This window comes from Gemmatimonas sp., from assembly GCF_031426495.1.
GTDB lineage: Bacteria > Gemmatimonadota > Gemmatimonadetes > Gemmatimonadales > Gemmatimonadaceae > Gemmatimonas.
The window spans coordinates 115,343-173,013 of the sequence record NZ_JANPLK010000037.1; the positions used below are offsets into that span (position 1 = coordinate 115,343).

Sequence of the window (57,671 nt, forward strand, 5' to 3'; positions counted from 1 at the left end):
CTCGCGCATGATCTCGAAGGCCAGGGTATCGCCCTCCCGGTGTTGCTGCGCTTCTCCGATATCCTCAAATCGCGCATCGAAACGCTCAGCGAGCGATTCGACGCGGCCATGAAGGAGTTCGAGTACTCCGGTGGCTACACCACCGTGTATCCGATCAAGGTGAATCAGCAGCGGCACGTGGTCGAGGAGATCGTCAAGTTCGGCAAGACGCACGGCGTCGGCCTCGAATGCGGCTCTAAGCCCGAACTGCAAGCCGTGCTTGGCCTTTCGGAGAGCACCGAGCATCTCATCGTCTGCAACGGCTACAAGGATCACGAGTTCATGCGGCTGGCCCTCATGGGACAGAAGCTCGGACACAAGGTGTTCATCGTGCTCGAGCAGGTCAGTGAACTCGATGTGTTGCTGGAAGTGGCCGAAGAACTCGGCGTCACGCCCACCTGCGGCGTGCGCATCAAGCTGGCCAGCGAGGGCGCCGGACGCTGGGCGCAGAGCGGTGGCGAAAAGAGCAAGTTCGGGCTCAGTTCGGCGGAGCTCATCAAGCTGATCGACAAGCTGCAGGGGCTCGGCAAGCTCGGCATGTTGAAGCTGATTCACTTCCATCTCGGCAGTCAGATCACCGACATCCGTTTCATCAAATCGGGGCTGCAGGAGGTTGCGCGCTTCTATCTCGAATTGCGCGCCATCGGCGTGGACATTACGCATGTCGACGTGGGCGGCGGACTCGGCATCGACTACGACGGCACCAACTCCACCAACAATGCGAGCGTCAACTACTCGCTTCAGGAGTATGCCAACGACGTGATCTATACGATCGCCGAGGCCTGCCGCGATGCCGAACTGCCGATGCCGCATATCATCAGCGAGTCAGGCCGTGCGCTGACGGCGCACCACGCGCTCCTGCTGGTGAAGGTGATCGACGTCGAGTCGCAGGCCGAGCAGCCGATCCCCGTGCTCGATGACGAGGAACACTCGTTGTTGCACGAAATGTACGAAGATTGGCGCACCCTCACCGAGCGCGGCGCGAAGCCCCGTAAGGTGCTCGAAGTGTTTCACGACGCATCATTCGACAAGGATCGCGCCCGGAACTACTTCAACAGCGGCGTGCTGAGTCTTCGCGGACTGGCCAAGGCTGAAGTGCTCTGGCTCGGCACGATGAACGCGATTTATCGCATCGCCAAGGCCGACGAGGACACGTACGCGGATATCCTCCCCGAGCTCGAGTCGGCGCTGGTCGATCGCTACTTCTGTAACTTCTCGCTCTTCCAGTCGTTGCCCGACAGCTGGGCCATCGATCAGCTCTTCCCGATCATGCCGATTCACCGGCTCGACGAGGAGCCGGTGCGGCGTGGCACGCTGCAGGACGTGACGTGCGACTCCGACGGAAAGATCGACCGCTTTGTGGGCGACAAGAAGGGTCGTCCCAGCCTCGAGCTCCATGAGTTCCGCGACGGCGAGGACTACATCCTCGGCATCTTCCTCACGGGTGCCTATCAGGAGATTCTGGGTGATCTGCACAACCTGTTCGGCGACACGAACGCCGTGCACGTGCGCCTGAACGATCAGGGCGCCTACGAGATTACTGACTTGGTGGAAGGCGATACGGTCACCGAAGTGCTCAATTACGTCCAGTTCGGTGCATCGCAACTTCTCGCCACGTTCCGTCGTAAGGTCAACTCCGCATCATCCCTGACGCGCGAGGAGGCCAATGCCTTTATCGCGGATTACGTCGCCGGGCTTGAGGGATACACCTATCTCGAAGGAGAGGCCGCACGATGAACGAAGTTTCGGCTGACGCATCCAAAGGCAGTGTGTTCGAGGACGTGCTGGAAGTGTTGTGGGCACCGGGAAAGGTGTTCGATCGCTCGCGGGCAAAGGGTGTCGGTATGTACATCCTCGTGCTCACGGCCATCACGCTGGTCATCGTGCTGGCCACCAAGGGACTGATTCAGCCGTACGTCGATGCGAACTTCGATCTGCAGATGCGGCAGATGGCAGCGAAGGGAACGCCAATGCCACCCGAGGCGGTGGCCGCCGCGCAGAAGTTCTCTGGGTACGGCTTCATTGCGACCGGCGTTCTGCTGATCCCCATTGGCGCGGTGCTGACCGGCCTGCTGGTCTGGATTGGTGGAAAGATCGCGTCGGCCAAGTTCTCGTTCGGACAGGCGATGTTGATCGCGACGCTCGCATCAGTTCCGAAGGTGCTGGGCTTCATCGCCACGGCAGCGCAGGGAGCCATAGCCGATCCACAGTCCATTCGCTCGTTCTCGGATGCCGCCTTGGGCGCCGCGCGGTTCGTCGATCCAGTCAGCACGTCACCGGCGCTCATGGCGCTTCTTGCCAACGTCGACGTGTTCAACATCTGGCAGCTGCTCATCATCGCGATCGGGATCAGCGTCGTCGGCCGGGTGGAACGCAGTGCCGGCTTCGTCGGTGCGCTCGTCGCATGGGGGCTCGGCGTGGCCATGAGTGTCATTCCCGCATTGCTGGCCTAGCGTTCGCCTGTCGTCTCTCCACAACACCCCCGAATGCTGCTAAACGCCAAGAGTGTTCTGCTCGCGGGCCTCGCGCTCGTGGCCATCTATCATGTGGTCACCCTCGTGCGAGGCCTGCCTAAACTTGGCTCCGTACGTCCGACGGCCGGGTTTATCGTGACCGGTGTCTTTACCGATTTTCTCGATACTCTCGGCATCGGATCGTTCGCGACCTCGACGGCGATCTATCGCGCGACCAAGTGGGTGAAGGACGCGTTGATTCCGGGAACGCTCAACGCAGGGCACACGCTGTCGACGTTGGCGCAGGCCTTCATCTACACGCAAGTGGTCGAGGTCGAGCCGGTCACCTTGGTCGGGATGATCGTCGCCGCCGTCGTCGGCTCGTGGGTTGGCGCTGGCCTCGTGGCGAAGTGGCCCACCCAGCGCATTCAGTTGGGCATGGGGTTGTGCCTCGCCGCCGCCGCCGCGCTCACCTTTGCGCAGGCCGCCGGCGCGATTCCGGGCGGTGGAGAAGCGATTGGCGTCACCGGCGTGAAGCTCGGTATTGCGCTGTTCGGCAACTTCGTACTCGGCGTGCTCATGACGATCGGCATCGGTCTCTACGGTCCGTGTCTGCTGCTGGTCAGCGCCCTTGGCATGAGTCCAACGGCCGCGTTCCCGATCATGATGGGTTCGTGCGCGTTCCTCATGCCGTTCGCCAGCGCGCGATTCATCCGTCTTGGCAAAGTCGATGCGCGGGCCGTCGTCGGCAACATCATCGGCGGCGTACCTGCGGTGCTGGTGGCAGCGTACATCGTGAAGTCGCTGCCGCTCACCGCCATGCGATGGCTGGTGGCCGTGGTCGTCGCTTACACCGCAATCACGCTCATCATGAGCGCGCGCCGCGCGTCACAACCGGAAATGGCCGAGGCCTGACCGCGATCTGCCGCATCGGAACGACGAAGGGGCGCCGTGACTGCACGGCGCCCCTTCGTCGTTACCACCCGCTGAGAATCAGGCGGCGAAGCGCTTCGCGACTTCCGCCCAGTTCACCACGTTCCAGTACGCCGCGAGATAATCCGCACGACGGTTCTGGTACTTCAGGTAGTACGCGTGCTCCCATACATCGCAGCCAAGCAGTGCATGCTTGCCTTCCATGAGCGGGTTGTCCTGATTCGGCGTGCTCATGATCGACAGGGCGCCGTTCGTGGACACCAGCCACGCCCACCCCGAGCCGAATCGTCCGATGCCGGCGGCCTGGAACTGCTCCTTGAATGTGGCAAATGATCCGAACGCCTTCGCAATGGCCTCGGCCAGCGCGCCCGTGGGCTCCCCACCGGCATTCGGCGCCATCGTCTGCCAGAACAGCGAGTGATTCCAGTGACCGCCGCCGTTGTTGCGAACGGCGGTACGCACCGCTTCCGGCACGTCGTTGATCTTGCTGCACAGCTCGTCGATCGACCACGACGCCAACTCGGGCGCCTTTTCGATCGCGGCGTTCAGGTTGGTGACGTACGCCTGATGATGCTTGCCATGGTGAATGCTCATGGTCTGTGCATCGATGTGCGGCTCGAGCGCCTCGAGCGCGTACGGAAGCGGCGGAAGAACGTGGGCCATGACAACGACTCCTTCAGTATGACGTGAGTACGAATCGAGCGCCAACCGGACGGCGCGTCGGGCTTTTTCCCTCAGGCTTTGGCCTGCGCCCCGCGATTGCGCCACCAGGCAATGATGCCCGGCAGAATGGACAGGAACACCACCACCAGAATCACCTTCTCGACATGCCTGGCAACGCCGGGCACCGTCTTGGCCAGCACGTACCCCGTGATGAGCATGCTCCAGATCCACAGCACGCCACCAACCACGTTATACGCAAGAAACGATGCGTACCGCATCTGGCCGACGCCGGCCACGACCGGCGCGAACGTCCGCACGATCGGCATGAAGCGCGCAATGATGATCGTCTTGCCACCGTGCTTTTCGTAGAACGCCTGCGCTTTCAGCAGGTGGTCCTTGTGAAAGAACAGCGAGTTCTCGCGGGTAAAGATACGCGGCCCCGTGGCTTTGCCTACGTGGTAACCCACGGTATCACCGACGATCGCCGCCACGGTCAGAATCAGCCCCAGCAGCCACACGTTCAGCCCGAAGGCCGGGTCCGCCGCCAGCAGGCCGGCAGTGACCAGCAACGAATCGCCAGGTAGAAAAAAGCCAACCAGCAGTCCCGTCTCCGCGAAGATGATGATCGTCAGCCCGACGTACCCGGCCCACTGTACCAAGGCGGGGAGGTCACGAAGCTTTTGGTAGAACTCGGTCAGAAAATCCAAGCAGTCATCCGGATACAGACGAGAACGAAAACGGCGTGAGTCATTCACCAAGCCGAAAGGTCGATGGAGGCGACGTTGCGGTCAACCGTCGGCGCAGCAGATGGCATGATCCGGGTCGCGAACTGGCCGCTGGCTCGGTCCGCGAGGTAGTTTCCCGCGGTGCGCGCCACATCCTCTGATCGCCCCAGCGCGACCCCGCTCCACGTGTGTGTGGTCTCCCATACCCATTGGGACCGGGAGTGGTACCACACGGCAGCGCGATTCCGTCAGCGGCTGGTGGCGCTCCTCGACGCCGTACTCGAGCGCAGGAACGACGGCGAAACCTTTCTGCTCGACGGGCAGGCCATCACGCTGCTCGACTATCTGACGGTGCGCCCTGAGCGGGAAGCTGAGTTGGGCGCGCGCTTGCAGGCCGGCTCGCTCGAGGCGGGGCCGTGGTACGTGTTGGCCGACAACCTGATTCCCTCCGGGGAGGCGATCCTCCGTAATCTCGAAGCGGGGCGTCGCGTGATCCGTCGTCTCGGCGCGGCGCCGCCACCGGTTCTCTACTGCCCCGACACGTTCGGGCACCCGGCCGCGCTGCCGAGCATCGCAGCGGGCTATGGATTCGAGACGGCGATAGTGTGGCGCGGTGCCGGCGGCGCGTCACATCCCTCCTCCGACGCCTTTCGTTGGCGAGCCGCCGACGGTGCGTCGGTCGCCGCGTATCATCTGCCTCCCGATGGTTACGAGTTCGGCAGCGCGCTGCCGGTCGAGGACGACGCGGCGGCGGCGCGTTGGCGGCACATATCCGACGTGCTGGTCGCGCGCAATCGCACTGGCGTTGTATTGCTCCTCAATGGCGCCGATCATCACGCACTGCAGCCCGACGTGATCGAGGCGCTGGCCGCCGTGCGCCACGCGGCTGCTCCGGAAGCCATCGTGCAGCGTAGTGCGCTCAGCGCGTTTGCCGTGCGCTTCCAGCGGGCGTGTCGCGATACGGAGCTGCCGGTGGTGCAGGGCGAACTGCGCGATTCCTACGGCTACACCTGGACCTTGGGAGGAACGCTCGGCACACGCGCGCAGCAGAAGCGCCGCAACGCGATTCTCGAGCGCGCGTTGCTTCGCGATGTCGAGCCGTGGATGGCGCTGTCGTGGCTGCATCACGCGACCGCCCGTGCGCGGGCGATCGCATCGAATGGCACGGTGACACTCGCCCAGCTGCCCGCGCTGCTGAATGTCGCGTGGCAGGAGCTGCTGGAGACGCATCCGCACGACACGCTCTGCGGCTGCTCGATTGACGGCGTGGCCCGCGCAATGGATGCACGTCAGGACCGCGTACGGTCACAGACGCGAGGTCTTCGCGACGCCGCGCTCAGTCTGGCATTGCAGCAGGACGTCGTGGCGGCGCGGTCGCGAGCCATCTGCGCCGCCACGGAACAGGCCGTGGTCGTGCGCAACCGAGCGGCGACGGCACGCGGTGGAGTGGCCGAACTTCGTCTTATTGAAACACTCGCCGACGTCGGGGTCGGTCCGGACAGTGCCCAAACGACGCCGATCGACGTCGGCCGTGACTCATGGCGACCGCTCGTGTCGGGCGTGCCGCTGCAGTGGATGGGCGCGCTGGTAGCACACCAACGACGAGAGTCTCCACAGCACTATCCTGACAACGATCTGGTGCGCGTGCACCGGGTCGTCGCGTGGATACCGGAGGTGCCGGCCCTCGGCCTTCGCGTGTTCGCGACGGCGCCGGACGTCGACGCTGGCCGCGTGCACCACGACGAGGTATCCACGGTTCGTGTGGTTGAGTCGGCGACGGACGTCGTACTCGAAAACGACCGCGTTCGCGTCACGGTGCGCGAGGGGCACGTCGATCTCGAGCAGGGCGGACGTCGTCTTGAGCGCGTGCTGTCGATCGAGAGTATCGCCGATCTTGGGGACAGCTACACACCATCGGTACGCGGTGATCCCGAGCGCTTGACCTGCGTTGAGACCGTCGTGCAGCATCGCGGTCCATTGCGCGCTGCCGTGCGGCTCACGTGGGAGTCTGCCACGCAGGACATTCGCGTGCACACCACGATGGTGGTCGATGCGGCGGCCGAACTGTTGCGCTGCGACGTGAGCGGGATGAATCGACGACGCAATCACCGACTACAGCTGAAGTGGCGCACCGACTTCGCAGACCCCGTCACCGTAGCCGACGCGGCGTTCGGTCCCGTGGAACGCCATGTGCCGCGCGCTCCAGCAGACTCGCGTGAAGCCGTCGTACCCTCCATGCCGATGCATCGTTGGGCCACGCAGTTATCACACGGCCACGCCGTAACGATGTTCGCCGACGGTCTCGCCGAAGCGGAGTCCGCCGCTGGCGCGTTGTCGATCACGCTGGTGCGCGCCATCGGCGAACTCTCACGCGGTGATCTTCCTGAGCGTCCCGGTCACGCCGGATGGCCGTCACCCACACCTGATTCGCAGAGTCTCGGTGGTTTCCGCGCACGCGTCGGTCTCATGCTGCACGAAGATGGTCCCCATCGACTCGACACCGTCAGTCGCGCGGCCGATGCGCTGCTCCTTCCGCTATGCGGTGAAACCTGGCGGGATCTCGACGTGCCGCCGACGCCGACGCCGACGCAGATCGCCGGTCCGCAACTTCATGGGACGGGACTCGAAGTCTCCGCCGTCACCCTCGCGCAGCGCGGCGACGGGATCATACTACGCGCCGTCAACCTCTCTGCGAATGCAGTGCAGGGGCACTGGCAGCTTCCTCACGATGGACCGTGGATCGTGACGCGCTGTCGACTCGATGAAACGCCGCTGGAATCACCCGTGCGGCGGGATGCTCGCGTCGCGTTTCTCGCTGGGCCCCGCGAGATCGTCACGCTGCACATCACGGTTGAGCAGCTAGCGTAAGTCGCCGCGTACGCTGCGGTCGCCCAATGCGTCACCCACGACGGTACAGGCCACCACCGTAGCGACCAGCGCCACACCGGGCACCAGCGCGATCCAAGGAGCAACCAAGAGCCACTCCCGTCCGCCCGCGATCATGTTGCCCCAACTTGACGCCGGTGGCTGAATCCCGAGGCCGAGAAACGACAGGCCGCTTTCGAGCAAAATGGCGTTGCCGACGCCGAGGGTGATCGCCACCAACGCGCTGCTCAAGGCGTTCGGCAGCACGTGGCGCCGCAGCACGCGCCAGGACGGTACGCCGAGCGCCTGAGCCCCCTCTACGAAAGCGAGGACTCGTACGCCCTGCACGTCGGCCCGCACCAGGCGCATCACCGACATCCATCCGGTCAGTCCGAGTACGGAAATTACGACGCCGAGTCCCGGCCCCCACAGCGACGCAATCACCAGCAGCAGCACGAGTCGGGGAATCGCCAACAAGGCATCGCCGAGCGCGACGATCGCCCGATCGACGCTCCCGCCGCGCCATCCCGCGATTGCGCCGAGCAGGATGCCCAACGCGCCGCTGAGGGCCGATCCAGCCACGCCGACGCCCAAGGAAATACGCGCGCCGGTCCAGAGACGCACCAACAGATCGCGGCCGAACGCATCCGTACCCAGGAAATGCCACACGCCGTGGCCATCACGCGAGAACGGCGCAACCAGACGCGTTGCCAACACGTCGCCGATGTCGCGTGCGCCATCGACCGCGAATGCCGGCACCAGAACCGACGCGATCGCCATCGCCGCCAGCACGCCAACGGCCCACCGCGGCGCTGCTGCAGGCCTGATATTGTTCTTCGTCACGTCGCACGCCGTCGCGGATCGAGCCGCAGCAGAATCAGGTCCGCCAGCAGGTTGGCCATCACCACGGCGCCGGCGTAGACCAGCGTCAGACCGAGCACCACGGGATAGTCGCGCGCCGCGATGGCCGACAGCATCGTGCGCCCGAGGCCGGGCCACGCGAAGACCTGCTCCACGAATACTGAACCGGCGATCACGCCAGGCAGCGTGAGCCCGAAGAGCACCACCAACGGCGTCAGCGCGTTGCGGAGCACGTGCGCCCGCTCCACCTCGCCGCGCGTCAGGCCCCGCGCATACGCGGCCTGTACATGCGGCGCTCCAGCCGCGTCCAACAGGGCGCGGCGTGCGAACCGCGAGACCCCGGCCGCACCGGGCAACGACAGCACGAGCAGGGGGAGCACCGCGTGCCGCCATCGGTCGGCCAATCCGAACGCTGCCGGGTCCGCCGCCGGGTCTTGCATGCCGAACGCCGGCAATCGCATCGACGCCGGCAGGCCAAGCCACACCACGCCCGAGGTAAACAGTGTCACCATCGCCAGCGCCAGCCAGAAGCTCGGCGCGGCATAGATCATCGTCATGAGGGCGGTGATCACACGGTCCGCGCGCCGCGACGCGCGCAACGCCTGCCGCATGCCCACCAACGTCCCGATCACGAAGCTGGCCAGCAACGAGACCCCCCCGAGGAACAGCGACACTGGCAACGCATCTGCGATGACGCGCGTGACCGGTTCCGCACGGACGAGACTCTCGCCAAGCTCGCCGCGCAGCACGCCACCGATCCACCGCGCATATTGCAACGGGAGTGGGGCATCGAGCCCCAGTGCGGTCCGCTGTCGGGCCGCCTCTTCGGCCGATGCCGTCGGGGAGATCAACAACGTCGCCGGATCACCCGGTGCCAGATGGATCAGCGCGAAGGTGATGGTGGTGACGAGCCAGAGCAGCAGGAGCGCGTCGAGCACGCGTGACGAGAGACGATGCACGTGAGGATGATGCCTCGTGGAGCGAGGACGTCAACCCGCGCGCGGCCATGGATTGTGGCGAGCATCGCCGCGCTGTCGGTGTTAGGTGCCGTGGCCTGTGGTCGCCCCGATCGCCCGGCAGGGACGATTGTGATGGCGTCCGGCGCCGACCTCGAGTCGGGAAATCCGCTCGTCACGGTGCACCCGCTGTCGCGGCAACTGCAGCGACACGCGCTGTTCGTCACGCTGGTGAAGCTCGACAGCGCTCTCCAGCCTGAACCCTATCTGGCGCGCTCCTGGCAGTGGGACGCGTCCCGACGGGCGGTCACCTTCACGCTGTTGGTCGGCCTCACGTGGCACGACGGCGCGCCCACCACAGCGGCCGACATCGCCTTCACGATGGCGGCCGCGCGCGACACCGCATTGGGCTCACCGCGCGCTGGCGATGTCTCGGTGATGGATAGCGTGCTGGCGCTGAATGACAGCACGGTGCGCGTGGTGTTTCGTGATCCGCGTGCCGAACTGCCCACGGTGCTTGCCGAGCTGCCCATCGTGCCGCAGCACGTGCTCGACAGCGTACCACGGGCGCGCTGGCGCGCGCACCCCTTTTCGACGGCGCCGGTGGGCAATGGCCCATTTCGCTTCGTGTCGAGAACGCCTGGCCGCCAGTGGCGCTTCGCGCGGAACGCTGACTTTCCGCCCGCACTCGGCGGGCCGCCGAACGCGCAGCAGATCGTGGTCGCGGTCGTCGACGAAGCCGCCACGAAGTTCGCTGGACTCGTCAGCGGGGAACTCGACGTGGCCGGCGTGTCACCAACGATGGCACATCTCGTGGAGCGCGATCCATCGCTCATGCTGATGACGCCACCGGCGCTCTTCTCCACGGTGTTGGCCTTTAATACCACACGCGCACCCTTCGCAGATGCCAGGGTGCGACGCGCTCTGAGTCTCTCCATCGATCGCGTGCGCCTCGTGCGCGCGGCGGTCGCCGGCTACGCCACGCCGGCGGCCGCCGCCATTCCGCCCGGCTTACCGTTCTCAGTCGCCGAGGCGCCGGTCCTCGACACGAAGCAGGCCGACTCGTTGCTGGATGCCGCTGGCTGGACGCGCCGCCAGGCCGGCGTCGTGCGCACGCGAGGCGGCGTGCCGCTCGAAGTCACACTACTCACCGTTGGTGGCGGCGACATGGCCGTCGAGCAACTCGTGCAGGCGGACCTGGCCGCGCGTGGCGTCGTGCTCACGCTGCGCGTGATGGAACTCTCGTCGTTCCTCGCGACCGTCCGCGCGCCGGTCAAGCAATTCGATGTCGTGCTCACCGGCATTCCTGGGGATATTGCGCTCGGGCACCTCTCGGCGATGTTCGCCACCGCACAGCGCGGCGGTGCACTCGATTACACCGGCTTGCACACCGCGGAGCTCGACCGCCAGCTTGCCGCCGCACGCGGTGCCGGCCCCGACGCTGCGTCCGCCGCATGGCGAGCCGTGGCGGCAGAACTCGAGGCGGCCATGCCGGTCGCGTGGCTGTTCCACGCGCGTGGCGTGCAGGGGCGCTCGCGGAAACTCAAGGGTGTACATATGGATCTGCGTGGTGAGCTTGTTTCCGTCGCGCGTTGGACGCGTCAGGACACCCCGTGAAGCGACTCCGATTGCTGCCGCTCGATCTCGACGCCCGTCGCCTCGAGACCGCCGATGGATCGTCGCTTGCGCCCACCGTGAACGGCCTCGCGATGGAACTCGAGCCGCTCATGCAGCGCGAACTCCCGATCCCTCGCCAGAAAGCTCGCCTCACGCGAGTGGGTGGACGGTGTCCGGTACACGGGCGGTTGCTCGAGTTCGATCCCTGGTCGCCGCATGCGCATTATTGCGAGCGGTGTGCACGCACGTACACTGGCGTCGAGCACGACGACTGGTGGGCGATGGGGGCGCAGCTCTACACCGCCGAGCGCGCGGTGCATGCCGCCACGCTGTACGCCCTGCGTGGCGACCAGCGTCACGCCGAGCTCGCGTTGCGGATCCTCGCGGAGATGGCCGATCGCTACGAGCACTGGCCGAATCGCGACAATGTGCTCGGCCCGACGCGCCCGTTCTTCAGCACCTATCTCGAGTCGATCTGGCTGCTGAATCTCTGTCATGCGCTCGACCTGCTCGATGCCGCCATGGCGCCCGGAGCCGATACGGTCGGAGGGCGACTGCGTGATCGGTTGATCGCGCCCAGTGCCTCGCTCATCGCCTCGTATCACGAGGGCACGTCCAACCGACAAGTGTGGAATGAAGTCGCGGTGTTGTCGGCCTTCCGGGTGCTCGACGACCAGCCGGCCTTCCAAAGTCGCCTCGATGCGGATCAACAGCTGCGCACGTTACTGGAGCAGGGACTACTCGCCGACGGCACGTGGTACGAGGGAGAGAACTATCATCTCTTCGCGCACCGCGGCCTGTGGTACGGCATGCAGTTACTCACCGCTGCCGGGTTGTCGCTTCCCCCGTCGCTCGGCGATCGGTACGCCGCCGGCTTCATGACGCCGTTTCTGGGGCTGCTCCCCGATGAGACGCTCCCGTCACGGCGGGATTCGCAGTATGCCGTCTCGATCCGGCAGTGGCGATTCGCCGAGTGGTGCGAACTCGGCTATGCCCATCGGGCCGATCCACGACTCGCCGGTCTCTTGTCGCGACTGTACGACGGCTCGATCGAGCGGCAGTCCACGGCGCGTGCTCGCTCCACCGCCGACGCCGAGCGCAATGAAGGGCCGACGTCGCTGTCACGCGCCGATCTGTCGTGGCGATCGGTCCTGATGGCGTCGGCCCAGCCGGTGCACGAGGGGCAATGGGCACCGGCCAGCGTGCTGCTGCCCTCGCAAGGACTCGCCGTGCTGCGGCGCGAACAGGGGAACGTCTATGTCGCGCTTGAGGGTGGCCACTCCGGAAGCGGACACGGACATCCGGATCGCCTGGGCTTGTCGCTGCAGACGGGTGACGAGCGATGGTTGCAGGATCCGGGCACCGGCAGCTACGTCGAGCGTACGCTTCATTGGTATCGCAGCACGCTGGCGCATCATGCGCCGCTCGTGAACGGGGCGTCGCAGCCGCCTGCCACGGCGACGCTGCTCGGCTTCGAAGAACGCGGCGGCATGGGATGGATGCGGAAGCGTGCCATGATCGGGCAGGGCGTACACGCGACCCGTACCGTCGTGGTGTGCGAGGGGTACTGCCTCGACGTGCTCGAGTGGGAGCGCGATGCGACGTCGCAGGACGCCGCCGACGACATCACGATCACACTCCCGCTCTGTGGCAACGCGCGTCGTGTCGCCCCTAACGCGTTTTCGACGGCTTCGCGCACGGGCGCGGGCGGACTCGAAGACGGTTTCGATTTCCTCCAGCAGGTCGAGTCGGTGCGCGTCGACGGATCCGCGGTCGTCGACGCGATCGCGCTTAACGCTGACGGTACGCCGAGCCAACGCGTCGGCGCGCGCCTGCAGTTCGCGGCGAACGTGCGAGCCACTCTCATCAGGGCCCGCGTGCCCGGAGCCCCCGGATGCAGCGGGACGGTGCGGCATGCGGTGGAGCTCCAGGGAGCCTCCGGACGATTGGTGTCGGTGTGGTATTGGCAGCCGTCCGACGCGCGGCCTGTCGTTGAACACGTCGTGATCAACGCCACGGACGACGGCGCACCGCTCGCGCGCGTGACCAGCGCCGATGGCACGACGGCGGTGCACGGACCGGCGCCGCACGGATGGCACATTGAATTGCTGGCGCGCCACGCGCGAAGTAGCGTGGATCTCGAAGGGCTCATCGACCTACCGACGGCGGCGGTCACCCAGTCCGAGCGCGTCGCGCTACCGGATCGGGCGCGCGCCTTGCCACTGCACGCAGTTCTTGGCGCATCGCAGTATCTGCGCACCGAACAGGACTGGGGTGAAAGCGGGAGCCCGACCGCCACGGTGCATGTCGCCGTCGACGGACCGCACGTGGTCCTCGAGGTCGTCGCCAACACCGGCAAGGTCGTGGCGCCAGACGGTGGTGGCAACCCGCTCGATAACGAGCGGGCACAGGTGAACGCCGACGGCGTGCAGTGGTACTGGGGCGCCTCGCATGACGGATGGGCGCAGGCCGCGCTCTGTACGCCGTCCGACGACACGGTGCACATGACGCGCCTGGTCCCTGGGGAGTGGCCGCTCCCCGACGCGACCTGGACGGCGCTCCCCGGCGACGGCGGATGGCGCGTGCGCTTCAAGTGGCGCCTCAGCGATCTGCCGACAGCGCCCGACGGCTCCATCGCCTTCGATCTGGTGGTGAACGAGCGTCCGGCCGATCGCGTCCGTCGACGCGGGCAGCTCGTGCTCAGCGGACGTCGTGCCGACCTGCCATCTGCGGCGGCCTACTCCTATCTGCGCGGCGATCGACAATCGCAGGCGCGCGTCGTGCGCCTTCAGCTCCATCCCGGTCGCGGGCCTCAACTCTCGGGCCGCTGAGCCGCTATCTTCACCAGGCGGGACACGACGTCTCGTATGCCTCTGTCATCCCCGCGCCGGGGGGGACGGTCCTCGAATTCCCGTCGGATGTCCGAATCTGTAATGACCGCCGTCACGGTGGTCCTGTACGAATCGCAGGATCCTATCAACATCGGCGCTGTCGTGCGCGCGATGAAGAACATGGGTGCGGTGGACCTGCGTCTGATCCGCCCGTGTCACTACGACCTCAATCGCATCGAGCAGATCGCCCACGATACGCGCGATGTCGTGGCCCGCATTCGCCACTTTGACACGATCGACGACGCGCTTGCGGATTGCCGCTACGTGGTGGCGTTCTCGGGACGGCGTCGCGCCGCCAAGTGGGCGCGCCACACGCCGCGCACCGCCGCCGTGGACTTGCTCGCGCATGCGCAACTCGGCCGCGTCGCCATCATGTTCGGCCGCGAGGATCATGGGCTGCCGAACGACGCGCTCGATCGTGCGCACGCCGTCGCGACGATTCCCACCACCGAGCACTTCTCCCTCAACGTTGCGCAGGCCTGCCTGCTTGCGTTGTACGAGTGCCACGTACTGGCCGGGGACGCCACCAAGAAGCTCGCGGGGCCGAAGCACGCCAAGGGTGCGCCGACGATGGAAGAATTCGAGCTGACCTTTCGCGACGCCGAGAAGGCGCTCGAAGCGCTCTCGTACTTCAAGACGCGCAGCCCTGAGCTGATCATGCGCTCGATGCGCGCGCTGCTGTTTCGGGCGGAGCCCGACGCCCGGGAGCTGTTGCTCGTGCGCACGGCCAGCATCGAAGTGCTGCGCACCGTGGAGCGCGAATCACGCCTCGCCGTCGAGCGCGCTCTCGCCAATCATGCCGTGGCCCGCGAAGCCGCCGTGCGGACCGAATCGCAACCCGCCGACGCACCACACGAGGTTGGGACCGAGTCGTGACTCGAGGCATTCCCTTCGCCGGCGTGCCGGACGACGACTGGCGTTCACGGGCTGCCGATGTGATTCCCGGAGGGAGTTCGACAGGGAGCCGCCGCCCGGAGGTGCTCTACGGTACGCGAGCCTTCGATCCGGCCGTGCCCACGCACTTCGAACGGGCGGAGGGGTGCTCGCTCTGGTCGCCCGATGGGCGTCGATTCATCGATTGCGGAATGGCGCTGGGCGCGGTCGGTATCGGGTACGCCGACCCGTCTGTTACCCGCGCGGTCATCGACGCGGCGTCCAACGGGAATGTGTCCGCGCTCCCGCACCGGCTTGAAGTCGAGGTGGCCGAGCGGCTTGTGCAGGTGATCCCGTCGGCGGAACAAGTGCGCTTCCTGCGCACGGGGGCCGAAGCGAATGCGGCCGCCATCCGGCTCGCGCGCGCACTCACCGGTCGCGAGCACATTATTGCCTGCGGGTATTTTGGGTGGCTCGACTGGTGCAGCGAGGCCATCGGCGTTCCCACGACTGTACAGCACGCCGTCACCCGAGTGCCCTTCAACGACCTGACGGCGCTCGAGCGCACGGTGTCCCTCCACGAGGCGTCACTCGCCGCGATCATCATCGAGCCGCTCGTGCACGAGCTCGCGCAGGTCGCTTGGCTCGAATCGGCTCGACGACTGGCTGACCGCACCGGCGCCGTCCTCATCTTCGATGAAGTCAAGACGGCCTTTCGCGTGCGCACGGGCGGGGTGCAGGAACTCACCGGTGTCACGCCTGATCTCACCACCCTTGGCAAGGCCATGGCGAATGGCTATCCCTTGGCGGCCGTGGTCGGACGAGCCGCGGTGATGGACGCCGCGCAGCGCACCTGGATCTCGTCGACCGCCGCCACGGAGAGTACGGGACTTGCCGCCGCGAAGGCGGTACTTGACTGGCACGAGCGCACCGACGTTCCCGAGCGCATGGCCGCCGCCGGCGGGATGCTTTTGGAGATCATCGGTACGGCGCTGACGGAGTCGCCGTGGGTCGGCGTACAGGCCGACGGACCGCCCACGATGTGGCGGTTGCTGGCCGACGCGCCCGATCAGCTGGACGCCCTCGTCTCCGTTGCGGCGCGCCACGGACTGCTTTTGAAACGCGGAGCCTATCAATTCGGCGCCGTGGCGCACGATGAGGCGGTGCTTGCCCAGGTGAGCGAGCTCATGCCGCACATCATGCAGGCGCTACTCCCCGGACCACGACGCGTCGAGGACTGAGATGACAACCATGGTGATCGACGTACACGCGCACTTTCACACGCCCTATACCAACCGCGGTGACTGGCCGCGATACAATGCCTCCCGCCTCGATGCCGGCGATCGCATCGGTGTCGTGTGCCACGTGGCCTCCGTGCTCGGGTCGTGGGGCGCTACGTCGCCCACCTATTTTGCTTCGCCCGACGACCAGACGCGCGCCAACGACTGGATGCTCGATTTTGCGGACGAACAGTCACCGCGCGTGAAAGCGTGGGTTGCCGTGAATCCGAACTACACGGGGCATGCGCTCGCCGAGATCGAGCGCGGCATCGCGCGCGGCGCGATCGGCATCAAACTCGCGGCCGGCCGTCGCGCCGACGATGCGCTTCTCGACGACATCGCTGCCGCGGCCGCGCAATTCGGCGTGCCGGTGTTGCAACACATTTGGCAGCACCGCCGCCGCGATTGGCCGAATCAGGACGCCTCGGACGGCATCGAGCTGGCGCGACTCGCCGCGCGTCATCCCCGAGCGACATTCCTGTTGGCGCATATCGGCGGCGGCGGCGACTGGGCGCACACGAATCCTGCGGTTCGAGACGTCGAGAACATCGTGATGGATCTGTCAGGAAGCGGGATTGATCGTGGGATGATCGACGAGGCCATGCGCTGGGTCGGGGCGCGTCGCCTGCTATGGGCGGCCGACCTGACGTTGTGCACCGGGCTTACGAAGTTGCGCGCCTTGCCGTTTACCGGCGCATCGGAGGATGATCTGGCCGACATGTGCTGGCGAAACGCCGTGCGGATCTTTCCGGACGGCGCCTTCACCGCCGCGCTGTCCACGGCGCGCCCAACGGCGGGAGCGACCGCATGAGGACGGCCTCGGTGCCAGACGCCCGTCCGATCGATGTGACCAGTTGGATCGGCGGCTATCCGTTCCGCGATGTGCCGCACCCGGACCCGGACGTTCTGGTTCGTGTCCTCGACCGCGAAGGCTTCGCCGGCGCCTGGGTCGGGCATCTGCCCGGCGCCTTCTTCCGCGATCCCGTGCCGTCCAATCGGGCACTGTACGCGGCCTTGGCGCCGTTCGCCGGCGTCTTGCATCCGGCACCGATCGTCCGCCCCGACTGGCCTGGCTGGACGGAAATGTTGCGCGATGCCGTGAATGCGGGGGCGCCTGCGGTGCGGGCCTATCCGGCGCAGTGGGGCCTCGGATCCGGTCATCCGGCAATGGCGGAGCTGGCGTTTGCCTGCGGTGAAGCCGGCGTGGCGCTGCACGTGACGCTCCGCTTCGAGGATCTGCGTCAGCGTCATCCCATGGACTCCGCTGGAGACGTGCCGGCGGCGACCCTAAGAGCGATCGCGCGACTCGCGGGATCCCGATGTCATCTCGTCGTTGCCGGTGCCGGTCGCGACCTCATCGAAGAAACGCACTGGGGACTCACCCCCCTCGAGCAGCAGCGCGTGTTCTACGACTTCGGGTGGGTGTGGGGACCGCCGGAGGATCATTTTGCGCACCTCGTAGCCACCGTCGGCGCCGAGCGGCTGGCCTGGAGTAGCTGGTGGCCGTTGCGCCTGACGCAGCAGTCGCGGGCCCTCGTTGACCTGTTACCGCAACACGCTTCGTCCCCGCGTGCTGAACCGAATTTTGCGAACGGCCGCACGATTTTCGAGGCCGCGCAGCAGGTGGCTCAGTCCAGACTCGAGCCCGAACACGGCGCGGGAACCGCGTTGCGAACAAATCGTTGATGCTGCAAGCGGAAAGTTCCAGCAAACCGTCGCGTTATAGCATGCGAACACTTGCGTACAAATACGGTGACGGGCATACTTCCCGCTTGCAAAAATCGGGTTGACACAGACTTACACGCATGACTACGGCTACGGTTCGTCACCAGAATATTCGGGGCGTGCGCAGTGTCGGGGTCGTGCGTGACGTGTGTCTTCCGCATCCAACGCCTTCCCGGCCCAAAAGTCGATGACGGTCAAGAAGAAGTGGACGGTGATTCCTGCGTTTCTCGCGCTTGCGGCAGCGGCCACGTTGCTGTCGGCCTACAGCGGCGCATCGTCGTCGCAAGGCCTGCGCGTCGAACAACCCGTCAAGTTCGTTCACGCGCCGCACGTGGCGAAAGCTGGCATGAACTGCCTGTACTGTCACAGCGCGGCGAACAAGGCGCCCGATCCGGGTAACGCTTCGGTTTCCACGTGCATGGGCTGTCACGTGATTGTGAAGCCGCAGGCGCCGGAGATCAAGAAGGTCGCGGCTTTCTATGCGAAGGGGCAGGCGATCCCCTGGAACCGCGTCCACAAAGTGCCTGACTACGTGCAGTTCCCGCACATGCGTCACGTCAACGCGGGTGTGACCTGCCAAACCTGCCATGGCCAGATCCAAAAGCAGGGTGCTCAGGGACCCGACACCAACTACGTACCCGTGCAGCAGGTGAACTCGCTCAACATGGGCTGGTGCATCAACTGTCACGTGCAGGGCTACAAGCCCGCTGAAGGGGCTCGCCTGGCCGGAATGCCGGTCACGCCCGAGCTGCTCGCAGCGCCGCCGAAGAAAGCGCGATACGATTGCGCAACCTGCCACTACTGATCGTCATCTGACCCTCCACCACGGGGCCACGGCGCGTAGTGTGCGCGCCGCATGCCCTGTGCAGCCGCCCGGAGCGGAGTGACTGCATGAGCACTGAAGCGGGGACCGGCGTCAAGCGCCGAGAATTCCTCAAGATCTTAGGCGCCACGGGTGCGACGACCGCGGTAGTGGGCTGCTCCTCCGAAAAGGTGGGGAAGCTCATTCCGTACGTTGCATCACCCGACAACACCGTGCCGGGTGTGTCGCAGTATTACGCGACCACCTGCCGCGAGTGCGCCACGGCCTGCGGCGTGATGGCCGAAGTCCGCGACGGCCGTCCGATAAAGCTGGATGGCAATCCCGACCACCCCATGAGCCGCGGCGCGATCTGCTCCGCTGGCCTCTCGGCGGTGCAGGGGTTGTACAATCCCGATCGCTATCGGACGCCGATGGTTCGCGAGGGCAACGCGCTGAAGCCCACCACGTGGGACAAGGCGTACGAGCTGCTCGCCCAGAAAATCGGCGAGGTCAAGAGCCGCACGCAGGCGTCCAACGTCGTGTTCGTGAATCAGCATGAGTCGGGCACCTTCCCGGGTTTCCTCGATCAGTGGCTCTCGGCGCAGGGCATGCCGGCGCACCTGAGCGTCGACTCTGCCGCGCCACTGGCCACGATCGCGGCCAATCAGAAGGCGTACGGCGCCTCATGGCCCGCGCTCGATTTCAACGCCGCGAAGCTGGTCATCAGCTTCGGTGCGGATTTCCTCGACGGCTGGGGGCACAGTGTCCCGCAGCAGCTCGACTGGGCCGACGCCCGTGCCAAGCTCGAAGGTGCACCGCGTCTCGTCTACGTCGGTGCGCGCCGCTCCCTCACCGGCCTGAACGCCGATCAGTGGATCGCCGCGAAGCCGGGCAGCGAGATGGCGATTTGTGCCGCCCTGACGGGGTCTGGCACGATGGCAGCGGCTTCCGATGTCTCGGGTGTGCCGGTCGCGACGCTCGAAGCACTGGCCAAGGCCGTGGCGAATGCGGGTACCGGAGTCATGGCCATCTGCGGTCTCACGACCGCGAATGCCGTCGATTGTGGTGTCATGGCGGCTGAGATCAACAAGAAGGCCGGGGCGGTCGGTGTCACGATCAAGCCTGCCACTGGTCATGCCGGATACAATGGTCTCGCCTCGTACGCCGATCTGGCGGGCGCGGTGGCGAAGATGGCCACCGGGAGTGTGCCCCTCGCCTTCGTGCGCGGAGCCAACCCGGCGCACACCATGCCCAAGTCGGCCGGCTTCGCCGCCGCCTTCGCCAAGGTGCCGTTCAAGGTGTCCTTCACGTCGGTCCCCGACGAAACCGCGCAGCTGTGCGATCTCATTCTCCCCGATAATCACTGGCTCGAAAGCTGGGGCGACGCGGTCACCGCGCAGGGCCAGATCGGCCTGCAGCAGCCCACGCTGGAACCCGTCTTCGACACGAAGGCCACTGCCGACGTACTCATTGCGCTCGCTAAGAAGGATCAGGCGCTCGCTGCCAAGTACACGGCGGCCGATTACCGAGGCTGGTTCATCGGTCAGTTCCCGGGCGGAGGGTCGGCCTTCACCACCGCGCTCACCAAGGCCACCATCAGCGGCTCACCGCTGATCGCGACCGCGACGCGCACGTTGACCGCGACGGCCACCGCCGCGGATGCCGGTGCCGGTGACTACTTCGTGCACGTCTACCCGTCGCCCACGTTGGGTGACGGTCGCGGCGCCAACAAGCCGTGGCTGCAGGAACTCCCCGATCCCGTCACCAAGATCGCGTGGCAGTCCTGGGTGGAAGTCCACCCTACCACGTTCAAGAAGCTCGGCCTCGTCGAAGGGCAGCACCTCACCGTTGAGACGTCTGCGGGCAAGATCACCGCACCGGCGTATCGATACATGGGTGTGCGTCCCGACACCGTCGCCATCTCGCTCGGCCTCGGTCACACGGCCTACGGCCGCTTCGCCCAGAACATCGGTGTCAACGCCTACGATCTCGTCACGAGCGGTTGGGATGCCTCTGGCGCGCTGACGCTCTCGGGGACCAAGGGGAAGGTCACCGTACTGGCGGACACGTCGCAGATGGTCACCACGGAAGGCTCCGCCCGTCAGCACGGCCGTGGCATCGGTCAGGCCATGACGCTGGCAGCGCTGCTTGGGCAGGAAGCGGAAGAAGGCGAGCACGAAGAGCACGCGATCCCCGGATTGCCGTCACAGGATTTCAAAGCGGGCCTCAAGTCGCCGATCGCGGCCGACGCGCAGGGCGAGCTGGCCAATCCGAACGCGAAGGACCTCGGGATGTACGCCCCCGACCACGTGCAGAAGATGGAGAAGCGCCGCTGGGCGATGACCATCGATCTTGCGCGCTGCACCGGTTGCTCGGCATGCGTCACGGCCTGCTACAGCGAGAACAACATCCCGACGGTCGGCGCGCCCTATCAGGGTCGCGCCCTCAGCCCGACGGTGTGGGATGAGCGCCCGGGTGCGAACATCATCAAGGGCCGTGAAATGGCCTGGATTCGCCTGGAGCGCTACTACGAAGGCAACGAGAACACGGAGAACGAGTTCTCGCCCGACTTCGACACGCGTTTCGTGCCGATGATGTGTCAGCATTGCGGCAATGCGCCGTGCGAGCCGGTGTGCCCCGTGTACGCCACGTATCACTCGCCCGATGGACTCAACGTGCAGGTCTACAATCGTTGCGTCGGCACGCGCTACTGCAGCAACAACTGCCCGTACAAGGTCCGGTACTTCAATTGGTTCGGATACGGTGAGCCGGATCGCAAGCAGTACGCGTGGCCGGAACCGATGCACTGGGGCCTCAATCCCGATGTCACCGTGCGTGGCAAGGGCGTCATGGAAAAGTGCACGTTCTGTGTGCAGCGTATCCGTGAAGCCGAGCACCGCGCCAAGGCGGAAGGCCGTGAGGTCAAGCCCGATGAGTTCACGACCGCGTGCTCACAGGCATGCCCGTCTCGCGCCATCATCTTCGGTGACGCGGCCGACGAAAACTGGACCGTCGCGAAGCTCGCCTATGACCGTCGTGCCTACCACGTGTTCGAAGAGCTGAACACGTTCACCGCCGTGGTCTATCTCAAGAAGGTCAACTATCCGGCGCCGGCATCCCCGGCGCAGGCCTGAGGGCATCGCACATGGCATCCGTAGGATATCCGGTGCGTGAGGGCATTCGTGGGCCGAACATTCCGTCGGCCGACGTACAGCTCCCCGCCGTCAAGGATTACGAGCAAGTCGACCGCGATATCATCGCGACGCTCGGCTTTACGAAGAAGTGGTTCATGGGCCTCAGCGTCGCCGTTCTGGCGATGCTGATCGGCGCCTCCGCGTGGATCTATCAGATCTACTGGGGACTCGGTCAGGCCGGATACGAGCCGCCGGTGATGTGGGGTAACTTCATCATCACGTTCGTGTTCTGGGTTGGTATCGGTCACGCCGGTACGCTCATCTCGGCCATCCTGTTTCTCTTCCGGGCTGGCTTCCGAACATCGATCTACCGCGCCGCTGAGGCGATGACGGTGTTCGCGGTCATGACGGCCGGTCTGTTCCCGATTATTCACATCGGGCGCCCGTGGAAGTTCTTCTGGTTGCTGCCGTATCCGAACTGGCGTCTGCTGTTCCCGAACTTCAAGTCGCCGCTCGTGTGGGACGTCTTCGCCATCTCGACGTATCTCACGATCTCGACCACGTTCCTCTACATCGGCCTGATCCCCGACATCGCGGTGCTCCGCGACAAGGAAACCAACCCGACGCGCAAGCGGATCCTCGCGATCCTCTCGCTCGGCTGGCGGAACAGCGACCGGGAATGGCGTCACTTCGCGAAGGCGTATCTCTTCCTCGCCGCCTTCAGCACCCCGCTCGTGCTCTCCGTGCACTCAGTCGTTTCGTTCGACTTTGCCATGGCGCTCACACCGGGTTGGCACGCCTCGATCTTCCCGCCGTACTTCGTGGCTGGTGCCATCTTCTCCGGCTTCGCGATGGTGTGGACGATCGCGATCCCGATGAGAAAGTGGTTCAAGCTCGAGCACTACATCACGCTCAATCACCTCGACGCCACGGCTAAGGTCGTGCTCTTCACGTCGATGGTCGTCGGGTGTGCGTACATGATCGAGTTCTTCATTGCCTGGTACAGCGGCGTCCGCGCGGAGCAGGAGTTCTTCTGGAATCGCGTGTTCGGTCAGTGGTGGTGGGCGGCGTGGATCATGTTGCTCTGCAACATGTCCCTTCCCATGTCGCTCTGGTCGCAGAAGCTCCGCCGCAATCCCACGTGGCTGTTCGTGCTGTCGCTGTTCATCAACCTCGGCATGTGGTTCGAGCGCTTCGTCATCGTCGTGCCGTCACTCTCCCATGAGTTCGAGCCGTGGCAGTGGGGTAGCTATGCGCCCAGCTGGGTCGACATGGCGTTCCTCGTCGGTTCGTTCGGTTGGTTCTTCATGTGGTTCCTGCTGTTCGTCAAGCAGCTGCCCGTGATGGCCATTGCCGAGCTCAAGGAAATCGTCGCGCCGCGCGTGAAGCACGGCCAAGGCGGAGGGCATCACTGATGCAGGGTGTTGTCGGAGCATTTCATGAGATCGATACGACGGTTGCGGCCATCGAAGATCTCAAGAAGAAGCGATTGGGTGAGGTCACGGTCTACTCGCCGACCATTCGTCACGAACTCGAGCATGCGATCGACGCCCCGCAAAGCGTCGTTCGCCGGTTCACGCTGATTGGCGGCCTTCTCGGCGTCAGCTTCGGCTACTGGGTGGCCATCTGGTCGTCTACCTACTGGCCCCTCGTTGTCGGTGGCAAAGCGATCGCCTCGTGGATCCCGTATACCATCATCGGATTCGAAGTGATGGTGCTCGTCGGCGCGTTGTCCACCGTTGCGGGCATGTTCATCAATTCGCGCATCCCGCGCCTCAGCACCACGTCGGGGTATGACGCTCGCTTCTCGGGCGGATACTTCGGCATCTTCATCGCTTGCGACGCCAACAAGGCGGGCCAAGCGGAAGAACTACTGCGCCAACACGGTGCAGTGGAGGTGCGGCGTGAAGCCTGAGCCTACGTTCTTCATGACCTCTGTCGTCGCGCGTTCGGCACGCCTTGCGGTTGCCGTCGTACTCCCCTTCGCGTTCGGGGCGTGCACCTGGTTCACCGACTTCAAGAATCAGCCCCGTATCGAGCCGTGGGAGCCGGTGTCGCAAAACGACGCCGACTCGCTGATCCCGCCGCGCGGCAATCCGCAGTTCAGCGTGCCGGTGCAGGGAACGGTAGTCGCCGGTTACCAGATTTCGTACGCGCCGCTGCCGGGCGTCATCGACTCATTTTCGGCCGTTCCCAACCCGCATCCGGTTACGGAAGCGTCGTTGGAGAATGGACGGAAGAACTATCAGATCAACTGCTCCGTCTGTCACGGCTTGGCCGGCAACGCGAACGGCGGCTTGAAGAAGGTCAACCCGAACTACGGCTTCGCTCCAAGCCTGCTCACGGAGTCGGCGCTCGGGCGTACCGACGGCTACATCTATGGCATGCTTCGGAACGGCCGTGGCCTCATGGGCAGCTACAACCGAATCGAAGAGCCGGATCGTTGGGACGTGATCAATTACGTGCGGGCGCTCCAGGGAAAAACGACGATCAAGGCAGATACCACGTTGGTCGGTTATCCCGGTCAGAACGGAACCACCGTACCGGGACCGTCGCTCACTGCGCCGAGCGTCCCCTCGCGGTACCTGCATCCCACGCAGCAGCCGACGCCCGGATCCTCGGGCATGAATTCGGCCACCTTCAAGGGCAACAACGACAACGACACCATGCGCAAGCTGCATGGCGCTCCGCACTCGGAGAAGGCTCCTGCTGGTGAGACGTCCAAGGCCGGTACACCGGCCGCGAGCCAGGAGAAGCACTAGTGAGCCAGCATTACCACTACCCGGCGCGCGCAGAGCTCGCGAAGCGTCTGGCCGCCAAGCCGGTACCGGGCGGACTCAAGATGGCCGCGCTGGGCGCGGCCGTGGTCGGCATCGCAGTGTTTGTCTTCGGCCTGTTCAGCAATGCGGATCGCGCGTGGCAGGCACTGCATTTCAACTGGTTGTTTTTCGCCACGATCTCGTCAGCTGGGGCGGCGTTCGCCGCCGTGCAGCGTATCGTGACCGCGCGTTGGTCGCGTCCGGTCGTCCGCTTCGCGGAAGGCTATGTCGCGTTCCTGCCGGTGGCGTTCGTGATCCTGCTGCTCATTCTGTTCCCGGGACGCGAGCACATCTTCACGTGGGCGGGTCGCGAGACGATTTCGGTGGCCGAGAAGGCGCGCTATCTCCAGCCCGGCTGGTTCGTGTTGCGCGGCATCTTCTTCTTCGGCGCCATGATGGTGCTGCAGATGCTGTTCGTGTACCACTCCATCCGCATGGACGTCGCTGTCCTGCCGGAATACGGCGCCAAGTGGGCGGCTGGACTCCGCGCCAAGATGCGCGCTGGCTTCGGTGACGAGCGTCGCGAACTGCACACGCAGCATTCGCTGCAGGGCAAACTCGGCGTCGCGGTGTGCATCTCCTTCGTGGTCGGCTGGTGCTTCATGGCGTGGGACTACTCCATGAGCATCTCGCTCCACTTCCAGCAGACGATGTACGCCTGGATCGTGTTCATGGGCGCCTGGCTCAACATGATCATGTCGCTGTCACTGCTCGCCATGTGGTGGCGGAAGCACCTGCAGGCCGACGACCTGGTGACCATGGATCACTTCTGGGATCTTGGTAAGCTTGGCTTCGCCTTCACGGCATTCTTCGGGTACATCAGCTTCAGTCAGTACCTGGTGATCTGGTATGGCAACTTGCCCGAGGAAACGCACTTCTATCGGTTGCGTCTGTCGGGGGTCTGGAAGAATCTGACCCTGTTGGTACCCGTGCTGGTCTTTGTGCTGCCGTTCTTCGGGCTCATCTCGAAGGCCGCCAAGGTGTACCTGCCCACGTTCGTGCTCTTTGCGGTGTGTAGCCTCCTGGGCATCTATCTGCATCGCTACATCGAGATCTATCCGTCCATCTACGGTGAGGCCACGAGCCTGCCGTTCGGACTCCAGGAAATCGGCACCACCATTGGCTTCCTCGGTCTGTGGGTGTTTTGCTACTTCTCGTTTATGGACGCGTTCCCCGTCATGCGTGTGTTCATGATGACGACGCCTGCCAAGGATGAAGTGCAGGTCCCCGTCGACGCCCGCACCATGGAACCCCTCCCCGCGCACGAGTAGTCGTCGCGAGGCGGTTGGGATTCACGCATGAACGAAAGCGGGCGAACACTCTGGTGCTCGCCCGCTTTCGCTTTTCGCTCCGAAGAGATTGGCTCCGGGCGGTGAATCGATTATTCTTGTGGTGTTGGTAGGGCTTTGGGGCGTTAGCTCAGCTGGGAGAGCGCGCGCTTTGCAAGCGTGAGGTCATCGGTTCGATCCCGATACGCTCCACTCGAAGTCTTTATTGATGTACACGGCAAAGCGGGGGCAGCCATTCATGGCCGTCCCCGCTTTGCTGTGTAGGCGACGCCGGCAAGGACTAGTAGATCGCACCCGTGCTCGACGACAGCACCCCAGTGTTTGCGCTCAGCGTATACGACGTCGACGTTGCCGCCGTCCATGTGGACAGATTGAACGGCGATCCCACCGGCACGCGTGTCGTGGTCACCGGCGTGTAGGTCAGCGGCGTGCTCGCCGAGCAGACGCGCGTCGCGCCTGTCGTGACGCTGAGGAAGTAGGCGCCGTTGCCAACACCGAACACCGTGGCCAAACCGTTCGGGAGCACACCAACGGCGGACTTTTCGTCGACACCGATGCCGCGCGGCGCCGCTGAGCGCCCGTCCTGCTGCAATCGCGCCAGGAAGGTGACGAGCCGGCCCATACGATCGCGCACCACGAAGTGCGAGTCAGCGATGAGATTCTGCAGTACGGGCACGTTAAACAGCGCGTTCGTGATCGTCACCGAGGCGTCATACGGATTCGCTAGCACGGCGGTTGAGGTCGAGGACGCGTTGAACGCCGCGTACACGAAGGGACTCAGCACAGCGAGTCCTGCGCTCGTGCCGCCGATCGGATAGCCCGCCGCGACCCGTGCGTTGACCGCCGTCTGAAGCGCTGTTCCGGTCCACAGATTCACGTAGGTGGACTGATCGCCGCCAGCGATGAACAGCACTTCGGCCTTCGCGATCGCGTTCTTCACGTAATCGCTGTTTGCGCCAGCCACGGTCGAGATCACAACACTCGTGACCGAATTCGCGCCGAAGTTCACGAAGTAATTGTTGTAGCCATTCGAACCGCTCGTACGAAGCACCACGACGTCGCCGTATTTACCGGCGCTTCGCGCGCCGCCCTGCGCCAGTAACCACTGCATGGCAGCATCGCTGTCCGTGCCTCCTCCCGCGAGAAGCGCGCCGCCCAACGGCGTCGTCTGCACATCAGTCGTGTTGCCGGACACGTACGTGGTGTAGCCGGGATCGACCTTCACCTTGGCCGACATGGCTGACATCTCGTCGGTCGCGCCGGACGAAACCGGAGCAGTGGGAGCGAGCGAGCGGCTGCTGCACGCAGCAAGCGCCAGCGAAAGCAGCAGGGCAGAGCACGCGCGGTTTGTCATGATGAGCACGGCAAAGGATGGCATTCACGAGCTGGCGTCAGGCCAATATACGGAAATCCCCGCGCTACACGATGCCCGTGCGGCGCGGGGATTTCCGGTGCCAGACGGCCCGGACTTACGGGGCGATGGCGATGCCCCTCAGCGGCGCGGCGTTGGCTACTCCTCCCACCGGGAAGAGCGTGCCGGTGGCCAGATTGATCGAGTACAATGTGGAGCCGGTGAAGCCGCCACCAACCGTGAGCGAGACGTAGGCCGTGCCGTTGTTGCCGGCGATGTCGAAGCCGACGTCACCCGTGCTGTTCACGCCGAGTGGCCCGACGGTAGTCATAATACCGTCGTTCGGATTGGCCAGCGTCACCAGCACATCGCGCGCGAAATCGATCGCGTACAACACCGTGGTCGTCGCACCGCTCACGCTGTTGGTGTATGCCGTGCCGCCGATCGACGGCGTCTGCAGCATGCCGCCGTCACCGAGCGAGTACGTCAACGCGCCGTCCACCGCCGCAACGGTTCCATCTGTCGCACCATTCAATCGAGGCACGAGTCGCAGATTCTGATTCGTGTTGCCGTGCACGCGAATGCGATTCGGCACCGGATTGAAGTCGAAGCCGAAGTTCGTGCCAGCCAGCAACGGCGTGAAGGCCGTGGTGCCCACGAGCGTGGCGGCGCCGGTCAGGGTGTCGAGCGTGTACACGCGACTCGTCGACCCGAGGGCGTAGAGCCGTCCGTCGACCGGACCGAAGTCGATGCCCTGCAGCGATTCGCCAGCTTGCAGCCCTGCCACCGTCACCCGACGCAGCACGACATCGGGCCGGATCGCGCCGAAGGTGATTAGCGAGTTGTTGCCGTCCACGGCGTAGATGGTGCGGCCGTTCGCTGAGCCCGTCGGGCCCGTCGGACCAGTCGGCCCGGTCGGACCCGAGGGCCCGGTGGGGCCCGCGGGACCCTGCGCGCCATCAGCCCCGGCAGGTCCGGTCGGACCCACATCGCCTTCACAAGCGGACAGGGCAGCCACGGCGAACACGAGCAAGGGGCGAACGAAGGAAGAAGGCAGAGAGATACGCGGCATCGCGGGAGTTCCTCGCCGAAATCGGCTCGGGTGAACGGATCGATCGGTCCGTACGCGCGCGCTTGCGACGTCGGCGATCTGAGCTCTTCCCTTACGACGCACAACTGCCGGTGGATCTCCCGGACGGTCGCGCCACGACTGCTATGCCCCCAAAGCCTCCGGACGGCGCACCCGCCAGGCGCGCAGGTTGTTCAGCGTGGCGCGTGAGCGCGAGGCAAGCAGCGACGCGAGCTCGAATGCCGGAAGCGCTTCGCCGAAGTGTCGCCCTTGCTGCTCAAAGCACTGGAGACGCGCGAGTCGTTGTGACTGCTCAGCATTCTCGACGCCCTCGGCGACGACATCGAGTCCGAGGCCGCGCGCCAATCGCACCATCGAGGAAACAATCGCCTGATCACGCTGGTCCACCAGCAACTGTGAAACGAACCGGCGGTCGATCTTGATGCCGTCCACCGGCGCCTCGCGCAGGAAGGTGAGCGACGCGTGCCCGACACCGAAGTCGTCAACCACGAGGCGCAGTCCGAGGCCTTTGAGCGCCCGCAGTGTCTCCATGATCATCTCGCCGTCGACCATCGTGCTGTTCTCGGTGACTTCGAGCGTCAGTGCTTCAGCGGGACAGCCGGTCTCCTCGAGAATCGCCGCGACACGCTGCTCGAAGCCGTGCTCCCGCAACTGCACCGCGGACAGATTTACCGACACGCGGAGCGCGCCCACATCGTGGTCGCGCCGCCACGCCACAATCGCGGTACACGCATCACGCAACACCTGCTCGCCGATCGGCACGATTAGTCCGGTGTCCTCGGCCAGCGCCATGAACCCCGACGGTGACAGCAGGCCACGATCCGGGTCGCGCCAACGCAGCAACGCTTCGGCCGCGACGATGCGGTCGGCCACGACGTCGAGAATCGGTTGGTAGAACACCTCGAACTCGCCCTGCGCCAGCGCCGCGCGGAGGCGAGACTCCCGGCGGTGCGACACAGAGTCTGCGATCTCCAACGCGTCTTCGTCGTCGCTGCCAACCGCCGCCACGCCGGCCATCGGCGTCAACATGCGGCCGCGGCGACGCTCGTACTTCTCGCGGTACATGTCGGAGTCGGCCGCGTCCAGAAGGTCCTGTGCCGTGGCACCGTCGAGCGGCGACATGGCGCTGCCGATGCTGGCCTCGATGATCATCGCTGCGTCACCGGTGACCTCCACGGCGGCCTGCAACGACTCGAGGATCGTATCTTTCACATGCGACACGTCGCGGCGGCTGGTGACGTCCGGCAAGAGAATCACGAACTCGTCGCCGCCCAGTCGAGCCACCGCGTCGGATCGGCGGACCGAAGCCAGCAGCCGCGCCGATACCACTTTCAACAGCGCATCCCCTTTGGCATGCCCCATCGTGTCGTTGATGGCCTTGAATCCATCGAGATCGACGAACAACAATCCCGTCTTGCGATTGTAGCGAGACCCGAAGGCGAGCGCACGGTCGAGCTGATCAAGAAACAGTTCACGGTTGGCCAAACCGGTGAGCGGATCGTGCGTCGCCCGATGGGCGGCCTCCACGCGGGCGGCCTCGAGCGTGGCCAATCGACGCTGCCGTTCAATGGCGAAGCCGAGCATGCGCGCGAGTGCGTCAGCGGGCACGTCAGCCTTTCCAAGACACTCGTGCGCGCCGGCGCGAAGCGCACGGATCGCGGTGGCGTCATCGAGATCTCGCGTGTAGACCACGATCGGCACGGTCGGCGCCGCACCTCGGACGCCGGCCAACGTCGCGACACCACTGGAGTCCGGCATACCGAGCTCGACCACGACGGCATCGAACGCCGTCTCCATTAACTGGCGGATCGACTGCGCCAGTGACTGCACGCGGGTGACGTGCACCCGATCGCCGAGACGCTGCCGAAGCGCCGTTTCGGAACGACTCGCTTCGGGCTCGTCGCCATCGATCAGCAGGACGCGCAACACACCATCCGAGATTGTCCGAGTTTGATGATTCATGACTGATCCATCACGGCGTTCGGGGCGAAGAACTCGATAGGTGGACGCACCTTCATCCTCTACGTTACTGGCGTTCTCGACATTCGCCAGTAGCTGCATGTTTTGTGACATCCCTGATTCCATTCCCGTGACGTTCAGGGCAGTGGCCTACGCCTCGGCGCTCTGAGGCGTGTATATAAGCGAAATGCGTGCCTTTATCGCGGTTTTTCAGCGAATGCTTTCAAGTAACTATATAAAACGTTGTTATATAGAGATTTAAGGCACCCTATGTAAACGTGTTTACTAAGTGAAGTGGCGAGACAGGTTCCCGCGACTCCAGCACCCGCACACTAGAGCAACCTGCGGGCCATTCGCTGGCCTAGCTATAGGTCATTCGTCGGATATTGCTCTGTTCGCCTCTAACATCTCGGTTGCAGAAGCAGGGGCGGACCGATGACTCGGCCCGCCCCCGCTTTACGTTTAGTGAGTTCAGTTGGATCTCACGGTTCAGCTAGGCCGTCGCGGACGGGACCTCCGTCGCCTGCTCGGGGGCGGCCGCGACAGTGATCGGCACGCGCGTCGGCTGCGCTGGGGCCAACTTTGCCACGCGAATCGTCAGCACACCCATGGTATACGTCGCCGTCACGGCGTGAAGATCGGCGCGCTTCGGCATGCGGAAGTGACGGATAAACTCGCCATGGGCGCGTTCAGAGAAGGCCACCTGTTGCCCGGGCTGCAGCTCCGGCTCACGCTTGGTTCCACGCACCGTGAGCAGCCCGTCCTCCGACAATACCTCGACATTCGACGGCGATACGCCGGGTAGCTCGAGGGACAGGGTGTATCCGGCAGCGTCCTCTCTGGCGTCCGTGACCGGCTGCCAGCTCGTGGCCGACTGCGGTCGGGCGTTCACCGCCTCATCGAACAGCCGATCCATCTCGCGGCGAAATCCGTTGGCGGGAAACGCGGTGCGGAGGGGGACGGAATACATGGGCATCGTCAGCATCTCCATCAGCGGGTTGAGAAACGTCGCGGCGTCGGCCGCGGAGTACGGACACCGTGCGCGGTGCCTCCGGATTGTGGCGGGTGCAGCCGGCGTGCCGTGCACATTCGGTCAGCTCGGCAAGCGCGCGTTATGGTCTTCTGCTGAATTGACGCGTTGCCTGTAATTACGGCAGAGAATACCGCAGGCCACACAAAGCGTTCGATCGGTCAGCTTGTCCGATGCCTCGGCAGCTCCTACCTTGCAACCGTGACTCCGCTACCCGCACAGCACCGATGAACGCCTCGGCGTTGCCAACCCTTCCAGAGGTGCTTGGCCTGCTGGCGCGCGCGCCAAGCGTGACCGATGGCGTAACGTTGGTGTTCGACCGCATCGGCCCGGCTATCGACGCGGCGCGACTAGCACTCGAATTCGCCAATGGGTCGAAATCTCCGATCGTCTGGCGAGATCCCGCGAGCGTCGGTGCGCCGTTGCCGACCACGCCGGGGCAGTTTCCGGTGGCGACGGCGGCAGGTGTTTTGGCGACCTTGGTGGTACACCGAGAGCAGCCGTTCAGCCCGTCTGACCATCCGCCGTTGGTCGCCGTGGCCGACCTCTTCGCCATTGCGCTGGCCCGTGACGCCCAACTGGACGATCTCCAACGAGAGTTGACGGCGCGGGTGCAGGAAGTGGCGCACCAGCGCGCGTTCATGGAATGCGTCGTGGACTCACTCCCCGACGGGCTGCATGTGGTCGACCGCGACTACCGCATTCACGCCTGGAACCACAAGCGCGAAACCGGACTGCAGGGCGTGTCCCGCACCGCGGCGATCGGCCGCACCATTTTCGAGGTGCTCCATCGACAGCCGGCCGCGCTGCTGAAGCGAGAGTTCGACGAGGTCTTCGCCTCCGGGCGTCTCCAGCAGTTTCAGATGGAGAGCAGCGCCTTCGGGGAGCCCCGCACCTTTCGCATCTCCAAGATTCCGATGCGGATGGGTGGCGGTCCCGTCACGCATGTCATCACCATCGGCGAAGACATTACCGACTGGAAGGCCGCGCTTGACCGTACGGCACAGTCGGAGAAGCTCGCGGCGTTGGGCCAGTTGGCGGCCGGCGTGATGCACGAGATCAACAATCCGCTCGCCACGATTGCCGCCTGCGCCGAGTCGCTGGCGATGCCGCAGGAGCTTGGTTCGCCAGCCACGTCGCCCACCGAGCTGCTGCGTATCATCGATCTCGAGGTGCAGCGCTGCAAGAAGATCGTGAACGGCCTGCTCGATTTTGCGCGCCCGAAGCCGGCGCACCGCGAGCTCTTCGATCTCGATGAGGTCGTGCAGCAGTCCTTGTTTCTCTTGCAGCATCATCCACGCTTCAAGCGGGTAAAGCTGGTGATGGAACTCGCGGGAAGCGGTCAGGCTCTGGTACACGGTGACGCCGATCAGCTGGTGCAGGTGCTGATTGCCCTCGCCATGAATGCGTTGGACGCGACGCCCGAGGGCGGACGCGTCGTCATTCGCACCTCGACGGCGCGCGCCGACGATGGCCGGTCGCTCGCTCAGCTGGAGGTCGAGGACGAAGGTCCCGGCATCCCGCGCACGCTGCAGGCGAAGGTCTTCGAACCCTTCTTCACCACCAAACCGCCGGGGCAGGGCACCGGGCTGGGACTGGCGATTTGCTATGGCATCGTGAACGACCACGGCGGGCAGTTGGAGCTGGTCTCTCCTGAAGGCGCGGGGGCGGTCTTCCGCGTCTCGCTGCCGACTGGCACCGCGTCGTGAGCGCGGCGCCGTTCCGACCCATCGATCCAGCGTCGCCGATTCGCGTGCTCATCGCGGAGGACGAGCCGAATCTCGGGATGATCCTCGAGCAGTTCATGGCGGCGCGCGGCTTCGCGGTGACGATCGTGCGCGACGGACGTGCGGCGCTCGAGACGCTGCGCGCCGAAAGCTTTGACGTGGCGCTGCTGGACGTCGTGATGCCCGAGGTCGACGGATTGGAAGTGCTGCGGCAGATCCGCGAGGAGCCGATGCCCCCGGAGGTCATCGTCATCACCGGCAACGGCACGATCGAGACGGCGATCGCCGCGTTGAAGCTGGGCGCGTACGACTTCCTGTCGAAGCCGTATCGCATGGCCGAGATCGAGGTGCTCGTGAAGCGCGCCTGGGAGAAGCGCATGCTCGCGCGCGACAACTTCCATCTGCAGTCGCGCCTCCGTCGAACCACGGCCGATCCGCAGTTCCTCACGCAGTACGCCCCATTGCGCGCGGTTCTGTCGCTCATCGATCGCGTAGCGCCGAGCGCGTCGACGGTGCTGATCTCCGGCGAGTCGGGTACCGGCAAGGATCTTGTGGCGCGCCTGCTGCACGCCCGGAGCGATCGCCCTGACGGACCGTTCGTGGATCTCAACTGTGCCGCCCTCGCGGAAGCGCTGCTCGAGACGGAACTGTTCGGCGTGGAGCGGGGGGCCTTTCCCGGGGCCGATCAACGGAAGATCGGGCTGGTCGAACTCGCCGCTGGGGGCACGCTGTATCTCGACAACGTGGGGGAGCTGGATCTCAAGCTGCAGGCGAAGCTCCTGCGCGCGTTGGAGACGGGCAGCTTTTATCGCGTCGGCGGCACGCAGAAGGTGCAGGTGAACGTGCGCGTGATCGCCTCGAGCACGCGCGACCTTTCGCGCATGGTGCAAGCCGGCACGTTCCGCGACGACTTCTTGCACCGAATCAACACCATCCGAATTGCGCTACCGCCGCTTCGCGATCGGGTGGTCGACATCCCGCTGCTGGCCGCGCATTTCCTGGCGTATTTCGGCGAACAGTTCGGCCAGCGCACGCTACGGTTCAGCACCGATGCGACGTCGGTGCTCGAGCGGTATCGGTGGCCTGGGAACGTGCGCGAACTGCGCAACGTCATGGAGCGCGCGGCGCTCCTGGCTACCGACGGCTTTGTGAGTGCGCTCGATCTGCCGCTGGGCGTGGAGGTCGGCGGCGCGGCGCGACCGACGCCAGTCGTTGCCATGGAGCCGGTGCGCGAATCACGGCGCGACGAGGCACGTGACGCTGGAGCCCCGGTCGTGGAGCCGGTCTCGCCGGACGGGCTGACACTCGAGCAACTCGAACGACGGCACATCGCCGGCGTCCTCGACCAGACGCACTGGCATCAGGGACGGGCGGCCGACATGCTGGGGATCTCGCCAAAAACGCTGTATCGCAAGATTCGCGAGTATGGCTTCAAACGCCCCGCGGGCGGAGCACGCACATGAAGATTCTCGTGATCGAGGACGATCCCACCGTCGGTGAGTTCGTGCGACGTGGACTCGAAGAGCAGCGGTGGCAGGCGGACCTGGTGAACAACGGGCTCGAAGGCGAGCGCATGGCCGTATCACAGCCGTACGATCTCGTCATTCTCGACATGCGGTTGCCCGGTCGCAACGGGCTCGATGTCCTCCGCACGCTTCGTTCGCGCGGCTTCGAGCGGCCGGTGCTCGTGCTCACCGCGCAGGATGCGGTCGACGCCAAGGTCGAGACGCTGCGGGCCGGTGCCGACGACTATGTCACCAAGCCGTTCGCTTTCGAGGAACTGCTCGCCCGCGTCGAGGCCCTGCTGCGCCGGCCGCGCGCCATGGCCTCGCCGCTCCTGCGCGTGGGCGACCTCGAGCTCGATCAAGGCACGCGCGATGTGCGCCGTGGCGATGAAGCCATCGAGCTCACGCCCAAGGAGTTCGCGGTGCTCGAATACCTGATGCGCCATGCGGGCCGCGTCATGAGCCGTACGCTCATCACCGAGTATGCGTGGGGGTATCACTTCGACCCCGGCACGAACATCGTCGACGTGGTCATCAATCATTTGCGCAAGAAGATCGACGCCAAGTTCGAGAAGAAGCTGATCACCACGGTGCGTGGCGTCGGCTATATGATTCGCGGGTAGCGGAGCGCGCGCGTGGGATCGATTCGGGTACGCCTCACGGCCGCGTATACCGCCGCGTTCATCGGTACGCTCGTGATCTTCTCGATCGCGTTGCTGGCGGTTCGGCGCGAGATTCTCTTCCGCGAGCTCGAAACGCGCGTGCAGTCCGAAGCGGATCAGGTCGTGCGCGCGATCAACCTGGCGCGTAACACGGGCACTGATCCCATCGTCGCTCAGCGGGATCCGCTGGCCGGTCCGAGCGTCTCGTTTCGCATGCAGTCGTTCCTGTCGCTGCTCGAGGGGTACGTGCTGGTGCAGGACAGCAGCCAGTACGATATCTATGCCTCGCCGGCCGTGCAGATGCTGTCGTTGTCCGATCGTGAAGTCTTCAGTACGGCCGCGCGCGTCTCGACACCTACACCCGCCGTGCGGCGCGTGGTGATGCGCTCCGACGCCGTGCTGCTCGCCACGCGCGTGGTGCCGTTGAGTGAGAACGCGCGGTACCGCGTGTATGCGGCCCTGAGCACGGCGGACATCAGTTACACGCCCCGGGAGCTCGTCGGCACGATGCTGGTCATCGCACCGTTTCTGCTCGTAATGTCGATGACGTTTGCGTACATCATCGCGGGACGCGCGTTCCGGCCCCTCGACCGTATCATCGATCAAGTCGAGGCCATCACCGACGGCCGCTCACTGCACCGGCGGCTGGCCATCGGCGCTGCCGGCGATGAACTGGCCCGCCTGTCGTCCACGCTCAACGCAATGATCGAGCGTCTCGAAACGTCCTTCGGTGCGTTGCGCCGGTTCACCGCCGACGCGAGCCACGAGCTCAAGACGCCGCTCGCTGTCATGCGGGCCGACATTGAACGCTCGTTGTCGCCCACCTCGACACCAACCGAACAGGCGATCGCGATCGAGGAGGCGCTGCAGCAGGTCACGCGCATGGCTGATCTCGTGGACTCGCTGCTCACGCTGGCGCGCGCCGATGAAGGGCGCTTCGATCTGTATCGCGAACCGGTGGAGCTCGGGCCGCTGATGCGCGAAGTGGTGGAAACGGCGCGCCTGCTCGGTGAGGACGCGGGGTTGACCATCGACGCGCCGCTGATGGAGAACGCCGAGGTGTTGGCCGATCTCACACGGTTGCGACAGCTGTACTTGAATCTCGTGACGAATGCGATCAAGTACACGCCGCGCGGTGGGCGCGTGGAGATGACCCTCACGCGCGGTGACGTGGACGTCACGTTCGCGGTGAAGGACACCGGCATCGGCATCGCCGCGGCCGACCTGCCCTATATCTTCGAACGCTTCTGGCGCGCCGATCGCGTCCGGTCGCGCGCCTCGGAGCGTGGCGGATTCGGCCTGGGTCTCGCCATCTGCCAGTGGATCGCGCAGGCGCACGGTGGCAGTCTGACCGTACAGTCGCGTCTGGGACGGGGGAGCACGTTCACGGTGGTGTTGCCGCTGGCCGGTTCACCGGGCTCGGGCATGACGGGTGAGTACGAGTCGTTTGTCAACAGCCACAGCCAAGAAGATGCGCTACGTGGAATGCTAACGGCGGATTAATCCGATCCTAATGTTCTGTCCATTGCTCGATCATCTTCGCGACGTAGAATCGCCGTAGTCAGTTCCCGGGCCTCTTGTCCGGGCGCTGCGATCCGTAGCCCGCACCCCGGACAAGCGAGATGTTCAACAACCTGCTTGAATCTCAGGCTCAGAAGCAGAAGCGCTTGGGTGGGTCCGTCACCTCGATCATCGTCCATACGGCGATTGTTGTTGCCCTCGTGATCGTCACGAAGAACTCCGGCATCATCAATGAAAAGCCGAAGGAAGAGAAGGTCGACTTTGTCGAGGTGAAAAAGGACGAGCCCAAGCCACCCGAGCCGGAAAAGGCCCCACCGCCGCCCGACGCCGTGGTTGCCCCGCCGCCGCCCAAGGGTTTCCAGGTGCTTTCGGCCCCGATCGAAATCCCCAACGTCATCCCCGACATCGATTTGTCCAAGAAGGTCACGGACGAAGCCGACTTCTCGGGTAAGGGTGTCGCCGGTGGTATCGCCAAGGGTGTTGAAGGCGGCAAGGGACCGGTCCCTCAGGGTGACCAGCCCTACTTCGACTTCCAGGTCGAAAAGCCCGTCGTGATGGCGCCGGGTGCTCAGGGTCCCGCGTACCCCGACATGCTCCGCACCGCGGGCATCGAAGGCACCGTGCTGGCGCAGTTCGTGGTCGACACCACGGGACGTGCAGAAATGAACACGTTCAAGGTGCTCAAGTCCGACAACGATCTGTTCTCCAACGCCGTGAAGAATGCGCTGCAGCGCATGCGCTTCCTCCCCGCCGAGGTGGGTGGACGCAAGGTCAAGCAGCTCGTGCAGCAGCCGTTCCAGTTCTCGTTGAACCGCTAAGGTTTCCCCCTCGCTCTGCGGAGATTTTTGTCATGAACATGTCGTTGATGGAGCTGTACTCGTCGATGGGCTGGTTTGCCAAGGGCATCGTGTTCACGCTCCTTGGTATGTCCGCCTTTTCGTTCACCGTGCTCATCCAGAAGTGGTGGAGCATGCGGAAGGCGCAGGCCGAAACGCGGAAGTTCGCCCCCGAGTTCTCGCAGTTCCTCGAAGAAGACAACCTCATCGAGGCGATCAAGCTGGCCGAAGGCTATAAGAAGTCGCATGTCGCTCGCGTGCTCGGTGGTGCCCTCGCCGAAATCCGCCCGCTCATCCAGGATGGCTCGGTGACGGTGTCGGACATCAACACGTCGGAGCGCGCTGTCGAGCGTGAAATGCTCATGACGATCGTCGACCTCAAGCGTGGTCTTGGCGTGCTCGCGACCGTCGGCGCCACCGCGCCGTTCGTCGGACTGCTCGGCACCACGATGGGTATCGTGAACTCCTTCACCGGTATGGCCACGTCCGGTGCGGGTGGTATCTCCGCCATCGCGGCCGGTGTTGCCGAAGCCCTCATCACGACCGCCATCGGTATCGGCGTCGCCATTCCCGCCGTGTGGGCGTTCAACTTCTTCCAGACGAAGATTGACAACCTCACGGCCGAAATGACCTACACGTCGAAGGAAATGATCGATTACCTCATCAAGGGTGTGTCGGGTGAGTTCGGTCGGTCGCGCTTCACGCGTGAGTTCAACACCGCTGGTCAGCAGTCGATCTCGCAGTAATCACGATCGGTCGTCCGGTCGGCGCTCCGTACGGGGCGCCGCACCGGAGGGCTCAACGCCAGGAGTGCGCGATGGGAATGAGCGTCAGCAGCGGGGGCGGCGTAAAGGCCGAACCCAACGTGACCCCCATGATCGACGTGATGCTCGTACTGCTCATCATCTTCATGATCACGATCCCGCAGATCAACGCGGGCTTCACTGCGGTCCCGCCGGAAGGGCAGAATCTCAAGCCCCACCCGGAAGAAGATGGTGATCAAGTGCTCGGCATCGACGATCAGGGTCGGTACTATCTCAACAAGGCCAGGATTCGCAACGAGGACCTCGAAGCCCTCGTCGGCGAGATTTACCTGAAGGAGCGCGAGGACTACATCATGTACGTCAAGGCCCATAAGGACCTCGAGTACGTGAAAGTGGTAGACGCGTTGGATCGCATCTCGCGATCCGGTGTGCGCGTCGCCGCGCTCATCACGGATCAGACACCGAATACGGAATCGCTCGTTGAGAGCGACCGCATCATGCCGGGGACTAAATAGCCATGAGCATGTCTGCACCGAGCGGTGGCTCGAATCTCAACAACGACATGAACGTCACGCCGATGATCGACGTGCTGCTCGTGTTGCTGATCATCTTCATGATGATCATTCCGATGAGCCGCAAGGCGATCGACACGCAGTTGCCTGATCCGACGCCGCAGCCGCCGTCGACGCAGGTCAATCCAGACCAGATCGTGCTCGAAGTCCTCCCGGACGACAAGTACGCGGTCAATAAGGAGCCGATCGAGAAGGCCAAGCTCCTGGAGAAGTTGACGTCGATCTACGCCCCCCGTCCCGAAAAGATCATCTTCGTGAAGGGTGACACCACGGTGAAGTACTCCGCGGTGATCTGGGCGATGGATCAGGCGCGCGGCGCCGGGGTAAAGGTCATCGGCGTTCCACCGAAGTGATGTGTGGCGCGGACCCGGAACCGGGAACGCGCCCACCCACGAGATCCACGTCGTGACTACGGCGGGCGAACCCATAGGGCTCGTCCGCCGTAGTACGTTGTATAGGTCTCACCCATAGATCCTCAATGACGACAACGCCTCCATCGCTTCCCGATATCGCTGACCTCCCGCCGCCGGATCGCCCCCGCTACCGACCGCCGATCGGTGTGCCGGTCGGCAACCAGCGTCGCGTCCGCAGTCTGCTGATCAGCATCGGCATTCACCTGCTGATCATCATCCTGCTCATCGTGCCGTTCACGTCGCCGGAGATGATCCGCGAGGTTCTGGGAGCTGGCGGCCTCGGCCCGGCCGGTGGAGGCGGGGGTGGTAACCGCGGTACGGGTGGGATCGCCAAAGATGAGCGACTCCAGTTCGTTCGCGTGGCCCCTGCGCCGACGCCGCCTCCGCCCACGGTGAAGCCGCCCACGATTCAGCCCATTGTCCCGCCCCCACCGCCGCCGCCGGTGATCAAGCCGCCGCAGCAGCCGGCCGCCCCGACGCAGCCGTCCGCTACGGACGCCGCCGACGCAAAGTCGGCGGTGACGGGCACGGGAGGGGGCTCAGGAAGCGACGGAAGCGCCGGGTCAGGTCCAGGCAGCGGTGGAGGGGTCGGGTCCGGCGTAGGCACCGGCAAGGGCACCAGCGTGGGTCCCGGCACCGGCGGTGGTCCGGGCACGGTCTACCCCCCTGCGCCCACCGAGCTGTTCCTGCCGCCGCTTCCGGTGCCCAATAAGGCGAAAGGCACCGTTATCGTCGTCTTCGAAGTCGACTCGACCGGCAAGGTGCTCGATCTGCAGTTCACGCCGACCAAAGACGGTGCGTACAACCGAAAGCTGCGCGAGGCGCTCGTCGCCATCCGCTTTCGCCCCGCCGTCAATGCGCAGGGTGTCCCGGTCCGCGGCAAAGCCGAAATCACGTACTCGCTGTAGGCTCGCAGTACGCGTGACCCGACAGTAGCTTGCGCGCACGAGACACCCGCGCGCCTGCCTCCGCCCTCCCCACACGGCGCGCTCCTCCCCCCGATCCGAGGGCCCATGGGGCTGTTTGATCGCAAGCCGATCGCCACCGCTGATGAAAGCGGTACCGGTATGCGCCGTACGCTCGGCGCTGGCGACCTTGTCATGCTGGCCATCGGTGCCGTCATCGGCGCTGGTATCTTCTCGTCGCTCGGCACCGCTGCGGCCGGAGAAACACTCGCCGACGGCACCGTGATCCGATACGGGGCCGGCCCTGCGCTCGTGCTCTCCTTCGTGTTGCTCGGAGCCGTGTGCGGACTCGCGGCGCTCTGCTACGCCGAGCTCGCGGCCATGATTCCGCAAGCCGGCAGCGCCTACGCCTATTCGTACGCTACGCTCGGCGAGATCGTGGCGTGGATCGTCGGCTGGGCACTCATTCTTGAATACGCCGTCGGCAATGTCGCTGTCGCGATCGGATGGTCCGGCTACTTCACATCGTTGTTGTCAGGGTTCGGCATCGACCTCCCCGGATGGCTCACGCACGGCTACTGGAATGTGAAGGCCAGTGGCGACCCGGCCATCCGAGCGTTGATGGAGTCGGCCCCGCACATCGGCAAGATTCCCGTGCTGGTGAATCTGCCGGCATTCGGCATCGTGGTCGCCATTACCCTGCTGCTGCTCAAGGGCGTGAAGGAAAGCACGCGCGCCAACAACATCATGGTGGTCATCAAGCTGCTGGTGCTCGCGCTCTTCGTGATCGTGGGCGGCATGCACATCGACCCGGCCAACTACAAGCCCTTCGCGCCGAACGGCTTCCGCGGGATTCATCAGGGCGCGGCGATCGTGTTCTTTGCCTATATCGGCTTCGACGCGATCTCCACCGCCGCTGAAGAAACCAAAAATCCACAGCGCAATCTGCCCATCGGTATTCTCGGCGGATTGGCCATTTGCACGCTGATCTACGTGATCGTTGGCTTCGTGGCCACCGGACTCGTGCCCTACGAACAGTTGCGGAGCAGCGACCCCTTGGCCAAGGCGCTTTCGATCGCCGGTCTCTCCACGGCGAGCTGGATCGTGGCCGCCGGTGCCGTCGTCTCGATGTCCGCCGTGTTGCTCGTGTTTCAGTACGGTCAGCCGCGCATCTTCTACGCCATGGCGCGCGACGGCCTGCTGCCGAAGTTCGCCGCCAAGCTGCATCCGAAGACGCGCACCCCGCACGTTACGACGATCATCACTGGTGTCGCGGTGGCACTCGGTTCGCTGCTCGCTGACGACGCCGCGACGTATGACCTGACCAACATCGGCACGCTCGCCGCGTTCTCCGTCGTGTGCATCGGGGTGTTGGTGCTGCGCATTCGCGAGCCTGATCGCCATCGTCCGTTCCGCGTCCCCTTCGTGTGGCTCGTGACGCTCGGCGGCGCTGGGGCCTGCGTATTCGTCATGCGCGGGCTACCGTCGAGCGCCTGGAAGGCGTTCGCCGTGTGGATGGTCATCGGTCTCTCCGTGTATTTCCTCTACGGGTACAAGAACTCGGTGCTGCGCCGCGGGAACGCACCGGTCTCGCCCGAATAAGTCACCCGCGGTTCTCCAGCCGTACCACGTCTCCCCAAACCAGCATCATGGCTCATCAGTCATCCAGCGCGTCGCCTGCGGCACCGAGCAAGGGCTTCCTCGGGATCGGATTCTCGACGTGGATCGTCATATCGATGATCGTCGGCATCCTGATCGGCTGGCTCGCGCCCGATTTCGCGCCGAACCTCAAGCCGTTCGCGAACATCTTCCTGCGCATGATCAAGTCGCTGATCGTGCCGCTGCTGTTCAGCACCCTGGTGGTCGGTATTGCCGGTCACGGCGACGACATGAAGAAGGTCGGCAAGCTCGCGCTACGTTCGATCATCTATTTCGAAGTCGTCACCACGGCTGCGCTCGCGATCGGACTCATTGCCGTCAACTTCGTGAAGCCCGGTCTCGGCCTCTCGATCGCCCCTGCGGCCGGCAGCACGGAGGAGTTCAAGGCGCTCGCGGCGAAAACACCGACGTTCGCGTCGGTGCTCGAACACACGGTGCCGCAGAGCTTCTTCGAAGCGGCCGCGAACAACGAAGTGCTGCAGATCGTCTTCTTCGCGATCCTCTTCGCCGTCGCTCTCTCGCGCGTTGAGGGCCCGTCCAAGAAGATCGTGCTCGACGGCCTGCAGGCGATCAGCGAAGTGATGTTCAAGTTTGTCGGTATCGTCATGACCTACGCGCCCATCGGCATCGGCGCCGCCATCGGTGTCACGGTCGGCAAGAGCGGACTCGGCGTGCTGCTCAGTCTTGGCAAGCTCGTGGCCACGTTGTACGCGTCGCTCATTGTGTTTGTCGTGATCGTGCTCATACCGGTGGCGTTGTTGGCCCGCATCCCCATCATGCGCTTCTGGCGCACGGTGAAGGAGCCATGGCTCATCGCGTTCTCCACGGCCTCCAGCGAGGCCGCCTTCCCGCAGGCGATGCAGGCCATGGAAAAGTTCGGCGTCCCGCGCCGGATCGTGTCGTTCGTGCTCCCCACGGGCTACTCGTTCAATCTCGATGGCAGTACGCTCTACCTTGCCATCGCCTCGGTGTTCGTGGCGCAAGCCGCCGGCATCGACATGCCGATCGGCACCCAGCTGCTCATGATGCTGACGCTGATGCTCACCTCGAAGGGTGTGGCAGCAGTTCCGCGCGCGTCGCTCGTGATCCTGTCGGGCGCCCTCGCGCAGTTCAACCTGCCGCTCGAGGGCATCGCGCTCATCCTCGGCGTCGATGCCATCATGGACATGGCTCGCACGTCGGTGAATCTGCTTGGCAACTGTCTCGCCACGGCTGTCATGGCGCGCTGGGAAGGCGAGCTGAATATCCCGGCCGAGGAAGCCGTCCCGGCGTAAGCGCAGATCGACATGGGGATTATCCAGGCCAGCATCCCGCTGTTCTTCCTCCTCATCGCGGCCGAGTTGCTGTTCACGCGACTCGGCCGTCGCGCGTTCTATCGTCTCAATGATTCCATCAGCGATCTCTCGGCAGGCACGCTCAGCCAGATCGCCGGCATCTTCACGAAGCTCCTGCTCATCGGCGTCTTCGCGTGGATCTACGAGCACGCGCGGTTGCAGCGCTGGGTTGGCGTCCCCGCTTGGCCCGATGGAATCATGCTGCGGCGAGATTCGAGCGGCGTGACCATCGACTGGGCTGCGGTCGTCGGCTGGAGCAGTGCGTTCGTCGTCGTCGATCTGGCGTACTACTGGTTTCACCGGGTGTCGCATGAGGTGAACCTGTTCTGGGCGGGGCACGTCGTGCATCACTCGAGCGAGGAGTACAACCTCGCCGTCGCCCTGCGGCAGAGCGCCGTGGGTGGGCTGATCGGCTGGATCTTCTACGCCCCGCTCGCGTTGCTGGGCATGTCGTGGGAGCAGTTCGCGGTCTGCTATGCCATCAACCTGGTGTACCAGTTCTGGATCCACACACGCGCGATTTCGCGCTTGCCGGCGTGGGCCGAGGCTGTCCTCAATACGCCGTCGCATCACCGCGTGCACCACGGGGTCAATCCGGAGTATCAGGACCGCAACTATGCGGGTGTGTTCATCGTGTGGGATCGGTGGTTTGGCACCTTCATCGCGGAACGCGATGAGCCTGTCTACGGCATTACCACACCGCTGCGCAGCTGGAATCCGCTCTGGGCGCAGTTGCACCAGTACGTCGCGATCGCGCGCAACGTGCGACGTGCCGCGTCGTGGCGCGACCGCTGGCGCTGCGTGTTCGGCGCGCCCGGTTGGCGTTCGGCGTCCGAAGGCGGACCCGTGGTCGGACTTCCCGTTACGCCGCACACGGTGATCAAATTCGATACCGCCGTGCCGTCAGCCCTGTCGCGCTATGCGCTCGTGCATTTCGCCCTCGCGATTCCGCCGGCGCTGTGGTTGTTGACCGCGGCCGATCGGTTGCCCGCTCTGCAACTCGGGGCAGGGGCGTTCTATGTCGCGCTCGCGCTCACCAACGTGGGCGGTGTGCTCGAAGGACGACGATGGGCATTCGCGGCCGAGCAGGCGCGGCTGGGAGCGCTCGCAGCGGCGTCGATCGGGTGGCTGGTACGCAACGAGGCGCCGCTCTGGATCGGCGGCGCCTCGTTGTGCTGCTGTGCGGTCAGCGTCTTCGTGCTCTGGAGCAATCGCGCGGCGTTCACGCTCTCCAGTGACGAGCGCATGGATGTCGCGCACCGCGAGCTGGCGGGGCGTTAGACTTCGACGCCCAGCAGGCGCCGCGCCCGCCGCACCGCACCGCGTGCCGCGTCGACGTCTTCCGCGCGCACGGTCGCGCCGGGCACCGCACTCTTCAGACGCTGTTCGAGGCGCTTCCGCACCAACGAGCCCTTCGACAGCAAGCCGCCCGCGAACGCCACCGGAATGGCCGCGCGCTCGTCCATGAAGCAACGACGCGCCAACGTGCGAATGTGCAGGGCGAGTTCTTCGACGCAGAAGCTGATCAGGGCGTTCGCGCGGAGATCGCCGGTCGAGGCCACCTTCGCGACCACCGGCGCGAGCGTCGCGTAGTGTCCCGGTGTGGCCTCTGAGGCCCACGGAATGAGGTCGTCGAGCGACTCCAGTTCCAGTGCCGTGAGAATCGCGCCCGTGAGTGCCGTATCCGGTTCGCGACCATCGTGCGCCGCCGTGATGACGCTCAAGGCGCGGCGCCCAAGCCATGCGCCACTGCCCTCGTCACCGATAGTCGGCCCCCAACCGCCACAGCGCTCCAGTCGCCCGTCCGGCGCACGGGAGTAGGCCACGGAGCCCGTGCCCGAGATGAGCAGGACACCGGCGGAATCGCCGAACGCATCATCCATCGCAATCGTCGCGTCGGCCTGCACTGAGACATCATCAGCCACGCGACGCGACGCGAGCGCCGACCACAGGGCCTGCGCCGCGCGCTCCTGTCCGGCACCGGCGACGCCGACGACGCACACGGCCGGCCGCGTGTCGGTGCGATCGGCCGTCGCCAGGACATCGGCGATCAGCGACTTGATGATGTCCGCTGCCACGCCTTCATGGCCCGGCGTCAGCGCCGTTCCCGCACCTTCCACGCGCGCCAGCGTGTTGCCAGCAGCATCCGCGAGAATGACACGCGTGCGGCTTCCGCCGCCGTCTACACCGACGACGAGTGGTGTCGGGTCGAGAGGTCCGGCACTCATGAACGATTCCCCTGAATAGCGAGAGGCGCTGCGGGCGCCGGGTGAGTGAACGAAGACAAGGCGCCCGTCACGAAGGTGATAGACAGTCCGATCAGCACGTACCATGGCCACGCGATCGATGCCACGCCGTGCAACGTAGGCTCCATCGACGGGTACGCCGCTACGATCTGCTTTGCGAACACGATAAATGCCATGCAGCTGATGCCGACGCTCATGCCAAGTATCGCATCCCGCTGAATCGCGCGAGACCAGAACATTCCGAGGAAGAATCCGCCAAGCAGTCCTCCCTGCGTGAACGAGGCGATCGACAGGGCGATGACGACCACTGGCGTGCCCTGTTCCTTGAACATGAGCGCACCTGCGGTCAGCGCGATGCCCCATGCCAAGGCGAACAGTTTGCTCACGCGGAGCGTCCGTGGATCATCGGCCGACCGGCCGGTGAACGGAAGATAGATATCGTACGTGGACGACGCCGCCAATGCGTTGATGGCGCCCGAATGCGTGCTCATGGTGGCGGCAATGATCGCCGCGACGATCAGCCCGATCAATCCATGCGGCATCCGCTCGATGATGAATGTCGGAAAGATCTGATCGGCGGTGGCGAAGGTCTGTCCGCCGTACACGACCCAGAGTCCGAGACCGACCATCAGGAACAGCGCCATTTGCGCGAACACCGCGAATCCACTGCCGATGATCGCCACCTGCGCTTGCTTCAGCGAACGGCTCGACAGCAATCGCTGCACGATGATCTGATCGGTGCCGTGCGACGCCATGGCGAGGAACGCTCCGCCGATAATGCCGGCGAACATCGTGTGTGGACGGTCGAAGCCGGTATACCAGTCGATCCCCTGCAGCTTGCCCGCCGCTCCCGCTTGCGCAAGGATCGTCGTCCATCCACCGTCGACGGCTTGGCCGATCAGCACGATCGCCGATATGCCGCCCATCAGGTAGATGCTCGCTTGCAAGAGTTCGGTCCAGACCACCGCCTTCATGCCGCCGCGATATGTATAGATGACCGTGAGCACGCCGAGCACCACGATCGCGGCCGGCATCGTGTACTCTTTCGGCATGACCGGGCCGATAATCAGCGCCACCGGAATCGCCGTCGCAAATACGCGCACCGCATCGGCCATCGCTCTCGTGATCATGAACACGATCGACGTGAAGCGCCGCGTTCCGAGACCGAACCGCGTCTCCAGCAGCGCGTACGCAGTGACCAGGTTGCCTGCGAAGTAGCGCGGCAAGAGTGTGTAGGCCACCACGATGCGACCGACGATGTAACCGGCCACGACTTCCAGAAATCCCAGGTTCCCGGTGTACGCCAGACCCGGAATGCTGATGAAGGTGAGTGCCGACGTCTCACTCGCCACAATCGAGAACATCACCGCCCACCACGGAATCGCTCGATCCGCGACGAAGTAATCACTGGTCGATCGCTGCGTCCGACCGATCCACATCCCCAACGCCGTCGTGCCGCCGAGATACAGTAACAGCACGAGCAGATCGAGAAGATTGAAGCGGCCGGTCACGAGGTTACACCGGCATCACGCGATGACATACGCCTCCATGGCGAAATACTCGGCGAGGCCGAGCTGGTCCAACTGCGCCGAGGTCGCCTTGTTGCGCTGCTCGACGCGCTGCCAGAACTCGCGGGCATCCTGGCCGGGAAACGGCGCGGAGTCCTTCTGCGACTGATGCTTGAAGATCGCTTGGATCTTGAGCGTCAGCTCCTCCTGCGATAGCGGCACGAGTACCGTGGCCTCCGTGACTGGCCACTCCTGCCACGCACCGCGATACAGCCAGACCTCCGGAGCCGTTGGCGCATTCGGGCCGCCGTACACGTCCAGCACCGCGCGGTCGATCGCTTCCTTGCACATCCGGTGCGTGCCGTGCGGATCGGAGAGGTCACCCGCCACGAAGATGATCTCGGGCTGCAACTCGCGAAGTAGGTCTGCGACGATCGCCACGTCGGCCGGACCGATCGGATCCTTCCGTACCTTGCCGGTCTGATAGAACGGCAGGTTGAGAAAGCGCGCGTGTTCTCGCGTCAGCCCCATGACTTCGATACCGCTCACCGCTTCCGACTCGCGGATGATCCGCTTGATGTCCTGCACTTCGGCAATGTCCACCTGGCCGGCACGCTTCGCCTCGAGAAACTGGTGCACGGTGTCGGCCAGGGAACGAACCGCCGTGCCCTCGCCGATCCGCTCTTGGTCCAGTCGCACCAGAAAGTCCATGTACCGTCGGACGTCGTGATCGAACACGGCGATGTTGCCGCTCGTCATGTACGCCACGATCATGTCGTTCTCGTTCTCCACGAACTTGCGGAGAATGCCACCCATCGAGATCACATCGTCGTCGGGGTGCGGCGAGAAGCACAGCGTCTTCTTGCCGCGTGGCAGCTTGCTCTTTCCTCGGATCTTCGCGCCAAGGACATTGAACACAAGGCCGTTCACGGCGCCCGGCGAGCCGTGGCGCGCCACCAGCGACGACATCGAGTGCTCGTCGTAGTCGTGCTGCGTGAGCTTGAGGATTGCCTTCTGGCAGCGCCCCGCTAACCAGGTGACGGCGCGTACGGCGAGGGCATCGTCCCAGCGGACTTCATCGATCAACCATGGCGTCGCCACCCGCGTGAGATCTGCCGCGGCCGCATCATCCACGTAGAACGTCGTGTTCGGATGACGCTGCAGGAACGTCGCCGCGACCGCGCGATCGATGTCCCCTTCGACCGATCGGCGCACCACGCCCGATTTGTGCTCGCCCGTGGCCAAAATTGCGATCTCCCGCGCCTGCAGGATCGTCGCGATGCCCATCGTGATCGCTTCGCGCGGCACGTTCTCTTCACCAAAGAAATCCGCCGCCGCGTCACGCCGCGTCACCGAATCGAGGTGCACCACGCGCGTCCGGCTGTGTTCACCGGACCCCGGCTCGTTGAAGCCGATGTGCCCCGTCTTGCCGATGCCGAGCAACTGGAAGTCCACGCCGCCTGCCGCAAGAATCGCCGCCTCGTACCGCGCGCAGGCCTCGTCGATCGCCGATCGCGCCAGCGCGCCGTCGGGGATGTGCACATTGCCCGGTTCGATATCGACGTGGGAGAACAAGTTCTCCCACATGAACCGGTGATACGAGTGAATACTCTCCGGCGACATCGGGTAATACTCGTCCAGGTTGAACGAGATCACGTGCCTGAAGCTCAGCCCTTCCTCACGATGCAGACGGATGAGTTCTCGATACACACCGATCGGTGTCGAACCCGTCGCCAGTCCGAGTACGATCGACCGCCCCTCCGTCGCGCGCTCGCGCATGAGCGTCGCAATGCGCCCGGCCACCAGCCGCGCCATCGCTTCGTGCTCATCGATGATGATGGTGGGAATACGCTCGCGCACCGTGCCATTGATGTCGGGGTGCACGAAGATGGTGCCACTGACGCGCGCAGGCCCGCCGCTCGATTCGAGCGTGCGGGCCTGCGAACCATCAGTGGCCACCGGAGAACCGGAGGCCATGGTCATGAGAGTAGGTGTCGGAACGTCGGTTCAGGCCGAGAAAGAACTGCCGCAACCGCAACCGCCGGTTGAGTTCGGATTCTTGAAGGTAAAGCCGGATCCCTGCATGGACGTGACGTAGTCGATCGTCGTGCCGCTCAGGTACTGCGCCGAGAACGGATCCACGAAAAGCTTGATGCCCTCGAGTTCGAAGATCGTATCGTCTTCCGCGTTCTTGTCCTCGATCACCAGCCCGTACTTGAAGCCGCTGCATCCGCCCGGCATCACGGACACGCGAAGGCCACCCTGCTCGGGCGTGACGCCTTCCGCTTCCATGAACTTGCGGACTTCCGTCGCGGCCGTGGGCGTGAGAACCACCATGACGTCTGGCTGCTGCATCGTGCTCATTGCTGTCCTCCGAAGCGGCCGGCTGACACACCGACCTGATGGAGCGCGCCGCCCGCACCCGATCGCACCCGCGATCGGCAACCGGGACAGCGTCGCGTCTAGCTGTGTGAAAAATAGCGAGTGAATCGCTCCCGTTCAAGAAAGCCCCACTCGAAACCACGATCATCGACCCGGTTCACCACGCAACGCACCCACTGCCGCATCCGTCAGCGCCGTACGGACGCCGCCGATCTTCCGGTTTTCGCGCGTCGGATTCACCCGATTGGTCAGCAGCAGCACAAAGATCCCCTGCGCCGGATCCATCCACAGCGACGTGCCCGTGAACCCCGTGTGGCCGAACGCCATCGGCGACAAGCGCCCGCCGGCGGAATTACTGCCCGTCGGTGTCTCCCAGCCGAGCGCGCGCCGGGAGATCGTCGAGTCCTGAAGGCGCGTGAAGGAGGCAACCGTCACCGAATCGAATACCCGCACCCCGTCGAGCGTTCCGCGCCGGAGGTACATCCGGGCGAAGCGGGCCAGATCCCGGCCCGTCGAGAAGAGGCCCGCGTGCCCTGAAACACCCCCCAGGCGGACCGCATTCTCGTCGTGGACCTCACCGCGCACTTTCTTCTGACGCCACGGATCCTGCTCGGTCGGCGCAATGCGCGCCAGCAGGGACGCGGGCGGCACATAGCGTGTATCCGTCATGCCAAGCGGCGAGAAGACATGAGCAGAGTCGTACTGGGCCAGCCGCTCGCCGCTCACCCGTTCCACCAGTTTGCCCAGCAGAATGAAGCCCAGATCGCTATACACGTACCGCACACCGGGCAGCGTGTCCGGTGACGTCGCAAACAGCTGCCGTTCCGCTTCGTCTGGCGTCGCCGCTTCCTTGTAGAGCGCTCGCCAAGCCGGCATACCTGACGAGTGCGAGAGCAGATGACGCACCGTGATCCGTTCAGCCCCCGGCGCCTTCCAGGCCGGCAGATAGCGCACCACGGGGGAATCGAGCGCCACGCGGCCGGAGCCGACGAGCTGAATCATGGCGCTCGTCGTGCCGATCACCTTGGTCAGCGAGGCGAGATCCCAGATCGTGCTGGCGGACGGCCTCGTGTCGTCGGCGACATCGAGACGCCCCACACCGTACTCGACGATGACGCCGTCGGCGGTACCGACCGCCGCATACGCCCCGGGGAACGCGCTGTCGGCGATCGCGCGCGTCAGCACAGCTCGGACGCTGTCGCCAAGCCGGAGGGTTTGGTTGCCGGCAATGCCCGGCACCGGCGGCAGGTCAGGCGACGTAGCGGCGCGCTTGGCGCACCCGATCAGCACGCTCGCGGTCGCGGCCAGCGCGAACAGGAATGTGGCGCGCCGCTTGAGAAAGACGCGATTCGGTGCGTTCGTGCAGTCAGCACCGCAGCCGGATGGGCCGGACAGCAGCGCAGGACGGTAGGGGTCCGGTCGGGTCATGTGTTCGCGGTAGGGCGGGATGCTGTGCAACCTGAGCGCAGCGGGATCTTCTGGAGGTTACGCGTGAAGGCGATCAAGACGCTGGTGCTGCTCTCAGTGGTATCGATCGGGACGCTTGTAGCGGGATGTGCAGGCGGTGCTCGCCCCGACAATGGCCCGATGACCGACGAAGATGCCGATGGAATGCCGTTCGGGAACCGGAACCGCAAGGTCCGCCCCGGTATTACCGTCCTGTTGGACGATAGCATCAAGCTGATTGCGGGCAAGCGTGTCGCCCTGGTGACGAATCAAACGGGCGTTGACGAGAAGGGACGTCGCTCCATCGACCTCCTCGCTACGGACCCCAGGGCCCAGCGCGCCGGTGTGAAATTGGTGCGCTTGTTTGCGCCCGAACACGGCGCCACCGGAACCGCCGATCGGCCGAACTTGAGCGACGAGAAAGACCAGAAGACCGGCCTGACCATCCACTCGCTCTATCAGAGTCGGACCATCGCCCCACCCGACAGTCTGCTCACCGACGTCGAGGTGCTCGTGGTCGACCTGCAGGACATCGGCACCCGCACCTGGACGTATGTCGGCGTCATGCTCTACTCGATGCAAGCAGGAGCGAAGCGCGGAATCCCCGTGCTCGTGCTCGACCGACCGAACCCGATCACCGGGGCACGGGCCGAAGGCGCCTTGCTTGACTCCGCGCTGGCCAACGCCGACATGCCGGTCGCTGGCAATCGGACGAATGGCTTTGCGCTCTATCCAATGCCCCTTCGCCATGGCCTCACGATGGGGGAGATGGCGCGCCTGTTTCAGGCCCAGTTCAAGCTCGGCACACGGCTCACGGTTATACCCATGCGAAACTGGCGCCGCGGCATGTGGTTCGACGAGACCGAGCTGCCGTGGGTGCGCCCCTCGCCGAACATACCGAATATCACCAGTGCGCTCCTCTATCCCGCGCTCGTGCCGTTCGAATCGAGCAACGTCTCCGTCGGGCGCGGCACCGATGCACCGTTCCAGCGTTTCGGCGCCTCCTGGCTCCGCGCGGACTCCGTGACCCGGATGCTCGAGGACCTCTCGCTAACCGGCATCAAGTTCAAGGCGGAGCGGTTCACGCCCAACAAGCCGGGTGACGCCAAGTTTGCCGGACAGTCGATTCCGGGTATCCGGATCGAGGTCACCGACCGCGAGCGCGTGCAACCCGCCCGGGTCGGTGCCGCCATCCTCTGGGCGCTCTCGCGGGTGCACAAGGACTCACTACGGCTGACGGCCGCGGGCTTCGACCAGCGGATGGGATCGGCCCGTGCCCGGGAGGCGTTGGTGGGCGGAGCCGACCCGGATGCGGTGATGGATCGCCAATTGCCGGCGGTTATTGCGTTCGAAAAGGACGCCAGACGGTTTTATCTCTACCGTTGATGCAAGGGGAGTTCTAGCTTTCCACGGCTAGATACTTTTCCGTTACCTCAGCGCGATCGAGATGCAATCACTGTGGAGCGCAGTCCAGCGCGGATACCTGCAAGTCATCGCCCCTGTGGCCGACTGGCTGGTGGCAAAGCGCGTGCGCCCCAATACGATCACCACCATCGGCACGATCTGTACCTGTACCGCCGGTGTGATTTTCGCTTCGGGGCACATCAGCGCCGGTGGTTGGTTTCTCGGACTCACGGCGCTTTTTGATGTCCTTGACGGCAACGTCGCCCGTCGCACGGGTCAGAGCACCGTGTTCGGCGCCTTCTATGATTCTACACTCGATCGCGTGGCTGATGGCTTCCTGCTCGGAGGCCTCCTGGTCTTTTACGCGACCCACCCGGTGCACGCCAGCCAGGTCATGGTTATGGTCACGCTGGCTGCACTGATCGCCACCTTCCTCACGTCGTACACGCGTGCCAGGGCCGAAGGGCTCGGCCTCGATGCGAAGGTGGGTATGCTGCAGCGCGCGGAGCGCATCACGCTGCTCTCTGCTCCGCAGGCCTTCTTTGGCCTGGCGCTCAACGGGTGGATTCTCGCCGGTATCGTCAGTTTGTTGGCGGTCACGGCGTGGATCACCGTATTCCAGCGCATCAACTTCGTGTATCGCACGACCACTTCCCCTGGAGAATAAACGCAGTGTCCGATTCGAATCTCGGTAACGTCGCGGCCCCAGCCCCGGCAACGGGAAAGCTCGCCATATTCACGCCCGGTCTCGGCGCTGTGGCGACCACGTTCATTGCCGGTGTCGAGCGCGTGCGCCGCGGACTCTCGGTGCCCATCGGCTCGCTCTCGCAGATGGCGACGATTCGCCTCGGCAAGCGCACCGACGGCCGCAGCCCGTTGATCAAGGATTTTGTGTCGCTGGCCAAGCTCGACGACATCGTGTTCGGCGCCTGGGATCCCATTCCGGACAACGCCTACGAGTCGGCCGTCAACGCCGGCGTACTTGAACAGGCCGACATCGAACCGATCGCCGATTTCCTCAAGAGCATCAAGCCGATGCCGGCCGTGTTCGAGAGCCGGTATGTCACCCGGATTACGCGGGCGACCAACGTGAAGTCGGGCAAGAACAAGCGCGACCTCGCCGACCAGATTCGCGCCGACATCCGCAACCTCATGCAGAGCTCCGGCGCCTCGCGCGGCGTGATGGTGTGGACCGGCTCGACCGAGACGTACATCACGCCCGGCCCGCAGCACCAGACGATCGAAGCGTTCGAAAAGGCGATGGAAGAGAACGACGATTCGATCGCGCCCAGCATGCTGTACGCCTATGCCGCCATCATGGAAGGCATTCCGTATTGCAACGGTGCCCCGAATCTCTCCGCCGACTTTCCGGCGTTGCTCGACCTCGCCATCGCGAAGGGCGTGCCGGTCTCCGGTAAAGACTTCAAGACCGGTCAGACGTGGATGAAGACCATCATCGCGCCGGGCCTCAAGGCGCGTATGCTCGGTCTCGAAGGGTGGTACTCCACCAACATTCTCGGCAATCGCGACGGCGAAGTGCTCGACGATCCCGCGTCGTTCAAGACCAAGGAAGCGTCGAAGCTCTCCGTGTTGCACACGATCCTGCAGCCCGAAGTGTACCCGGAGCTGTACAAGGATTTCTCGCACGTCGTGCGCATCAACTACTACCCGCCGCGCGGCGACAACAAGGAAGGCTGGGACAACATCGACATCAAGGGGTGGCTCGGCTACCCGATGCAGATCAAGATCAACTTCCTGTGCCGCGATTCCATCCTCGCCGCGCCGATGGTGCTCGACCTCGCGCTGTTCTCCGACTTCGCGATGCGTGCCGGCATGAAGGGCATTCAGGAATGGTTAAGCTTCTATTACAAAGCGCCACAGACGGCACCTGGGCTCCAGCCGGAACACGATCTTTTCATCCAGCAGACGAAGCTGAAGAACACGCTGCGTCACCTCATGGGTGAAGAGCAGATCACGCACCTCGGGCTGGAATACTATCAATGATCGCAGAGCGCACGCGTCGTCTCCGTCGCGTGGTGGCACTCGCCGCAGCTGGCCTGGTCCTGTCCGGCTGCGGGGGCGGGGGCAGTCCACCACCCACGAATGAACTCCGTTTCAAGACGGAGGACTTTGTCATTCGGGTGTCACCCGAGACCAAGCCGACGCGCGCGCTCGAGCCGATTTATTGGCGCGTGATGGTGCACGATGTGAAAAGCGGCCTCCCGATCCAGGGCGGCGAAGGGCGCATCTTCGGCACCAACCGCGATCGAAAAACCGTCTCCAACGGCCTCGCGGCGACCGAGGAGCTGGGGACGTACCGCAGCAATCTGATGTTCGTCACGGCCGGCATGTGGGCGATGGCGATTCAGTTTCGCCTCGACTCCACGAAGGTGCTCCAAAAGACGCCCGACTGGACGCAGGATATCATGGCCGGTGAGGAGCCGGGCGATTTCTCCCCGCCTGCCTCATCGCGCCCGCCCGAACCACCACCGCGTGCAAAGGACAGCGCGCGCAAGGAACCCTGAGCTATGCGGCACTTTTATCGGACCTCGCTGACACCCGACACGGTGCTGGCGTCGGCCGATCGCTTCTTCGCAGCGCTCGGGCTTTCCCGTGGTACCGTTGCCGCCCGCTCGCGCAGCTTCAGCGGTTCGCTTGGCACTCTCACGCTCTCCGTGAAGATGGAAGGCGGACATTACACGTTCGTCGAAGTGCATACCGATCAGGTTGGTGAAAGCCGACTTGACAAGAACGTGAAGCGGTTCTTCAACGCTGTCCATCGCACCGCAGATCCGCGACACACCATCGAGGCCGGGTACTGATGGCCAAGGCGCGCACCGGCCGCGTATCTCCGGCAGTCGAAGCGCGTCCCAGCGACGCGCTCTCGCGTGAGCGCAAGCTCGACCTGTACTACTGGATGAAGCTCACGCGGCAGCTCGAAGAGCGCCTCGTCAATCTGTATCGGCAAACCAAGGTGGTCGGCGGACTCTTTCGTTCGCTGGGCCAGGAAGCCGACGCGGTCGGTAGTTGTTTCGCGCTCGAGCAACGTGACGTGATGTCACCGCTCATTCGCAACTTGGGCGCGATGCTGGTCAAAGGCGCGACACCCGTCGAAGTGCTCAAGCAGTACATGGCCAAGGCCGACTCGCCCACGCGCGGTCGCGAGCTCAACATCCACTTCGGCGATATCGGCGCTGCCGGCGTCACGCGCGGCTTTCTTGGGCAGATCTCGCCGCTCGGCGACATGGTACCGGTCATGACCGGGGTCACGATGTCGTTCAAGATGCGCGGCGAAGATCGCGTCGGACTCGTGTATGTCGGCGACGGCGCCACCAGCACCGGCGCATTTCACGAAGGCATCAACTTCGCCGCCGTGCAGAAGTGCCCGCTGGTAGTCGTCGTCGAGAACAACGGCTACGCGTACTCAACGCCAACGCACAAACAATCGGCCGCGAAGTTCTTCGTCGACAAGGCGATCGGTTACGGCGTGTTGGGATTACAGGCCGACGGCAACGACGTGCTGGCCACGTACGACGTGACCAAGATCGCCGTTGATCATGCGCGCGCAGGTCACGGCGTCGCCCTCGTCGAGTTGATCACATATCGTCGGAAGGGACACGCCGAGCACGACAACCAGTCGTACGTGCCCGCGGGCGAGATCGAGCAGTGGGCTGAGGCGAACGATCCCATCGACCGCTACGTGCAGGTGTTGCGTTCGGAACATGGCGCCACCGACGACGAACTCGCGGCGATCGATGCGCGGATCGTGCGCGAGATCGATGAGGCCACGGATCTCGCTGAATTGTCGGGCACACCCGATGCACGCGAAGCGCTGCTGGGCATCTACGCCGAGCCACCCGCCGAGCAGCCCTTGTGGTTTCGCCGTGATGCCGAGGCGGAATCGCGTGCCTACGGACAGGAACGTCCCGAAAGCTGGGGCACCTGGAACGCCGACGGGGCGAAGCACTCATGAGTGAGATCACCTATCTCGAGGCGATTCGCGAAGCGCTGTTCGAGGAGATGGATCGTGACCGCAATGTCTTCTGCATGGGCGAAGACATCGGCGCATTCGGCGGCGCGTTCAAAGTCACTGAAGGGCTGCTGGCGAAGTTCGGTGAACAGCGCGTCATCGACTCGCCCATCAGTGAGATCGCGCTCGTCGGGGCGGCGGCCGGAGCCGCGCACATGGGACTGCGACCCGTGGTCGAAATGCAGTTCATCGACTTCATCGCGAACGCGTACGACATGCTCACCAACTACGTTGCCACCGCACGCTATCGCGCGTTTTTGCCGTGTCCGATGGTGGTGCGTGGTCCCAGTGGTGGCTACGTGCGCGGCGGTCCGTTCCATTCGCAGAATCCGGAGGCTGGCTTTCTGCACACGCCGGGGCTCAAGATCGTGTATCCGTCCACGGCGACGGACGCGAAGGGGTTGATGAAGGCCGCCATCCGCGACGACGACTGCGTGCTCTTCTTCGAGCACAAGTATCTGTATCGTCGCGTGAAAGACGTTATGCCCGCGGGCGACCATGTAGTGCCGATCGGCAAGGCGCGCGTGGCCCGCGAAGGCAGTGATGTGTCGATCGTGACCTACGCCTCGACCGTGTGGAAGGCCCTCGAAGCGGCTGATCTGCTGGCGGCCGAAGGCATTTCCGTGGAAGTCATCGACCTCCGCTCGCTCGCGCCGATGGACGACGAGGCGATCTTTCGCACGGTGAAGAAGACCAATCGGCTCCTGATCGTGCATGAAGACACGCGCACCGGTGGGATGGCTGGCGAGATTACCGCGCGCGTGAACGAAACCTGCTTCGAGTGGCTCGACGCTCCCGTGTTGCGCGTAACGGCCGCGGATATCCCGCTTCCGTACGCTCCGGCCCTCGAAGATTACGTGTTGCCGCAAACCGCCGATATCGTTCGAGCGGTCCGGCGCCTGACGGCGTATTGATGACGACGACTGCAGCTCGTGATGCACAGACGCCCCTCCCCGAAGACCGCGTTGGTCGAAATATCGGGGTGGGATGTTTTACGTTCTTTATCGGTGGTGTGAGCGGCGCGATGGTCGGCGTCGGCATCGGGAAGTTGCTGGGCTTTTTCGCGCGCTGTACCCCCATGGCGGGGTTGCCGGCGTGTGAGTGGTGGGTGTACGCAGGGTATGGTGGTGCCTTCGGCGCGATAACGCTGCCGATTCTCGCCTTGTGGCGTTTGCGTCGCGCGGACCGCGCGGCCGACGCTGCTTCTTCAGATCGAGGATGATCGAGTGGCTCGTGTAGATGTCATCATGCCGCAGATGGGCGAGTCCATCGCGGAAGGAACCGTTTCGCGGTGGCTCAAGAAGGTCGGCGACAACGTCAAGCGCGACGAACCGCTCTTCGAGATTTCCACCGATAAAGTCGATGCCGAGATTCCCTCGCCGTCGGCCGGTGTCCTGATGGA

Annotated in this window: 50 protein-coding genes and 1 tRNA gene (2 of these 51 running past the window's edge); 38 read left to right on the forward strand and 13 right to left on the reverse strand. The window is 64.6% G+C overall.

Going from position 1 to position 57,671, the window contains the following annotated elements; all coding sequences use genetic code 11:
- The 3 genes in view from speA to RMP10_RS09280 are tightly spaced (at most 33 nt apart) and all read left to right on the forward strand, a layout consistent with a single transcriptional unit that may run on beyond the window.
- A protein-coding gene (speA, locus tag RMP10_RS09270; RefSeq protein ID WP_310570052.1) for a biosynthetic arginine decarboxylase crosses the window boundary here: on the forward strand, window positions 1-1,776 show its 3' portion. 183 nt of this gene lie to the left of the window's left edge; the window shows 1,776 of its 1,959 coding nt (coding positions 184-1,959); its start codon lies beyond the left edge, outside the window; it ends in the stop codon at window positions 1,774-1,776.
- Entirely contained in the window at window positions 1,773-2,492 is a 720-nt protein-coding gene (locus RMP10_RS09275) for a YIP1 family protein (RefSeq protein WP_310570053.1), read from the forward strand. Before speA ends, RMP10_RS09275 begins: the two co-directional genes overlap by 4 nt.
- Window positions 2,493-2,525: 33 nt before the next feature.
- The gene (locus tag RMP10_RS09280) at window positions 2,526-3,407 is read left to right on the forward strand and encodes a sulfite exporter TauE/SafE family protein (protein ID WP_310570054.1); all 882 of its coding nucleotides are present in this window, start codon (window positions 2,526-2,528) and stop codon (window positions 3,405-3,407) included.
- Between the two features lie 78 nt (window positions 3,408-3,485).
- Here RMP10_RS09280 and RMP10_RS09285 read toward each other — a convergent pair whose 3' ends face one another.
- Together RMP10_RS09285 and RMP10_RS09290 are read right to left on the reverse strand one after the other, a co-directional pair.
- Window positions 3,486-4,088 (reverse strand): superoxide dismutase, encoded by a 603-nt coding sequence (locus RMP10_RS09285; protein ID WP_309670338.1) that lies wholly within the window; start codon window positions 4,086-4,088, stop codon window positions 3,486-3,488.
- Window positions 4,089-4,159: 71 nt separating this feature from the next.
- Window positions 4,160-4,795, reverse strand: a complete 636-nt coding sequence (locus RMP10_RS09290; protein ID WP_309670339.1) for a VTT domain-containing protein — start codon at window positions 4,793-4,795, stop codon at window positions 4,160-4,162.
- 210 nt (window positions 4,796-5,005) lie between these two features.
- On the opposite strand from RMP10_RS09290, the gene RMP10_RS09295 reads away from it, so the two are divergent.
- A complete protein-coding gene (locus tag RMP10_RS09295) occupies window positions 5,006-7,681 on the forward strand; it encodes a glycosyl hydrolase-related protein (RefSeq protein WP_310570055.1) in 2,676 nt (891 codons plus the stop codon).
- On the opposite strand, the gene RMP10_RS09300 is transcribed toward RMP10_RS09295, so the two are convergent.
- Window positions 7,673-8,521 carry an ABC transporter permease gene (locus RMP10_RS09300; RefSeq protein ID WP_310570056.1) on the reverse strand — a complete coding sequence of 283 codons (849 nt, stop codon included), beginning with the start codon at window positions 8,519-8,521 and terminating at the stop codon, window positions 7,673-7,675. The genes RMP10_RS09295 and RMP10_RS09300 overlap by 9 nt on opposite strands.
- A complete protein-coding gene (locus RMP10_RS09305) occupies window positions 8,518-9,498 on the reverse strand; it encodes an ABC transporter permease (protein WP_310570057.1) in 981 nt (326 codons plus the stop codon). Before RMP10_RS09305 ends, RMP10_RS09300 begins: the two co-directional genes overlap by 4 nt.
- Before the next feature lie 54 nt (window positions 9,499-9,552).
- Here RMP10_RS09305 and RMP10_RS09310 point away from each other — a divergent pair, with 54 nt between their 5' ends.
- The 13 genes from RMP10_RS09310 (at window position 9,553) to RMP10_RS09370 (ending at window position 26,117) form a co-directional block, all read left to right on the forward strand.
- A complete protein-coding gene (locus RMP10_RS09310; RefSeq protein ID WP_310570058.1) occupies window positions 9,553-11,112 on the forward strand; it encodes a peptide ABC transporter substrate-binding protein in 1,560 nt (519 codons plus the stop codon).
- Window positions 11,109-13,943, forward strand: coding sequence for a heparinase II/III family protein (locus RMP10_RS09315; protein ID WP_310570059.1), 2,835 nt, complete (start codon window positions 11,109-11,111; stop codon window positions 13,941-13,943). Before RMP10_RS09310 ends, RMP10_RS09315 begins: the two co-directional genes overlap by 4 nt.
- An 87-nt stretch (window positions 13,944-14,030) precedes the next feature.
- Window positions 14,031-14,879: an RNA methyltransferase gene (locus RMP10_RS09320; RefSeq protein ID WP_310570060.1), complete on the forward strand. Its 849-nt coding sequence runs from the start codon at window positions 14,031-14,033 to the stop codon at window positions 14,877-14,879.
- Window positions 14,876-16,117 carry an aminotransferase class III-fold pyridoxal phosphate-dependent enzyme gene (locus tag RMP10_RS09325; protein WP_310570061.1) on the forward strand — a complete coding sequence of 414 codons (1,242 nt, stop codon included), beginning with the start codon at window positions 14,876-14,878 and terminating at the stop codon, window positions 16,115-16,117. Before RMP10_RS09320 ends, RMP10_RS09325 begins: the two co-directional genes overlap by 4 nt.
- Window position 16,118: 1 nt before the next feature.
- A complete protein-coding gene (locus RMP10_RS09330; protein WP_310570062.1) occupies window positions 16,119-16,967 on the forward strand; it encodes an amidohydrolase family protein in 849 nt (282 codons plus the stop codon).
- Complete coding sequence (locus RMP10_RS09335; protein ID WP_310570063.1) at window positions 16,964-17,842, forward strand: hypothetical protein; 879 nt, start codon at window positions 16,964-16,966, stop codon at window positions 17,840-17,842. The genes RMP10_RS09330 and RMP10_RS09335 overlap by 4 nt, the downstream gene beginning before the upstream one ends.
- Window positions 17,843-18,068: 226 nt before the next feature.
- Window positions 18,069-18,686 (forward strand): cytochrome c3 family protein, encoded by a 618-nt coding sequence (locus RMP10_RS09340; protein WP_310570064.1) that lies wholly within the window; start codon window positions 18,069-18,071, stop codon window positions 18,684-18,686.
- Between the two features lie 86 nt (window positions 18,687-18,772).
- Window positions 18,773-21,817, forward strand: coding sequence for a molybdopterin-dependent oxidoreductase (locus tag RMP10_RS09345; RefSeq protein ID WP_310570065.1), 3,045 nt, complete (start codon window positions 18,773-18,775; stop codon window positions 21,815-21,817).
- An 11-nt stretch (window positions 21,818-21,828) separates the two neighbouring features.
- On the forward strand, window positions 21,829-23,232 hold the full coding sequence (nrfD, locus tag RMP10_RS09350; RefSeq protein WP_309670351.1) for an NrfD/PsrC family molybdoenzyme membrane anchor subunit: 1,404 nt from the start codon (window positions 21,829-21,831) through the stop codon (window positions 23,230-23,232).
- Entirely contained in the window at window positions 23,232-23,732 is a 501-nt protein-coding gene (locus RMP10_RS09355; protein WP_309670352.1) for a DUF3341 domain-containing protein, read from the forward strand. The genes nrfD and RMP10_RS09355 overlap by 1 nt, the downstream gene beginning before the upstream one ends.
- A gap of 13 nt (window positions 23,733-23,745) precedes the next feature.
- The gene (locus RMP10_RS09360) at window positions 23,746-24,579 is read left to right on the forward strand and encodes a cytochrome c (protein ID WP_310570066.1); all 834 of its coding nucleotides are present in this window, start codon (window positions 23,746-23,748) and stop codon (window positions 24,577-24,579) included.
- Window positions 24,579-25,907 carry a hypothetical protein gene (locus tag RMP10_RS09365; protein ID WP_310570067.1) on the forward strand — a complete coding sequence of 443 codons (1,329 nt, stop codon included), beginning with the start codon at window positions 24,579-24,581 and terminating at the stop codon, window positions 25,905-25,907. The genes RMP10_RS09360 and RMP10_RS09365 overlap by 1 nt, the downstream gene beginning before the upstream one ends.
- A gap of 137 nt (window positions 25,908-26,044) precedes the next feature.
- Window positions 26,045-26,117, forward strand: a tRNA-Ala gene (locus RMP10_RS09370).
- A gap of 88 nt (window positions 26,118-26,205) precedes the next feature.
- On the opposite strand, the gene RMP10_RS09375 is transcribed toward RMP10_RS09370, so the two are convergent.
- From RMP10_RS09375 to RMP10_RS09390, 4 genes are all read right to left on the reverse strand, one after another.
- The gene (locus tag RMP10_RS09375) at window positions 26,206-27,279 is read right to left on the reverse strand and encodes a cyanophycinase (RefSeq protein WP_310570068.1); all 1,074 of its coding nucleotides are present in this window, start codon (window positions 27,277-27,279) and stop codon (window positions 26,206-26,208) included.
- 115 nt (window positions 27,280-27,394) lie between these two features.
- Window positions 27,395-28,348, reverse strand: coding sequence for a DUF4394 domain-containing protein (locus RMP10_RS09380; RefSeq protein ID WP_310570069.1), 954 nt, complete (start codon window positions 28,346-28,348; stop codon window positions 27,395-27,397).
- 141 nt (window positions 28,349-28,489) lie between these two features.
- Window positions 28,490-30,328, reverse strand: a complete 1,839-nt coding sequence (locus tag RMP10_RS09385) for an EAL domain-containing protein (RefSeq protein ID WP_310570070.1) — start codon at window positions 30,326-30,328, stop codon at window positions 28,490-28,492.
- A gap of 490 nt (window positions 30,329-30,818) precedes the next feature.
- A complete protein-coding gene (locus RMP10_RS09390) occupies window positions 30,819-31,301 on the reverse strand; it encodes an Hsp20/alpha crystallin family protein (protein ID WP_310570071.1) in 483 nt (160 codons plus the stop codon).
- A 296-nt stretch (window positions 31,302-31,597) separates the two neighbouring features.
- On the opposite strand from RMP10_RS09390, the gene RMP10_RS09395 reads away from it, so the two are divergent.
- The 12 genes from RMP10_RS09395 (at window position 31,598) to RMP10_RS09450 (ending at window position 44,534) form a co-directional block, all read left to right on the forward strand.
- Complete coding sequence (locus tag RMP10_RS09395) at window positions 31,598-33,064, forward strand: ATP-binding protein (RefSeq protein WP_310570072.1); 1,467 nt, start codon at window positions 31,598-31,600, stop codon at window positions 33,062-33,064.
- Complete coding sequence (locus tag RMP10_RS09400; protein ID WP_310570073.1) at window positions 33,061-34,545, forward strand: sigma-54 dependent transcriptional regulator; 1,485 nt, start codon at window positions 33,061-33,063, stop codon at window positions 34,543-34,545. The genes RMP10_RS09395 and RMP10_RS09400 overlap by 4 nt, the downstream gene beginning before the upstream one ends.
- The gene (locus tag RMP10_RS09405; RefSeq protein ID WP_309670361.1) at window positions 34,542-35,210 is read left to right on the forward strand and encodes a response regulator transcription factor; all 669 of its coding nucleotides are present in this window, start codon (window positions 34,542-34,544) and stop codon (window positions 35,208-35,210) included. Before RMP10_RS09400 ends, RMP10_RS09405 begins: the two co-directional genes overlap by 4 nt.
- Window positions 35,211-35,222: 12 nt before the next feature.
- Window positions 35,223-36,752: an ATP-binding protein gene (locus tag RMP10_RS09410; RefSeq protein ID WP_310570074.1), complete on the forward strand. Its 1,530-nt coding sequence runs from the start codon at window positions 35,223-35,225 to the stop codon at window positions 36,750-36,752.
- A 119-nt stretch (window positions 36,753-36,871) separates the two neighbouring features.
- Window positions 36,872-37,588 (forward strand): energy transducer TonB, encoded by a 717-nt coding sequence (locus RMP10_RS09415; protein ID WP_309670363.1) that lies wholly within the window; start codon window positions 36,872-36,874, stop codon window positions 37,586-37,588.
- 32 nt (window positions 37,589-37,620) lie between these two features.
- Window positions 37,621-38,352 carry a MotA/TolQ/ExbB proton channel family protein gene (locus tag RMP10_RS09420; RefSeq protein WP_309670364.1) on the forward strand — a complete coding sequence of 244 codons (732 nt, stop codon included), beginning with the start codon at window positions 37,621-37,623 and terminating at the stop codon, window positions 38,350-38,352.
- A 71-nt stretch (window positions 38,353-38,423) separates the two neighbouring features.
- Window positions 38,424-38,885, forward strand: a complete 462-nt coding sequence (locus RMP10_RS09425; protein ID WP_309670365.1) for a biopolymer transporter ExbD — start codon at window positions 38,424-38,426, stop codon at window positions 38,883-38,885.
- Between the two features lie 2 nt (window positions 38,886-38,887).
- Complete coding sequence (locus tag RMP10_RS09430; protein ID WP_310570075.1) at window positions 38,888-39,295, forward strand: biopolymer transporter ExbD; 408 nt, start codon at window positions 38,888-38,890, stop codon at window positions 39,293-39,295.
- 125 nt (window positions 39,296-39,420) lie between these two features.
- Complete coding sequence (locus RMP10_RS09435; RefSeq protein ID WP_309670367.1) at window positions 39,421-40,263, forward strand: hypothetical protein; 843 nt, start codon at window positions 39,421-39,423, stop codon at window positions 40,261-40,263.
- A 105-nt stretch (window positions 40,264-40,368) separates the two neighbouring features.
- Complete coding sequence (locus tag RMP10_RS09440; protein ID WP_310570076.1) at window positions 40,369-41,862, forward strand: amino acid permease; 1,494 nt, start codon at window positions 40,369-40,371, stop codon at window positions 41,860-41,862.
- 47 nt (window positions 41,863-41,909) lie between these two features.
- Entirely contained in the window at window positions 41,910-43,193 is a 1,284-nt protein-coding gene (locus RMP10_RS09445) for a cation:dicarboxylase symporter family transporter (RefSeq protein ID WP_309670369.1), read from the forward strand.
- 12 nt (window positions 43,194-43,205) lie between these two features.
- Entirely contained in the window at window positions 43,206-44,534 is a 1,329-nt protein-coding gene (locus RMP10_RS09450; protein ID WP_310570077.1) for a sterol desaturase family protein, read from the forward strand.
- Here the strand turns inward: RMP10_RS09450 and RMP10_RS09455 are convergent.
- From RMP10_RS09455 to RMP10_RS09475, 5 genes are all read right to left on the reverse strand, one after another.
- Window positions 44,531-45,481, reverse strand: a complete 951-nt coding sequence (locus tag RMP10_RS09455) for a BadF/BadG/BcrA/BcrD ATPase family protein (RefSeq protein WP_310570078.1) — start codon at window positions 45,479-45,481, stop codon at window positions 44,531-44,533. The two genes, RMP10_RS09450 and RMP10_RS09455, sit on opposite strands and share 4 nt — an antisense overlap.
- Complete coding sequence (locus RMP10_RS09460) at window positions 45,478-47,010, reverse strand: sodium:solute symporter (RefSeq protein WP_310570079.1); 1,533 nt, start codon at window positions 47,008-47,010, stop codon at window positions 45,478-45,480. Before RMP10_RS09460 ends, RMP10_RS09455 begins: the two co-directional genes overlap by 4 nt.
- A 15-nt stretch (window positions 47,011-47,025) precedes the next feature.
- Window positions 47,026-48,990, reverse strand: coding sequence for a glucosamine-6-phosphate deaminase (gene nagB / locus RMP10_RS09465; protein ID WP_309670373.1), 1,965 nt, complete (start codon window positions 48,988-48,990; stop codon window positions 47,026-47,028).
- Between the two features lie 24 nt (window positions 48,991-49,014).
- Complete coding sequence (gene erpA / locus RMP10_RS09470) at window positions 49,015-49,371, reverse strand: iron-sulfur cluster insertion protein ErpA (protein ID WP_230981118.1); 357 nt, start codon at window positions 49,369-49,371, stop codon at window positions 49,015-49,017.
- Between the two features lie 162 nt (window positions 49,372-49,533).
- Entirely contained in the window at window positions 49,534-50,817 is a 1,284-nt protein-coding gene (locus RMP10_RS09475) for a serine hydrolase domain-containing protein (RefSeq protein ID WP_310570080.1), read from the reverse strand.
- A 63-nt stretch (window positions 50,818-50,880) separates the two neighbouring features.
- Here RMP10_RS09475 and RMP10_RS09480 point away from each other — a divergent pair, with 63 nt between their 5' ends.
- The 9 genes from RMP10_RS09480 to RMP10_RS09520 form a co-directional block, all read left to right on the forward strand.
- The gene (locus tag RMP10_RS09480) at window positions 50,881-52,221 is read left to right on the forward strand and encodes a DUF1343 domain-containing protein (RefSeq protein ID WP_310570081.1); all 1,341 of its coding nucleotides are present in this window, start codon (window positions 50,881-50,883) and stop codon (window positions 52,219-52,221) included.
- A gap of 61 nt (window positions 52,222-52,282) precedes the next feature.
- A complete protein-coding gene (locus RMP10_RS09485) occupies window positions 52,283-52,906 on the forward strand; it encodes a CDP-alcohol phosphatidyltransferase family protein (RefSeq protein ID WP_310570082.1) in 624 nt (207 codons plus the stop codon).
- A gap of 5 nt (window positions 52,907-52,911) precedes the next feature.
- Window positions 52,912-54,243 (forward strand): inositol-3-phosphate synthase, encoded by a 1,332-nt coding sequence (locus RMP10_RS09490; protein ID WP_310570083.1) that lies wholly within the window; start codon window positions 52,912-52,914, stop codon window positions 54,241-54,243.
- Complete coding sequence (locus RMP10_RS09495) at window positions 54,240-54,764, forward strand: hypothetical protein (RefSeq protein ID WP_310570084.1); 525 nt, start codon at window positions 54,240-54,242, stop codon at window positions 54,762-54,764. Before RMP10_RS09490 ends, RMP10_RS09495 begins: the two co-directional genes overlap by 4 nt.
- 3 nt (window positions 54,765-54,767) lie before the next feature.
- Window positions 54,768-55,061 (forward strand): hypothetical protein, encoded by a 294-nt coding sequence (locus tag RMP10_RS09500; RefSeq protein ID WP_310570085.1) that lies wholly within the window; start codon window positions 54,768-54,770, stop codon window positions 55,059-55,061.
- Entirely contained in the window at window positions 55,061-56,212 is a 1,152-nt protein-coding gene (locus RMP10_RS09505; protein WP_310570086.1) for a thiamine pyrophosphate-dependent dehydrogenase E1 component subunit alpha, read from the forward strand. The genes RMP10_RS09500 and RMP10_RS09505 overlap by 1 nt, the downstream gene beginning before the upstream one ends.
- Window positions 56,209-57,183: an alpha-ketoacid dehydrogenase subunit beta gene (locus tag RMP10_RS09510; protein ID WP_309672391.1), complete on the forward strand. Its 975-nt coding sequence runs from the start codon at window positions 56,209-56,211 to the stop codon at window positions 57,181-57,183. The genes RMP10_RS09505 and RMP10_RS09510 overlap by 4 nt, the downstream gene beginning before the upstream one ends.
- The gene (locus tag RMP10_RS09515; RefSeq protein ID WP_309672390.1) at window positions 57,183-57,491 is read left to right on the forward strand and encodes a hypothetical protein; all 309 of its coding nucleotides are present in this window, start codon (window positions 57,183-57,185) and stop codon (window positions 57,489-57,491) included. The genes RMP10_RS09510 and RMP10_RS09515 overlap by 1 nt, the downstream gene beginning before the upstream one ends.
- Window positions 57,492-57,495: 4 nt before the next feature.
- On the forward strand, window positions 57,496-57,671 hold the 5' portion of the coding sequence (locus tag RMP10_RS09520) for a dihydrolipoamide acetyltransferase family protein (RefSeq protein ID WP_310570087.1). It continues 1,156 nt past the right edge of the window; the window shows 176 of its 1,332 coding nt (coding positions 1-176); it begins with the start codon at window positions 57,496-57,498; the stop codon falls past the right edge of the window.

Excerpts from the sequence above, each read along its gene's own strand:
- RMP10_RS09275 (WP_310570053.1), top strand. The coding sequence starts at position 1,773 with ATGAACGAAGTTTCGGCTGACGCATCCAAAGGCAGTGTGTTCGAGGAC.
- RMP10_RS09280 (WP_310570054.1), top strand. The coding sequence starts at position 2,526 with ATGCTGCTAAACGCCAAGAGTGTTCTGCTCGCGGGCCTCGCGCTCGTG.
- RMP10_RS09285 (WP_309670338.1), bottom strand. The coding sequence starts at position 4,088 with ATGGCCCACGTTCTTCCGCCGCTTCCGTACGCGCTCGAGGCGCTCGAG.
- RMP10_RS09320 (WP_310570060.1), top strand. The coding sequence starts at position 14,031 with ATGTCCGAATCTGTAATGACCGCCGTCACGGTGGTCCTGTACGAATCG.
- RMP10_RS09330 (WP_310570062.1), top strand. The coding sequence starts at position 16,119 with ATGACAACCATGGTGATCGACGTACACGCGCACTTTCACACGCCCTAT.
- RMP10_RS09335 (WP_310570063.1), top strand. The coding sequence starts at position 16,964 with ATGAGGACGGCCTCGGTGCCAGACGCCCGTCCGATCGATGTGACCAGT.
- RMP10_RS09340 (WP_310570064.1), top strand. The coding sequence starts at position 18,069 with ATGACGGTCAAGAAGAAGTGGACGGTGATTCCTGCGTTTCTCGCGCTT.
- RMP10_RS09345 (WP_310570065.1), top strand. The coding sequence starts at position 18,773 with ATGAGCACTGAAGCGGGGACCGGCGTCAAGCGCCGAGAATTCCTCAAG.
- nrfD (WP_309670351.1), top strand. The coding sequence starts at position 21,829 with ATGGCATCCGTAGGATATCCGGTGCGTGAGGGCATTCGTGGGCCGAAC.
- RMP10_RS09355 (WP_309670352.1), top strand. The coding sequence starts at position 23,232 with ATGCAGGGTGTTGTCGGAGCATTTCATGAGATCGATACGACGGTTGCG.
- RMP10_RS09360 (WP_310570066.1), top strand. The coding sequence starts at position 23,746 with ATGACCTCTGTCGTCGCGCGTTCGGCACGCCTTGCGGTTGCCGTCGTA.
- RMP10_RS09375 (WP_310570068.1), bottom strand. The coding sequence starts at position 27,279 with ATGACAAACCGCGCGTGCTCTGCCCTGCTGCTTTCGCTGGCGCTTGCT.
- RMP10_RS09380 (WP_310570069.1), bottom strand. The coding sequence starts at position 28,348 with ATGCCGCGTATCTCTCTGCCTTCTTCCTTCGTTCGCCCCTTGCTCGTG.
- RMP10_RS09385 (WP_310570070.1), bottom strand. The coding sequence starts at position 30,328 with ATGAATCATCAAACTCGGACAATCTCGGATGGTGTGTTGCGCGTCCTG.
- RMP10_RS09390 (WP_310570071.1), bottom strand. The coding sequence starts at position 31,301 with ATGCCCATGTATTCCGTCCCCCTCCGCACCGCGTTTCCCGCCAACGGA.
- RMP10_RS09405 (WP_309670361.1), top strand. The coding sequence starts at position 34,542 with ATGAAGATTCTCGTGATCGAGGACGATCCCACCGTCGGTGAGTTCGTG.
- RMP10_RS09415 (WP_309670363.1), top strand. The coding sequence starts at position 36,872 with ATGTTCAACAACCTGCTTGAATCTCAGGCTCAGAAGCAGAAGCGCTTG.
- RMP10_RS09420 (WP_309670364.1), top strand. The coding sequence starts at position 37,621 with ATGAACATGTCGTTGATGGAGCTGTACTCGTCGATGGGCTGGTTTGCC.
- RMP10_RS09425 (WP_309670365.1), top strand. The coding sequence starts at position 38,424 with ATGGGAATGAGCGTCAGCAGCGGGGGCGGCGTAAAGGCCGAACCCAAC.
- RMP10_RS09430 (WP_310570075.1), top strand. The coding sequence starts at position 38,888 with ATGAGCATGTCTGCACCGAGCGGTGGCTCGAATCTCAACAACGACATG.
- RMP10_RS09435 (WP_309670367.1), top strand. The coding sequence starts at position 39,421 with ATGACGACAACGCCTCCATCGCTTCCCGATATCGCTGACCTCCCGCCG.
- RMP10_RS09440 (WP_310570076.1), top strand. The coding sequence starts at position 40,369 with ATGGGGCTGTTTGATCGCAAGCCGATCGCCACCGCTGATGAAAGCGGT.
- RMP10_RS09445 (WP_309670369.1), top strand. The coding sequence starts at position 41,910 with ATGGCTCATCAGTCATCCAGCGCGTCGCCTGCGGCACCGAGCAAGGGC.
- RMP10_RS09450 (WP_310570077.1), top strand. The coding sequence starts at position 43,206 with ATGGGGATTATCCAGGCCAGCATCCCGCTGTTCTTCCTCCTCATCGCG.
- RMP10_RS09455 (WP_310570078.1), bottom strand. The coding sequence starts at position 45,481 with ATGAGTGCCGGACCTCTCGACCCGACACCACTCGTCGTCGGTGTAGAC.
- nagB (WP_309670373.1), bottom strand. The coding sequence starts at position 48,990 with ATGACCATGGCCTCCGGTTCTCCGGTGGCCACTGATGGTTCGCAGGCC.
- erpA (WP_230981118.1), bottom strand. The coding sequence starts at position 49,371 with ATGAGCACGATGCAGCAGCCAGACGTCATGGTGGTTCTCACGCCCACG.
- RMP10_RS09475 (WP_310570080.1), bottom strand. The coding sequence starts at position 50,817 with ATGACCCGACCGGACCCCTACCGTCCTGCGCTGCTGTCCGGCCCATCC.
- RMP10_RS09485 (WP_310570082.1), top strand. The coding sequence starts at position 52,283 with ATGCAATCACTGTGGAGCGCAGTCCAGCGCGGATACCTGCAAGTCATC.
- RMP10_RS09495 (WP_310570084.1), top strand. The coding sequence starts at position 54,240 with ATGATCGCAGAGCGCACGCGTCGTCTCCGTCGCGTGGTGGCACTCGCC.
- RMP10_RS09500 (WP_310570085.1), top strand. The coding sequence starts at position 54,768 with ATGCGGCACTTTTATCGGACCTCGCTGACACCCGACACGGTGCTGGCG.
- RMP10_RS09505 (WP_310570086.1), top strand. The coding sequence starts at position 55,061 with ATGGCCAAGGCGCGCACCGGCCGCGTATCTCCGGCAGTCGAAGCGCGT.
- RMP10_RS09510 (WP_309672391.1), top strand. The coding sequence starts at position 56,209 with ATGAGTGAGATCACCTATCTCGAGGCGATTCGCGAAGCGCTGTTCGAG.
- RMP10_RS09515 (WP_309672390.1), top strand. The coding sequence starts at position 57,183 with ATGACGACGACTGCAGCTCGTGATGCACAGACGCCCCTCCCCGAAGAC.